This is a genomic window from Vibrio crassostreae (assembly GCF_041439375.1).
In the GTDB taxonomy this organism is placed as follows: Bacteria; Pseudomonadota; Gammaproteobacteria; order Enterobacterales; family Vibrionaceae; genus Vibrio; species Vibrio crassostreae_D.
On sequence record NZ_JBGONY010000024.1, the window covers coordinates 1 to 57,671 of the forward strand.

At 44.6% G+C, this 57,671-nt stretch carries 58 protein-coding genes and 1 tRNA gene (1 of these 59 running past the window's edge); 25 read left to right on the plus strand and 34 right to left on the minus strand.

Going from position 1 to position 57,671, the window contains the following annotated elements; translation table 11 throughout:
• Positions 1-333 precede the first annotated feature (333 nt).
• The 5 genes from ychF to lolB all read right to left on the minus strand — a co-directional run bounded on the left by ychF (position 334) and on the right by lolB (position 4,741).
• Positions 334-1,425, minus strand: coding sequence for a redox-regulated ATPase YchF (gene ychF / locus ACED45_RS11800; RefSeq protein ID WP_010439159.1), 1,092 nt, complete (start codon positions 1,423-1,425; stop codon positions 334-336).
• Between the two features lie 10 nt (positions 1,426-1,435).
• Complete coding sequence (gene pth, locus ACED45_RS11805) at positions 1,436-2,026, minus strand: aminoacyl-tRNA hydrolase (RefSeq protein ID WP_004739815.1); 591 nt, start codon at positions 2,024-2,026, stop codon at positions 1,436-1,438.
• Between the two features lie 223 nt (positions 2,027-2,249).
• Positions 2,250-3,194: a ribose-phosphate pyrophosphokinase gene (locus ACED45_RS11810; RefSeq protein WP_004739814.1), complete on the minus strand. Its 945-nt coding sequence runs from the start codon at positions 3,192-3,194 to the stop codon at positions 2,250-2,252.
• A gap of 27 nt (positions 3,195-3,221) precedes the next feature.
• On the minus strand, positions 3,222-4,097 hold the full coding sequence (ispE, locus tag ACED45_RS11815; protein WP_371714116.1) for a 4-(cytidine 5'-diphospho)-2-C-methyl-D-erythritol kinase: 876 nt from the start codon (positions 4,095-4,097) through the stop codon (positions 3,222-3,224).
• Positions 4,094-4,741, minus strand: coding sequence for a lipoprotein insertase outer membrane protein LolB (gene lolB / locus ACED45_RS11820; RefSeq protein WP_146492352.1), 648 nt, complete (start codon positions 4,739-4,741; stop codon positions 4,094-4,096). Before lolB ends, ispE begins: the two co-directional genes overlap by 4 nt.
• Before the next feature lie 160 nt (positions 4,742-4,901).
• Here lolB and hemA point away from each other — a divergent pair, with 160 nt between their 5' ends.
• From hemA to ybaK, 8 genes are all read left to right on the plus strand, one after another.
• On the plus strand, positions 4,902-6,161 hold the full coding sequence (hemA, locus tag ACED45_RS11825) for a glutamyl-tRNA reductase (RefSeq protein ID WP_060983584.1): 1,260 nt from the start codon (positions 4,902-4,904) through the stop codon (positions 6,159-6,161).
• 28 nt (positions 6,162-6,189) lie between these two features.
• Entirely contained in the window at positions 6,190-7,278 is a 1,089-nt protein-coding gene (gene prfA, locus ACED45_RS11830) for a peptide chain release factor 1 (protein ID WP_019821589.1), read from the plus strand.
• A gap of 5 nt (positions 7,279-7,283) precedes the next feature.
• Entirely contained in the window at positions 7,284-8,144 is an 861-nt protein-coding gene (gene prmC, locus ACED45_RS11835) for a peptide chain release factor N(5)-glutamine methyltransferase (protein WP_132787417.1), read from the plus strand.
• Positions 8,145-8,329: 185 nt separating this feature from the next.
• The gene (locus tag ACED45_RS11840) at positions 8,330-8,713 is read left to right on the plus strand and encodes a SirB2 family protein (protein WP_060467244.1); all 384 of its coding nucleotides are present in this window, start codon (positions 8,330-8,332) and stop codon (positions 8,711-8,713) included.
• Positions 8,714-8,740: 27 nt separating this feature from the next.
• Positions 8,741-9,550, plus strand: a complete 810-nt coding sequence (locus tag ACED45_RS11845; RefSeq protein WP_060983586.1) for a SirB1 family protein — start codon at positions 8,741-8,743, stop codon at positions 9,548-9,550.
• A 22-nt stretch (positions 9,551-9,572) separates the two neighbouring features.
• Positions 9,573-10,427 (plus strand): 3-deoxy-8-phosphooctulonate synthase, encoded by an 855-nt coding sequence (gene kdsA / locus ACED45_RS11850; RefSeq protein ID WP_371714117.1) that lies wholly within the window; start codon positions 9,573-9,575, stop codon positions 10,425-10,427.
• A gap of 543 nt (positions 10,428-10,970) precedes the next feature.
• Positions 10,971-12,632, plus strand: a complete 1,662-nt coding sequence (ushA, locus tag ACED45_RS11855; RefSeq protein WP_123322811.1) for a bifunctional UDP-sugar hydrolase/5'-nucleotidase UshA — start codon at positions 10,971-10,973, stop codon at positions 12,630-12,632.
• Between the two features lie 118 nt (positions 12,633-12,750).
• On the plus strand, positions 12,751-13,224 hold the full coding sequence (ybaK, locus tag ACED45_RS11860) for a Cys-tRNA(Pro) deacylase (protein ID WP_371714118.1): 474 nt from the start codon (positions 12,751-12,753) through the stop codon (positions 13,222-13,224).
• A 106-nt stretch (positions 13,225-13,330) separates the two neighbouring features.
• Here ybaK and rluF read toward each other — a convergent pair whose 3' ends face one another.
• The 3 genes from rluF to ACED45_RS11875 all read right to left on the minus strand — a co-directional run bounded on the left by rluF (position 13,331) and on the right by ACED45_RS11875 (position 15,551).
• Positions 13,331-14,464, minus strand: a complete 1,134-nt coding sequence (gene rluF, locus ACED45_RS11865) for a 23S rRNA pseudouridine(2604) synthase RluF (protein ID WP_055319834.1) — start codon at positions 14,462-14,464, stop codon at positions 13,331-13,333.
• Positions 14,465-14,640: 176 nt separating this feature from the next.
• The gene (smrA, locus tag ACED45_RS11870; protein ID WP_017062320.1) at positions 14,641-15,222 is read right to left on the minus strand and encodes a DNA endonuclease SmrA; all 582 of its coding nucleotides are present in this window, start codon (positions 15,220-15,222) and stop codon (positions 14,641-14,643) included.
• A gap of 188 nt (positions 15,223-15,410) precedes the next feature.
• Positions 15,411-15,551 carry a DUF3149 domain-containing protein gene (locus ACED45_RS11875; RefSeq protein ID WP_017062321.1) on the minus strand — a complete coding sequence of 47 codons (141 nt, stop codon included), beginning with the start codon at positions 15,549-15,551 and terminating at the stop codon, positions 15,411-15,413.
• Between the two features lie 255 nt (positions 15,552-15,806).
• On the opposite strand from ACED45_RS11875, the gene ACED45_RS11880 reads away from it, so the two are divergent.
• Positions 15,807-15,883: transfer RNA gene (locus ACED45_RS11880), tRNA-Pro, on the plus strand.
• 384 nt (positions 15,884-16,267) lie between these two features.
• On the opposite strand, the gene ACED45_RS11885 is transcribed toward ACED45_RS11880, so the two are convergent.
• Both ACED45_RS11885 and ACED45_RS11890 read right to left on the minus strand, forming a co-directional pair.
• Positions 16,268-16,690 (minus strand): hypothetical protein, encoded by a 423-nt coding sequence (locus tag ACED45_RS11885; RefSeq protein ID WP_371714119.1) that lies wholly within the window; start codon positions 16,688-16,690, stop codon positions 16,268-16,270.
• Between the two features lie 121 nt (positions 16,691-16,811).
• A complete protein-coding gene (locus tag ACED45_RS11890; protein ID WP_371714121.1) occupies positions 16,812-17,699 on the minus strand; it encodes a TraB/GumN family protein in 888 nt (295 codons plus the stop codon).
• A gap of 405 nt (positions 17,700-18,104) precedes the next feature.
• Here ACED45_RS11890 and ACED45_RS11895 point away from each other — a divergent pair, with 405 nt between their 5' ends.
• On the plus strand, positions 18,105-20,756 hold the full coding sequence (locus tag ACED45_RS11895; RefSeq protein WP_371714123.1) for a beta-N-acetylhexosaminidase: 2,652 nt from the start codon (positions 18,105-18,107) through the stop codon (positions 20,754-20,756).
• A 533-nt stretch (positions 20,757-21,289) separates the two neighbouring features.
• Positions 21,290-21,946: an oligogalacturonate-specific porin KdgM family protein gene (locus ACED45_RS11900; protein WP_371714124.1), complete on the plus strand. Its 657-nt coding sequence runs from the start codon at positions 21,290-21,292 to the stop codon at positions 21,944-21,946.
• Positions 21,947-22,193: 247 nt separating this feature from the next.
• Here the strand turns inward: ACED45_RS11900 and ACED45_RS11905 are convergent, their stop codons facing one another.
• Both ACED45_RS11905 and ACED45_RS11910 read right to left on the minus strand, forming a co-directional pair.
• Positions 22,194-22,634: a DUF411 domain-containing protein gene (locus ACED45_RS11905; protein ID WP_136974799.1), complete on the minus strand. Its 441-nt coding sequence runs from the start codon at positions 22,632-22,634 to the stop codon at positions 22,194-22,196.
• A complete protein-coding gene (locus ACED45_RS11910) occupies positions 22,624-25,395 on the minus strand; it encodes a copper-translocating P-type ATPase (RefSeq protein ID WP_371714125.1) in 2,772 nt (923 codons plus the stop codon). The genes ACED45_RS11905 and ACED45_RS11910 overlap by 11 nt, the downstream gene beginning before the upstream one ends.
• A gap of 331 nt (positions 25,396-25,726) precedes the next feature.
• Between ACED45_RS11910 and gltX the strand changes: the two genes are divergently transcribed.
• Complete coding sequence (gene gltX, locus ACED45_RS11915; RefSeq protein WP_371714126.1) at positions 25,727-27,154, plus strand: glutamate--tRNA ligase; 1,428 nt, start codon at positions 25,727-25,729, stop codon at positions 27,152-27,154.
• A gap of 84 nt (positions 27,155-27,238) precedes the next feature.
• On the opposite strand, the gene ACED45_RS11920 is transcribed toward gltX, so the two are convergent.
• The 17 genes from ACED45_RS11920 to ACED45_RS12000 all read right to left on the minus strand — a co-directional run bounded on the left by ACED45_RS11920 (position 27,239) and on the right by ACED45_RS12000 (position 42,929).
• Positions 27,239-28,462 (minus strand): beta-ketoacyl-ACP synthase, encoded by a 1,224-nt coding sequence (locus ACED45_RS11920; RefSeq protein WP_061034129.1) that lies wholly within the window; start codon positions 28,460-28,462, stop codon positions 27,239-27,241.
• Positions 28,459-29,184 carry a 3-ketoacyl-ACP reductase FabG2 gene (locus ACED45_RS11925; RefSeq protein ID WP_019824153.1) on the minus strand — a complete coding sequence of 242 codons (726 nt, stop codon included), beginning with the start codon at positions 29,182-29,184 and terminating at the stop codon, positions 28,459-28,461. The genes ACED45_RS11920 and ACED45_RS11925 overlap by 4 nt, the downstream gene beginning before the upstream one ends.
• A complete protein-coding gene (locus ACED45_RS11930; protein ID WP_371714127.1) occupies positions 29,181-29,645 on the minus strand; it encodes a hotdog family protein in 465 nt (154 codons plus the stop codon). Before ACED45_RS11930 ends, ACED45_RS11925 begins: the two co-directional genes overlap by 4 nt.
• Positions 29,638-30,837, minus strand: a complete 1,200-nt coding sequence (locus ACED45_RS11935) for a beta-ketoacyl-[acyl-carrier-protein] synthase family protein (protein WP_048659796.1) — start codon at positions 30,835-30,837, stop codon at positions 29,638-29,640. The genes ACED45_RS11930 and ACED45_RS11935 overlap by 8 nt, the downstream gene beginning before the upstream one ends.
• Before the next feature lie 5 nt (positions 30,838-30,842).
• Positions 30,843-31,466, minus strand: coding sequence for a DUF3261 domain-containing protein (locus ACED45_RS11940; RefSeq protein WP_371714128.1), 624 nt, complete (start codon positions 31,464-31,466; stop codon positions 30,843-30,845).
• Entirely contained in the window at positions 31,463-33,835 is a 2,373-nt protein-coding gene (locus ACED45_RS11945) for an MMPL family transporter (RefSeq protein ID WP_371714129.1), read from the minus strand. Before ACED45_RS11945 ends, ACED45_RS11940 begins: the two co-directional genes overlap by 4 nt.
• A complete protein-coding gene (locus tag ACED45_RS11950) occupies positions 33,807-34,505 on the minus strand; it encodes a LolA family protein (protein ID WP_371714130.1) in 699 nt (232 codons plus the stop codon). Before ACED45_RS11950 ends, ACED45_RS11945 begins: the two co-directional genes overlap by 29 nt.
• On the minus strand, positions 34,492-34,995 hold the full coding sequence (locus ACED45_RS11955; protein ID WP_371714131.1) for an acyl-CoA thioesterase: 504 nt from the start codon (positions 34,993-34,995) through the stop codon (positions 34,492-34,494). Before ACED45_RS11955 ends, ACED45_RS11950 begins: the two co-directional genes overlap by 14 nt.
• A 57-nt stretch (positions 34,996-35,052) precedes the next feature.
• Positions 35,053-36,600: an HAL/PAL/TAL family ammonia-lyase gene (locus ACED45_RS11960; RefSeq protein ID WP_139685278.1), complete on the minus strand. Its 1,548-nt coding sequence runs from the start codon at positions 36,598-36,600 to the stop codon at positions 35,053-35,055.
• Entirely contained in the window at positions 36,578-38,383 is a 1,806-nt protein-coding gene (locus ACED45_RS11965; protein WP_371714132.1) for a glycosyltransferase family 2 protein, read from the minus strand. The genes ACED45_RS11960 and ACED45_RS11965 overlap by 23 nt, the downstream gene beginning before the upstream one ends.
• Positions 38,376-38,738: an ApeI family dehydratase gene (locus ACED45_RS11970; RefSeq protein WP_146492334.1), complete on the minus strand. Its 363-nt coding sequence runs from the start codon at positions 38,736-38,738 to the stop codon at positions 38,376-38,378. The genes ACED45_RS11965 and ACED45_RS11970 overlap by 8 nt, the downstream gene beginning before the upstream one ends.
• A gap of 88 nt (positions 38,739-38,826) precedes the next feature.
• Positions 38,827-40,215: an AMP-binding protein gene (locus ACED45_RS11975; RefSeq protein ID WP_371714133.1), complete on the minus strand. Its 1,389-nt coding sequence runs from the start codon at positions 40,213-40,215 to the stop codon at positions 38,827-38,829.
• Positions 40,216-40,221: 6 nt separating this feature from the next.
• Positions 40,222-40,779: a septation protein IspZ gene (locus ACED45_RS11980; RefSeq protein ID WP_017062274.1), complete on the minus strand. Its 558-nt coding sequence runs from the start codon at positions 40,777-40,779 to the stop codon at positions 40,222-40,224.
• Entirely contained in the window at positions 40,779-41,036 is a 258-nt protein-coding gene (locus ACED45_RS11985; protein WP_371714134.1) for an acyl carrier protein, read from the minus strand. Before ACED45_RS11985 ends, ACED45_RS11980 begins: the two co-directional genes overlap by 1 nt.
• Before the next feature lie 10 nt (positions 41,037-41,046).
• Complete coding sequence (locus tag ACED45_RS11990; RefSeq protein ID WP_004736154.1) at positions 41,047-41,307, minus strand: phosphopantetheine-binding protein; 261 nt, start codon at positions 41,305-41,307, stop codon at positions 41,047-41,049.
• Positions 41,308-41,412: 105 nt separating this feature from the next.
• Positions 41,413-42,183, minus strand: a complete 771-nt coding sequence (locus tag ACED45_RS11995; RefSeq protein ID WP_048661930.1) for a lysophospholipid acyltransferase family protein — start codon at positions 42,181-42,183, stop codon at positions 41,413-41,415.
• Positions 42,183-42,929: a beta-ketoacyl synthase chain length factor gene (locus tag ACED45_RS12000; RefSeq protein ID WP_207899746.1), complete on the minus strand. Its 747-nt coding sequence runs from the start codon at positions 42,927-42,929 to the stop codon at positions 42,183-42,185. The genes ACED45_RS11995 and ACED45_RS12000 overlap by 1 nt, the downstream gene beginning before the upstream one ends.
• Before the next feature lie 72 nt (positions 42,930-43,001).
• Here ACED45_RS12000 and ACED45_RS12005 point away from each other — a divergent pair, with 72 nt between their 5' ends.
• From ACED45_RS12005 to ACED45_RS12015, 3 genes are read left to right on the plus strand one after another with little or no spacing between them, the layout of a single operon-like run.
• Positions 43,002-43,391 carry a hypothetical protein gene (locus ACED45_RS12005; protein WP_371714135.1) on the plus strand — a complete coding sequence of 130 codons (390 nt, stop codon included), beginning with the start codon at positions 43,002-43,004 and terminating at the stop codon, positions 43,389-43,391.
• A 28-nt stretch (positions 43,392-43,419) separates the two neighbouring features.
• A complete protein-coding gene (locus tag ACED45_RS12010) occupies positions 43,420-44,493 on the plus strand; it encodes a methyltransferase (RefSeq protein WP_371714136.1) in 1,074 nt (357 codons plus the stop codon).
• Between the two features lie 23 nt (positions 44,494-44,516).
• A complete protein-coding gene (locus tag ACED45_RS12015) occupies positions 44,517-45,758 on the plus strand; it encodes an NAD(P)/FAD-dependent oxidoreductase (protein ID WP_371714137.1) in 1,242 nt (413 codons plus the stop codon).
• 128 nt (positions 45,759-45,886) lie between these two features.
• Here the strand turns inward: ACED45_RS12015 and ACED45_RS12020 are convergent, their stop codons facing one another.
• Entirely contained in the window at positions 45,887-46,393 is a 507-nt protein-coding gene (locus ACED45_RS12020; RefSeq protein ID WP_048659808.1) for a hypothetical protein, read from the minus strand.
• A gap of 139 nt (positions 46,394-46,532) precedes the next feature.
• Positions 46,533-47,666 carry a flagellar assembly protein FlgT gene (locus tag ACED45_RS12025; RefSeq protein WP_146492327.1) on the minus strand — a complete coding sequence of 378 codons (1,134 nt, stop codon included), beginning with the start codon at positions 47,664-47,666 and terminating at the stop codon, positions 46,533-46,535.
• A 192-nt stretch (positions 47,667-47,858) separates the two neighbouring features.
• Here ACED45_RS12025 and ACED45_RS12030 point away from each other — a divergent pair, with 192 nt between their 5' ends.
• Complete coding sequence (locus tag ACED45_RS12030; protein ID WP_004736167.1) at positions 47,859-48,494, plus strand: FlgO family outer membrane protein; 636 nt, start codon at positions 47,859-47,861, stop codon at positions 48,492-48,494.
• 9 nt (positions 48,495-48,503) lie between these two features.
• Positions 48,504-48,935 (plus strand): flagellar assembly lipoprotein FlgP, encoded by a 432-nt coding sequence (gene flgP, locus ACED45_RS12035; protein ID WP_060983616.1) that lies wholly within the window; start codon positions 48,504-48,506, stop codon positions 48,933-48,935.
• Positions 48,936-49,212: 277 nt separating this feature from the next.
• On the opposite strand, the gene ACED45_RS12040 is transcribed toward flgP, so the two are convergent.
• The 3 genes from ACED45_RS12040 to flgA all read right to left on the minus strand — a co-directional run bounded on the left by ACED45_RS12040 (position 49,213) and on the right by flgA (position 50,947).
• On the minus strand, positions 49,213-49,638 hold the full coding sequence (locus ACED45_RS12040) for a flagella synthesis protein FlgN (protein WP_057622877.1): 426 nt from the start codon (positions 49,636-49,638) through the stop codon (positions 49,213-49,215).
• Between the two features lie 66 nt (positions 49,639-49,704).
• On the minus strand, positions 49,705-50,022 hold the full coding sequence (flgM, locus tag ACED45_RS12045; RefSeq protein ID WP_017062263.1) for a flagellar biosynthesis anti-sigma factor FlgM: 318 nt from the start codon (positions 50,020-50,022) through the stop codon (positions 49,705-49,707).
• 178 nt (positions 50,023-50,200) lie between these two features.
• The gene (flgA, locus tag ACED45_RS12050) at positions 50,201-50,947 is read right to left on the minus strand and encodes a flagellar basal body P-ring formation chaperone FlgA (protein ID WP_048659809.1); all 747 of its coding nucleotides are present in this window, start codon (positions 50,945-50,947) and stop codon (positions 50,201-50,203) included.
• Positions 50,948-51,024: 77 nt separating this feature from the next.
• Between flgA and ACED45_RS12055 the strand changes: the two genes are divergently transcribed.
• The 8 genes from ACED45_RS12055 to flgG all read left to right on the plus strand — a co-directional run.
• The gene (locus tag ACED45_RS12055) at positions 51,025-51,951 is read left to right on the plus strand and encodes a chemotaxis protein CheV (protein WP_048609568.1); all 927 of its coding nucleotides are present in this window, start codon (positions 51,025-51,027) and stop codon (positions 51,949-51,951) included.
• 11 nt (positions 51,952-51,962) lie between these two features.
• Positions 51,963-52,790 (plus strand): protein-glutamate O-methyltransferase, encoded by an 828-nt coding sequence (locus tag ACED45_RS12060; protein WP_004736174.1) that lies wholly within the window; start codon positions 51,963-51,965, stop codon positions 52,788-52,790.
• 255 nt (positions 52,791-53,045) lie between these two features.
• Positions 53,046-53,441 carry a flagellar basal body rod protein FlgB gene (flgB, locus tag ACED45_RS12065; protein ID WP_004736175.1) on the plus strand — a complete coding sequence of 132 codons (396 nt, stop codon included), beginning with the start codon at positions 53,046-53,048 and terminating at the stop codon, positions 53,439-53,441.
• Between the two features lie 4 nt (positions 53,442-53,445).
• Positions 53,446-53,859, plus strand: a complete 414-nt coding sequence (gene flgC / locus ACED45_RS12070; RefSeq protein WP_017631739.1) for a flagellar basal body rod protein FlgC — start codon at positions 53,446-53,448, stop codon at positions 53,857-53,859.
• A gap of 17 nt (positions 53,860-53,876) precedes the next feature.
• Positions 53,877-54,590 (plus strand): flagellar hook assembly protein FlgD, encoded by a 714-nt coding sequence (flgD, locus tag ACED45_RS12075; RefSeq protein ID WP_010439286.1) that lies wholly within the window; start codon positions 53,877-53,879, stop codon positions 54,588-54,590.
• 49 nt (positions 54,591-54,639) lie between these two features.
• Positions 54,640-55,944, plus strand: coding sequence for a flagellar hook protein FlgE (gene flgE, locus ACED45_RS12080; RefSeq protein ID WP_048609567.1), 1,305 nt, complete (start codon positions 54,640-54,642; stop codon positions 55,942-55,944).
• A gap of 253 nt (positions 55,945-56,197) precedes the next feature.
• Positions 56,198-56,947: a flagellar basal body rod protein FlgF gene (locus ACED45_RS12085; RefSeq protein ID WP_048659811.1), complete on the plus strand. Its 750-nt coding sequence runs from the start codon at positions 56,198-56,200 to the stop codon at positions 56,945-56,947.
• 21 nt (positions 56,948-56,968) lie between these two features.
• Positions 56,969-57,671 carry the 5' portion of a flagellar basal-body rod protein FlgG gene (gene flgG / locus ACED45_RS12090; RefSeq protein ID WP_004739713.1) on the plus strand. 86 nt of this gene lie beyond the right edge of the window, so 703 of the gene's 789 nt are visible here — the first part of the coding sequence; it begins with the start codon at positions 56,969-56,971; its stop codon lies off the right edge, out of view.

Sequence of the window (57,671 nt, forward strand, 5' to 3'; positions counted from 1 at the left end):
CTGCGACCCCATCATTATGAGTGATGTGCTCTAACCAACTGAGCTAAGTAGCCATTTCCATATTGTTGCTCATTTCGAAACGTTGCCGCTTCGCTGTGAACGGGGCGCATTATGCGGAGTTGAGTGAAACCCGTCAACTTTTTTTTTGAATAAATCGCGAATAAACATCTGTTCGGTTTCTTTTTAGGCAAAGAGGCGTATTTGTCGACAAAAAACAGGTCTAAAAGGCGATATATATAGGAAGTTAAGTTTCTGGTGAGGGACAATTTAGAAAGGGGAAAAACAAAAAGGCCAGTGAATTCACTGGCCTTTTTTCTAGATGTTTAATCAGAATTATACATTGAAGCGGAAGTGAACAACGTCACCATCTTTAACGATGTATTCTTTACCTTCAAGGCGCCATTTACCTGCGTCTTTCGCACCGCTCTCACCGTTAAATTCGATGAAGTGATCGAATCCAACAACTTCAGCACGGATGAAACCTTTCTCGAAGTCTGTGTGGATCTTACCCGCTGCTTGTGGCGCAGTTGCACCTACAGGGATTGTCCAAGCACGAACTTCTTTAACACCAGCTGTGAAGTAAGTCTGAAGAGTCAGTAGTTCGTAACCAGAGCGGATCACTCGGTTAAGACCTGGTTCTTCGATACCCATATCCGCAAGGAACTCTTCGCGATCTTCGTCATCAAGCTCAGAAAGCTCTGATTCGATTGCTGCACAAACAGCAACAACAACGTTGTTTTCGTTTTCTGCGTATTCACGAACAGCGTCTAGGTATGGGTTATTTTCAAAACCATCTTCTGCAACGTTTGCGATGTACATTGTTGGCTTAAGCGTTAGGAAGTTTAGGTAGCCGATTGCTGCCGCTTCTTCTTTGCCAAGTTCAACAGTACGTGCCATACCACCTTCAGTTAGAACTGGAAGTAGCTTTTCTAGTACAGTGATTTCGAATTTAGCGTCTTTGTCGCCGCCTTTCGCTTTCTTCGCGTTACGTTGAATTGCACGCTCACAGCTGTCTAAGTCAGCCAGTGCAAGTTCTAGGTTGATCACTTCGATATCTTCAATTGGAGATACTTTGCCAGCAACGTGAACAATGTTTTCATTTTCAAAGCAGCGAACAACGTGACCGATAGCGTCAGTTTCACGGATGTTAGCTAGGAATTTGTTACCAAGACCTTCACCTTTAGATGCGCCAGCAACTAGGCCCGCGATATCTACGAATTCCATTGTCGTTGGAAGGATCTTCTGTGGATTAACAATTTTTGCTAATGCATCTAAGCGTAGATCTGGAACCGGAACGATACCTGTGTTTGGTTCGATCGTACAAAATGGAAAGTTTGCTGCTTCGATGCCTGCTTTAGTCAGTGCGTTAAACAGAGTTGACTTACCAACGTTTGGTAGACCAACGATGCCACATTTAAAACCCATGATATAAACCTTATTCTGCTTTGAACGTATGTAAGCGATTTTGTGCTTTTGGTAGGCCATCTTTTAATAAGATGTCTAGGCTGCGAACCGATTCGTCAACGACGGCCTCGATACACTCTTGCTCTTTTTGAGGAGCTTTGCCTAATACATAACCTGCAACTTTATCTTTGTGTCCTGGATGGCCGATGCCTAATCTAAGACGATAGAATTCTTTATTGTTACCCTGCTTGCTGATGATGTCTTTCAGACCATTATGTCCGCCATGACCACCACCTTTTTTAAACTTTCCAATACCAGGAGGCAGATCTAACTCATCGTGAGCGACCATGATCTCTTCTGGTTTAATTTGGTAGAACTTTGCTAAGGCTGCAACTGCTTTGCCTGACAAGTTCATAAAAGTCGTTGGGATCAGCAAACGAAGATCTTCACCGTGAACCATGATACGACCCGTTAGGCCAAAGAACTTTGGTTCGTTCTTTAGTGTCACGTTATGTACACGCGCTAATTCTTCAACTACCCAAGCGCCCGCGTTGTGGCGAGTTTTGGCGTATTCTGGACCTGGATTAGCCAGTCCAACGAGAAGTTTTATTTGTTGGCTCAAGGTATGGATCTCTCTTGGGATTTCAAAAAGCGCCGTATGATATCACAGTTTATGAAAAAGGTGCGAGCTAGCTGATAGCTGCGCGATTATTCCTGTTTGTGATAACTAGCAGTGCAATATTACTCAGACATAAAAAAAGCACTTCATTGACTGAAGTGCTTAATATCTTTCTCTCGCGTGTTTCTAAAACCAAGCTTTTGTAAAAAAAGCTATTGGGCTTTGATTAGTTGAACATCGCTGAGATTGATTCTTCGTTGCTGATACGACGAATCGCTTCAGCAAGCATGCGAGAAAGGCTAAGTGTTGTCACTTTACCCGTCGCAGCCATCTCTGGAGATAGAGAGATAGAATCCGTTACGATAACTTGGTCTAGAACAGAGTTCTTGATGTTGTTCGCAGCAGTACCAGAGAAAACAGCGTGAGTTGCGTAAGCGAATACACGCTTAGCACCGCGCTCTTTTAGCGCTTCAGCTGCTTTACATAGTGTGCCACCCGTATCGATCATGTCATCAACGATCACACAGTCACGGCCTTCAACATCACCGATTAGGTTCATTACTTCAGAAACGTTAGCACGTGGACGACGCTTATCAACGATAGCGATGTCAACATCACCTAGCGCTTTAGCAGTAGCACGAGCACGTACAACACCACCAAGGTCTGGAGAAACCACAACTGGGTTTTCTAAGCCACGGTTCGCCATGTCTTCTAGAAGAACTGGAGTGCCGAAGATGTTATCAACAGGTACATCGAAGAAGCCTTGGATTTGCTCTGCGTGTAGGTCGATAGTAAGAACGCGGTCAACGCCAACGTTAGAAAGGAAATCTGCAACAACTTTTGCAGTAATTGGCACACGAGCAGAACGTACACGACGATCTTGACGGGCATAACCGAAGTAAGGGATTACAGCAGTAATACGGCCAGCTGAAGCACGGCGCATTGCGTCAATCATTACCACCAATTCCATTAGGTTGTCATTGGTTGGTGCACAAGTTGATTGAATCAGGAATACATCGCTACCACGAACGTTTTCATTGATTTGAACAGCGACTTCGCCATCAGAAAAACGGTCTACAGTAGCATCGCCAAGAGAGATGTATAGACGATCAGCAATACGTTGGGCTAGTTCAGGTGTTGCGTTACCAGCAAATAGCTTCATATCAGGCACGGTGGAAACCTCGGGTTGCGTCCAGTTTTAAATAGATTGTGGGTGGGCTGAGTGGTATTCAGCCAAAGTTTCTTTTAAAGGAGAAATGTTTCGTCCTTTCGCTACAAAAGCGGAAACTGTGTCAGGCAGTTGTTCTCGCACCAATTCGGCTTCTTTTTTGCTGTTAAATTCAGCAAAAACGCACGAACCTGTGCCAGTCAATCTCGACGGCGCGTATTGTAGCAGCCATGAAAGTTGCTTATCAACCTCTGGGTACAGCATTCGCACAATTTTTTCGCAATCGTTTACGTATTCTTGCTCTAGAAGCGTTGATAACGCTCGCTTTGGCGTGTTTCGAGTTAATTTTGAGTGTGTGAATATGTCTACCGTTGCTATGCTCACTTGAGGCTTAACCACAAGATACCATTTTTCATTCGGATTAGCGGGTTGTAGCTGTTCGCCAACGCCTTCAGCAAAGGCAGCATGACCACGAACAAATACCGGGACATCTGCTCCAAGCTTTAAACCGATTTCGGCGAGCTGATCATCTGAAAGATCGAGTTGCCATAAATAATTCAGCGCGACTAATACAGTTGCTGCATTTGAAGAGCCTCCGCCAATACCGCCTCCCATAGGAAGAACTTTCTTGAGTTCAATATCGGCACCGAAAGAAGTCGATGTGTATTGTTGAAGGGCAGTAGCGGCTTTCCAAATTAGGTTGTCTTCTAGCGCAACGCCTGGAATCTCTGGCGTTATTGTTATCGAATTTGTTTTTTCATTTGCAGTGACCGTCAGTTCATCACCAAAATCGACAAACTGAAATAAGGTTTGAAGTTCGTGATAGCCATTGTCACGTCGACCAGTGATATAGAGAAATAAATTCAGTTTAGCCGGAGAGGGCCAATGGGTTGGCGTTGTTATCATTTTTTCAGTGTCCATTTCGAAACTACAATGTTGATTTTGTTCTCGTCTTGCTTGAATGACAATCGAGTAGGGAGGGGAATTGTCTCTACGCTCGCGTTATCTTCACCCGATAGCTGTTTACTCGGCATTTCTGTATTTCGGTAGTTAGCAAAATTCAGTGTCCATAATTGACTGCTGACTTGTTTAGACAGAGATTCAAGCGTGTTGGTGGTGTTCAATTGGTAGCTGTCTGCTTGGTCGGGAATACCAAGAAACCACTGTGGCAGATGATCAATAGGGATCTGCAACCCAGTTAGTTGCTCTACCAATACAGATGCACTTGCGTGAGTGAATACCTGATCATCATAAGTGACTACCTTGGCACCCGAGCTGTCAATCGTGAGGTTCAAGGCGGTTTGACCAAGGAAAGTGGTCAGTCTTAATTGGCTTTGATTTGGGGAGTGCTTCCAAATGAAATTAAGGCTTTGGCGTTGCTCTGGAGAAATGTAAGCGAGCTTGCCTGAGGCTTGGTAGTTTTCTATCTGTAGAAGGCGGTTTTGGTGACTTTGCCACTCTACACTGGTCGGTTGTTCTGGGATAGACGAGCAACCCACCATAATTATGGTCATAAAAATAAGAGACGTGATTTTACGAAGCTTGCTCATATTTGCTCACAACTTGTTCAAATTTATCTAAAAAACGTCTCAACTATAGCATTGAATTCACGAAGTCAGGAAAACAAATCCCGCTTGCTCTTTAAATAGAGCCATGCATCAAGTAAAATTCGCCCCTTGTTTCCATTCCCTGATCGAGAACTTCTGATACATGTCTTTGCTTGCCGTAGGTATCAATCACAATACAGCGTCGGTTGAATTGCGAGAAAAAGTCGCTTTTGGTCCAGATAAATTATCTGAGGCACTCAAGCAACTTAACGCAAATGCACACGTAAATGGAAGTGTCATACTTTCTACCTGTAATCGAACTGAAGTGTATTGTGACGTCAAAGGCGTGGCAAAAAACAAGTTGATCGATTGGCTGTCAGTTTTCCATCAAGTTAGTCCTGAAGAGCTAAAACCAAGTCTTTATATCCATGAAGAGCAGGCTGCGATTAAGCATTTAATGCGTGTAGCTTGTGGTTTGGACTCTTTAGTATTGGGCGAGCCACAGATCTTAGGTCAGGTGAAGCAAGCTTATACAGACTCGCGAGAGAACAAATCTGTTGATGCTTCAATGGAAAAGCTGTTTCAGAAATCATTCTCTGTCGCGAAGCGTGTTCGAACTGAAACGGAGATCGGCGGAAGCGCGGTTTCGGTTGCTTACGCAGCTTGTACGTTAGCCAAACATATTTTTGAATCAATTGCCGATTCAACTGTGTTATTGGTGGGTGCGGGTGAAACGATTGAGTTGGTGGCTAAGCATCTTTCAGCGAATGGCTGCACCAAGATGATAGTGGCTAACCGAACTCGTGAGCGTGCTTTAGGGTTGGCTGAAGAGTTTGGTGCTGAAGTGATCAGCCTCAATGAGATCCCTGATCATCTGCATCGAGCGGATATCGTGATCAGTTCAACCGCCAGTCCGTTACCTATTATTGGTAAGGGTATGGTGGAGACCGCACTGAAAACAAGAAAACATCAACCTATGTTGTTGGTTGATATTGCGGTTCCACGTGATGTGGAATCTCAGGTCGGTGAGTTAAACGACGCCTACCTTTATTCAGTGGATGATCTGCAGTCGATTGTTGATGGCAACATTGAACAACGCAAAGTGGAAGCGATTCAAGCGGAAGCAATAGTTAGCGAAGAAAGTGCGGCATTCATGAGTTGGATGCGTTCACTGCAAGCGGTAGACAGTATTCGTGACTATCGCAAATCGGCCAATGAAATCCGAGAAGAATTATTAAGTAAGAGTTTACAATCACTTGCCGCTGGTGGTGACCCTGAGAAACTCTTACTTGAGCTAAGTAATAAGCTCACAAACAAATTGATCCATGCTCCAACGCGTGCACTTCAAAGTGCAGCAGAGCAAGGAGAACCTGCAAAATTAATGGTCATTAGACAGAGTTTGGGCTTAGAAAACCCTCAATAATATTAGACCTCCAACAGAATAAGACATTATGAAAGCCTCGATTCTAGTAAAGCTTGAAACACTTGTTGAACGCTATGAAGAAGTTCAACATCTACTTGGTGATCCAGATGTAATCGGGAATCAAGACAAATTCCGTGCACTTTCTAAAGAGTACTCTCAACTAGAAGAAGTGACAGCTTGCTTCCAGTCATACCAGCAAGCTCAAGAAGATCTAGAAGCTGCTGAAGAGATGGCAAATGAAGATGACGCTGAAATGCGTGAAATGGCTCAAGACGAAATCAAAGACGCAAAAGCGGCGATTGAACGTTTGACTGATGAGCTACAGATTCTTCTGATTCCAAAAGATCCAAACGATGAGCGTAACTGTTTCCTTGAAATCCGTGCTGGCGCGGGTGGTGATGAAGCGGGTATCTTCGCGGGCAACCTGTTCCGTATGTACTCTAAGTTTGCTGAGAAGAAAGGCTGGCGCGTTGAAATCATGAGCAGTAATGCTTCTGAACAAGGTGGCTACAAAGAGATGATCGCTAAGGTTAGTGGCGATGCTGTTTACGGCACAATGAAATTTGAGTCGGGCGGTCACCGTGTACAACGTGTACCTGAAACTGAGTCTCAAGGCCGTGTTCATACGTCAGCATGTACGGTTGCCGTTATGCCTGAAATCCCAGAAGCTGATCTTCCAGAAATTAAAGCGGGCGATCTTAAAATTGATACTTTCCGTGCATCAGGCGCGGGTGGTCAGCACGTTAATACCACGGATTCAGCAATCCGTATTACTCACTTACCAACGGGTACAGTAGTAGAGTGTCAGGACGAGCGTTCTCAGCATAAAAACAAAGCGAAAGCGATGGCTGTTCTTGCTGCTCGTATTGTTCAAGCAGAAGAAGAGCGCCGCGCGGCAGCTGTTTCTGATACACGTCGTAACCTACTAGGTTCTGGTGACCGTAGTGACCGTATTCGTACGTACAACTACCCACAAGGTCGTGTTTCGGATCACCGTATCAACCTTACTATCTACCGTCTTAACGAAGTACTTGAAGGTGACATGCAAAGCTTGCTTGATCCTGTACTTCAAGAGCACCAAGCCGATCAGCTTGCTGCACTTGCAGAGAACAACTAACCTGTATGCAGTCAGCATATACGGTTGAAAGTGCTTTAAAAGCAGCAATCGTAAAGCTTCAAGAGGGTGATAACACATCACCCTCAATTGATGCCGCGGTACTGCTTTGTCACGCCTTAGATAAACCAAGATCTTACCTGCTTACTTGGCCTGAGAAACACCTCACCTCAGAGCAAGAGTCTGAATTCAATGCCCTTCTAACACGTCGCTTAACTGGTGAGCCTGTGGCTTACATTATCGGTGAGCGTGAGTTTTGGTCACTGCCGTTAAAAGTTTCCCCTTCTACCTTAATCCCACGCCCAGATACTGAGCGTTTGGTTGAGGTAGCTTTGGATAAAACTTATGGCAAGCAAGGTGCGATTCTAGATTTAGGTACAGGTACAGGTGCTATCGCGTTAGCATTGGCGTCTGAGATGCCGAATCGACAGGTAACGGGGATTGATCTTCGCCCTGAAGCACAGCAGCTTGCGACAGAGAATGCACAACGTCTAAACATCACCAACGCTACTTTTTTGCACGGCAGTTGGTTTGAGCCTTTGAGCTCTGAGGAAACTGTGAAGTTCTCTCTGATTGTCTCTAACCCGCCATACATTGAGAAGAATGATCCTCATTTGTCTCAAGGCGATGTGCGTTTTGAGCCGATCACAGCACTAGTTGCTGAAGAGAAAGGGCTTGCAGATATCCGATACATTTCTGAAAACGCACGCGGCTTTTTGGAAAATGAAGGTTGGTTAGCATTTGAACACGGCTATGACCAAGGCTCGGCAGTTCGTGAGATTATGCAGACGCTCGGTTATCTCGATGTTGTAACAGAGAAAGATTACGGTGGTAATGACCGAGTGACATTGGGTCGTTATTGTTCATAGTTCGTAGCTGTATTCGATTACGGATATTCGCTTATGAGTAATAGACGATGAACTTGCCAAATTGATACCTTTAGCTCGACAATACATTTAACTCGGTAATGCATTTAATGAAGAAATACAGGGCATTAACGGGTATTGTGAGGCTCGTGTTAACGAAAGCACATATAAAAATATAAAGGAATACCATGTACGAAGGTCTAAAACATTTTCACCTATTAACGATTGCGATAAGCGCGCTACTTCTTTCGATTCGATTCGCTCTTATGATGGCCAATTCGCCGAAGCTTAAACATCCTTTCTTGCAGCGTTTCCCTCATATCAATGACTCGTTGCTGTTGCTATCGGGTATTGGTTTGATTTTTATCACTGGCTTTATTCCATTTACACCAGCCGCACCATGGTTAACTGAAAAACTAACCTGCGTAATGGCCTACATCGCATTAGGTTTCTTTGCGCTTAAGTTAGGTAAAAACAACCTATTAAGAGTGTTCTCTTTCTTTGGTGCGCTAGGTTGGCTAGCAATGGCTGGTAAAATCGCAATGACGAAGACACCAACATTTTTCGGTTAATTATCTCCTTATTTCGGTTAACTACCTATGTACGAATTTTTTGATGAAGACTTTGACCAGCTAGAGTTAGCTGAAGGTGCATTGATCTTAAATAAAGCGATTAACCCAGAAACTCAAGACAGCTGGGCAGAGCAAGAGCTGGCTAGATTGTTAAAAGACGCCGAGTTTGCTTTGGTTAATGAAACCGATGAACAGCAGAAGTTTGAATCTTTTATTCGACTATTCTTTTATGAATGGGGTTTTGCTGGTGATAAAGATGCGTATTTCTCTTCGGAAAACGCGTTCATCGATAAAGTGCTTGAGAGAAAGAAAGGCATTCCTGTGAGTCTGGGAGCGGTCTTTCTTTTTCTAGGTCGCAAGCTAGGCTTTCCTGTAGAGGGTGTATCTTTCCCTACTCAATTCTTACTTAAAGTAAGCTGGTACGGGCAAGCTGCGGCCTATATTAACCCTTATAACGGTGAGTACGTTGGTGAACAAACCTTGCGAGCATGGTTAATTGGACATGACGGTCCATTAGCTAAGGTGAAACCTGAACACTTAGAAGTTGCAGACCACCCAACGATTATTGGTAAGTGGTTAGCACTGCTTAAGAGTGCACTGCTGAGAGAAGAGCGCTATACGCTTGCATTGAAGTGTACTGATCTTGCTTTAACCTTTGTACCGGATGACCCATATGAAATCCGTGACCGCGGTTTTATCTACCAGCAGCTAGACTGTCATCAAGTTGCTGCAACGGATTATCAATACTTTATCGACCAATGCCCAGATGACCCGGCATCTGAGTTACTGAAATCTCAAGTGAATGTCATGAACGAAAAGACCGTGGTTGTTCACTAATTAATAATTATTTAGAGAGAATATGATGGAACAGAAAATAGTTCACATTGGCGATATGCCAATTGCTAACGACAAGCCATTTACGCTATTTGCAGGCATGAACGTTCTTGAATCTCGCGATCTCGCTATGCAGATCTGTGAGCACTATGTGAAAGTAACAGAGAAGCTGGGTATTCCTTACGTATTTAAGGCGTCTTTTGATAAGGCGAACCGCAGCTCAGTTCATTCATACCGTGGTCCAGGCATGGAAGAAGGTCTTAAAATTTTCCAAGAGCTGAAAGACACTTTCGGCGTGAAGATCATTACTGATATTCACACAGAAGCTCAAGCTCAACCTGTTGCGGATGTGGTTGATGTAATCCAACTACCTGCATTCCTAGCTCGTCAAACTGATCTTGTTGAAGCAATGGCTAAGACTGGCGCAGTAATCAACGTGAAGAAGCCTCAGTTCATGAGCCCGAACCAAGTTGGTAACATCGTTGATAAGTTCGCTGAGTGTGGTAACGACAACATCATCCTTTGTGAGCGTGGCGCTTGTATGGGTTACGACAACCTTGTCGTTGATATGCTTGGCTTTGGCGTAATGAAGAAGTCTTCAAACGGTAGCCCTATCATCTTCGACGTGACGCACTCTCTACAAATGCGTGACCCATCAGGTGCTGCATCTGGCGGTCGTCGTGAGCAAACGGTTGAACTAGCAAAAGCTGGTCTTGCAACAGGTATTGCTGGTCTATTTATTGAAGCACACCCGAACCCAGACCAAGCTCGTTGTGATGGCCCTTCTGCGCTACCTCTAGACAAACTAGAGCCGTTCTTGAAGCAGATGAAAGCACTGGATGATCTTATCAAAGGCTTTGAGCACATCGATATTAAATAGCTGAAGCTGATGTTAAGTAACTCGCTAATGTGAATTAGTTAAAGTGGTTATTTAACGGTATCAAATAAACGCCTAACTCTAAGAGTTGGGCGTTTTTGTTTATCTGGGCATCAGCTTGTATCGCTGGGTACGTCTCTGTTTGGTAATTGCTAAGTTGTTTAACTGATCGTTAATCTGTTTGGTAGAGCGCTAATCAGAGGAGATGATTAAATCATTGTTAACAAAGCCTTTGATGACCTAAGAAATAGGCATGAGTGTGTGAGGTCTGTCCTGTTTTTGGTGAATTGCTGATGTGTATCACACTTTGTAAGTAAACGATTGCCTGTGATGCAGGGGAAGTTTGAGTGTAATCTCATAATTTTGTTACACTTAACTGTTGATCTATGCGTGACCAATTCGACATAAATATGAAATCGTCGTGTTACATCTAAAATGTTAATTTAAGATTAGTCATGTTGAAGTCTTATTGTTCGAACTCCAGGAAAGGGGTCGCAATAGATTAAAAAAGCAGTGGATTCCCCTAAAAAGTTCAAAGGTATGACAATGAAGCAACGCCTTATTCTAAAGACAGCACTAAGTGCTGCAATTCTAGCTACTCTAGCTGGGTGTGCGTCTCAATCAGCTCATGATTGGAACCAAGACGAAACTTATAAGCTAACGATTCTTCACACGAACGATAACCATGGTCGTTTCTGGCAGAACAAATACGGCGAATACGGCATGGCTGCACGTAAAACGCTTGTTGACCAACTTCGTGCAGAAGTTGAAGCTGAAGGCGGTAGCGTGTTGCTTCTATCTGGTGGTGACATCAACACGGGTGTGCCAGAGTCAGATCTTCAGGATGCAGAACCTGATTTCAAAGGTATGAACAAGATTGGTTACGATGCAATGGCACTGGGTAACCATGAGTTTGATAACTCACTAGACGTACTACAAAAGCAGATCGATTGGGCTAACTTCCCAATGCTGTCAGCAAACATCTACGATAAAGCTACGGGCGAACGTAAGTTCCAAGCTTACGAGATGTTTGAAAAGCAAGGTATCAAGATTGCAGTTATCGGTCTAACCACTGAAGATACAGCAAAAATTGGTAACCCTGAATTTATCGCTGGCATCGACTTCCGTGACCCTAAAGAAGAAGCGAAAAAACTGATCGCTGAACTTAAAGAAACTGAGAAGCCAGATCTCATCTTCGCAGTGACTCACATGGGTCACTACGAGAATGGCCAACGCGGTGTCAACGCACCAGGTGATGTAGCACTAGCCCGTTACCTAAATGAAGGAGATCTAGATATGATCGTTGGTGGCCACTCTCAAGAGCCGGTATGTATGGAAGGCCCTAACGTTGCTAAGAAAAACTTCAAACCGGGTGATGAATGTAAACCAGACGTTCAAAATGGTACTTATATCGTTCAAGCTCACGAGTGGGGCAAGTATGTAGGCCGTGCTGATTACGAATTCCGTAATGGCGAACTAGAGATGGTTAGCTACGATCTAGTTCCTGTTAACCTTAAGAAGAAAGTTAAGATTGACGGCAAGAAGCAACGTGTTCTTATTCAAGACGAAATCGCACAAGATCCAGAGCTACTTGAATTCCTACGTCCATTCCAAGAGCAAGGTCAAGCTCAGTTAGAAGTTAAAATCGCTGATACAAATGGCAAGCTTGAAGGTGACCGTAACGTCGTTCGCTTCCAACAAACTAACCTAGGTCGTTTGATTGCAACCTCTCACATGGAGCGCGCAAAAGCAGATTTCGCTGTAATGAACTCTGGTGGTGTTCGTGACTCAATTGAAGCGGGTGAAGTGACTTACAAAGATGTACTAACAGTACAACCTTTTGCAAACATCCTGACTTACACTGATATGACGGGTAAAGAGGTTTTAGATTACCTAAATGTCGTGGCGACGAAACCAATCGATTCTGGTGCTTATGCTCAGTTTGCTGGTATCTCTATGACAGTAGCAAACGGTGAAGTATCGAATGTATTCATCGGTGGCAAACAGCTGCGTTTAGACGAAACATACCGCTTCACAGTACCAAGCTTTAACGCTGCTGGTGGTGACGGTTACCCTAAACTGTCTGACCACCCAGGTTACGTGAATACTGGTTTTGTTGATGCTGAAGTACTGAAAGAATACCTAGAAGCAAACAGCCCGGTTGACGTAAACAAGTACGCACCTTCAGGCCAAATGGTTTACAAGTAATTGAATACAAGTAATTGTGTCAATAGGGGCTAAATTAGATTGACTCTAGCACCATGATAAATTTAACTAAAGCGACGCCTCGGCGTCGCTTTTTGTTTATCTATCGTTTGGATTTGTTATGACCCCTGCAATCAATCTCGCCAAGAAAAAGAAAATCGCTCATTGTGTGTATCAGTATCATCATGATGCGAATAATACCAACTATGGATTGGAAGCCGTTGAAGCGCTGGGTCAGGACCCAAAACGTGTGTTCAAAACGCTGTTGTTCTGTTTGAACGGTGTCGCTAAAGATTTGGCGGTTGCCGTTATTCCTGTCGATCAGAAGCTAAACTTAAAGCTTGCAGCGAAAGCGGCGAAGGGCAAAAAAGCGGAGATGGCTGATCCAGATATTGCTCAGAAAACCACGGGTTATGTTGTTGGTGGAATTAGTCCTCTTGGACAGAAAAAAGCACTGCCTACCTTTGTTCATTCAAGCGCTACCGATTTTGAAACTATCTGTGTGAGTGCAGGGAAGCGCGGGCTAGAGATTGAGTTAGATCCAAAAGACTTAGCATTGCTCACTCGCGGCCAGTTTGCTGATCTCTGTTTATAGATTGTCGTCATCATGACGATAAAGCTATCGAATGACCAACAAAAACGCCCGCTAGACTAATCTAGCGGGCGTTTTTATATCGAGTGTCTCGTCTTATTGATTCTGACTACTTCTTAAGACCTAAAGTACCACCAACACGCTTTGGTGCAGGTTTGTTCGGTCTGTTTGAATCTTGGCTGCGGTTTGCCGGTTTACCGCTTCTACGATCGGTATTGTCGCGATCGGTACGATTGCGATCCGAACGGTTTCTATCTGAGTTAGAGCGCTCTGAACGAGAGTTTGATTTCCAGTTCTCGGTATTACCACCGCTTTCACCGTTCGACGAATTGCGGCCACGCTTTGAATTAGGCGCATGACGGAATTCATCCGCATTGTTACCGCGGTAAGTGCGAGTACGGTGCTCTTTTTGATTACGACGTGCTGTTGAAGTTTGGTTCTCTTCACGGCTGTCAAAAAGTTTCGCATCAGTCGCTTTACGAATACGTTGACCTTTCGCGTTCATTTTTGACGCATCTTCCGTACTTACTGAACCTTCACACATCGCCAAGATCTCAGTGATCTCTTCGTCGCTCAAGTAGCGCCATTTGCCGTTAGGAATACCGTCTAGTGAGATATTCATAATACGAACACGGCGCAGCTTAAATACTTCGTAACCGAGCGCTTCACACATACGGCGAATTTGGCGGTTAAGGCCTTGTGTTAGTGTAATTCGGAATGAGAACTTGGTCTCTTTCTCGACCTTACATGGCAAGGTAACAGTATCGAGAATATGGACACCAGCGCCCATTTGCTTCAAAAACTCAGTCGTAATCGGCTTATCTACACGCACCACGTATTCTTTCTCGTGATTGTTACCTGCACGTAGGATTTTATTTACGATGTCGCCATCGTTGGTCAAGAAGATAAGGCCATCAGAAGGTTTATCTAAGCGGCCAATAGGGAAAATACGCTTGTGGTGGCCGATAAAGTCGACGATGTTGCCAGGAATATCACGCTCAGTCGTACAGGTGATACCTGTTGGTTTATTAAGAGCAATGTAAATCGGCTTCTCTTTTGAGCGAACAGGCTTATTGTCGATCTCAACATCATCACCTGGCAAGACTTTAGTGCCCATCTCAGGGATCTTACCGTTAATAGTAACTCGGCCTGCATCAATGAGTTTATCGGCTTCGCGGCGTGAGCAAAAACCAGTTTCACTGATGTATTTATTAAGGCGTTTAGCTTGGGATTCTTGTGACATGATATTCTCTTAGCGTTTCACAACGGAAATATAAATAAACAAAAAGCAACCTTTGGATAGTTGCTTTGAGTTGGAATTCGTTAACTGAGGCAATTTTAGCACTTGGTGTGAGTCTAGGCACGAAATATCGATCCTGATGCAAAATCGTTATTCGCCCGTTTATCTATCTCAACCTATTAACTGGTGCGCTTTTGATGGCGCTCTCTGTTCTCTAGCTTTTTCTCATTACTCTTTCTGAGCATGACATAGACAGCGCCCGTACCACCATGAAATTGCTGAGCAGAATGAACACATTGAACGTCGTTGATTTGCGTGAGCCAATTTGCCACGTAGCTTTTCATCATTGCTGGTGGGTTCGAACGCTCTCCCTTACCGTGAACAATGATGACGGTACGAACATCCATTCTTAAACACTGACGCAAAAATGAAAGCACTTCGTTACGTGCGTCTTTCAGTGTTTTTCTATGAAGGTCGAGCTTGGCTTGAATAGGGTATTTGCCTAGGCGCAGCTTTTTGTATACGCCTTCTTGTACACCGTCTTTTTTATAAGCAACGACATCGTCTGGCTTGATCATTGGCGAATAGTCTAATGATAAGTAGTCTTTCTCGTCGTCAGACAGCCACATAGCGGCTTCACGCTTAGCAAGGTGAGATTCTGTGACTCGGTGTACTTTTTGGTGTTCAGCGGTGTCATGGTCGATACGTTTAACATCGCCCATCATTTCTTGGAAGAGATCTAAGTCGTCATCATGAGACATATTGTGTATCTCAAGTTGGGAAGGATAGGGTAAGTATACCTAAGTTGAGGCTGGGTTTAAAAATGAAAAAACCGGAGAAGACAATAAGTCTGCTCCGGTGCAAAGCGTTTTTACATTTAGTTATAAAATAAAGTAATACTTATAAAGTAAAACAATGCTTAAAAGTAAATGATTTAGGCTGAGCGATTCTAGTGAGGAGATTTTTCAGTCATAACTTTGTAGATGAAGAAGCCTCCATAAAACATCATGAGACCCAGAGCCCCGAAGATTACTATCATTGAAGATAGTCCCACCGCATTACCAAATAGGAGATCTAGCCAAAAGTCCATGTGTATACCTCAAAGTTATATGACACGGGTTAGTGTATTAAGTGGTGTTATCAATTCACTGATCTGGATCAATTCTGTTTCATAAGTTAAATACTTGTTGGTAACTGTGTGTTTTTCGTCACATCAAGCGAGTTGTTGTATGTCTTTTGTTCGAACGATTGGAATTCACAATAAATATGAGAAAAAGCGCTTGCGGATAAATTCAGAATCCGTATTATACGCTCCATCGACAGGCAATCAGCCAGTTAGATATCTCGGTGAATAGCGCAGCTTGGTAGCGCATCTGGTTTGGGACCAGAGGGTCGGGGGTTCGAATCCCTCTTCACCGACCACATTAAGAAAGCCGTAGCAGAAATGCTACGGTTTTTTTGTATTTTAATCTGGTTTAGAACATGAGGATGGGGCTGGAATGCCAGTCCAATCGAATCCCTCTCACCGGCCACATTAAGAAAGCCTGCTCATTGAGTAGGCTTTCGTCGTTTCAGAGTATGGGAAATGGGATTTGAATCGAGATGGGGTTCGCCTGATGTTCAAAATAAGCTCTTCATCGGCCATATTAAAGAAAGCCGTAGCACTCTTTGTAGTAGAAGGTGCTACGGCTTTTTTGCTTTCCGGTATGTACGTCATTCCCTAGAGCGAGTCGGGAATCTCTTGTTGTTCTAAATGGCCTTTATAGAGACAAGGGTTGACCCAATAGCCAGTAGCCCCAAACCTGTTTACCTGACATCACAGGTGATGTTTTTGATTGGAGTCTCTGAAGTAACAAAGCAAACATACGCTTCAGCTGGTTTATTAGGGCCTATTCGAATGTAACCTGCCTTTACCTCATTTTCATCAAACGTCACCGAGTGAGAGTTACCCGTTTGGTTATCGTAAAAGCTCGCTTCAAAATTCCCATTCATTTGGCTTGCAATGCGGTTTCGTGTTGTCGATGTTGTGAACTTAATATTGGCGCAGCGCATCGGTGGTTTCTCTGTAATCAAAAACTGCCCGCTTTCTTTATCTAAGACACCGCCTTTAGCATCAGGTTGAATATCTATAGCCTGAAACTGTTCAATGGTGCACGTTTCTTTGGCTGAGGCTATTGAGGGCATCAGCATCGTGAGGGCTAAAGGGAAAGCAAAAAGTACTGGTTTCATTCGAACAACGCCGTAGGTAGAAAGAGCGAAAGATAATAGCACCCCAATGGTGCTATTAAATGTAATGATTCTGTTATTAGGTAATGCTTATATTAGGAGAAGGTCATGGCTTCGAGTTGAACTAGCTGTCGTCACTAATCTCAAATTGACACTGAGCCTGTTGGCTTTGTGATTGTTGAGTGACATTAAAACCTTTCTCTTTTAACAAGTGTAAAAGGTTGCCTTCTCCAACTAGGTGTAAGGCACCAACCACAATCAAGTAGTTCCCTTTTGAGTCGAGTTTCCAATCATTGGCTGCTAGTTTGTTTGCCCAGTCGATATTGCGATCAGTTAAGAATGCTTTCTCGAGTTCAGGCGACATCTCAGACAGCTCTGCGAAGGCTTCCAGCTTCGCTAAATCACCCGCTTTCCAGCTTTCAATTAGGCAATGAACCACATGATCAGTTTGGTCAAATTCCTCAAGGCTACTGACTAACCATTCCTTACCGTCATCCTTTTGTTTTGTCATCAGGTCTATTTGGAATTGTAGTGGCTCTAAACTGATCACCGGGACATCTTGGATAGTCGCTTTGTAAGCTAGCGTCGCATCAACGCCTCCTGCGGACCCATAACCAAGATTTTTTAACTGCTGCATCTGTATGGAAAGAGATGTCGCCCAAGGCGGTGAGCTAAGCAGTTGTTGCGTCGGCATATCCAATGATTTTGAGATGTCGATTAATAATTGCAGCTGTTCTTCATTGAGTACATCGGCTGTAGTGAGTTTGTTGCGGGGATATACAACGCCATCAGACTTTCTGATATCCGTTTCGATAACTAACCCATCACTGTTTTTTAGCGCGTCGGTTATCGCCGAAGGAAGTGGGTACATACTCTCGTCCCCAACGTGCACAGAACCTAAGATAGTGAGTGTCAGTTCATCTTTTTTTGCTTGCCAATAAAGAGGCTCGGCGAGCGCTTGCCTTGCTGAAAAAGCGAAAACGAATAAAACCATGTACCAGAGTGGGCGCAAAGGGAGCTCCTTTAGGAAGTATTAAACTCGTTAAAATCGATTTTGACGGTGTTTTTTAACGGTTTTTTTTGAGAATGATGTCACGTTGTTTGTACGAAAAGTATAACAACCCGAACAAACTCTTAAACCTTTCTCTCTATCAACGACACGATTTTATGAAATCCTTTAAAAAGATTGTGATTCAATTCTCAATTTTTACGTCAAAATAAAACTGACGGAAGTGCCGTTAATTCTAACTTAATGATTTTTATATAATTAATTTTGTCGCTGATTTTGAGATTTGAAGCTGATCACTTTATTAGCTTGATTTAATTCACGGTAAAAAATAAGCCCATATAGTTTAGCTAACTTTCGAAGCGCTCCAATTTGCTTCTTACTCAATTTTTAAATTTATGGGTGAATACGATGTTGAAGAGAAACTTACTATCTGTAGCGGTACTGGCTGGTTTGGCGGGTTGTGCTGTGACACAAGCACCAGAGCAAAAGGTGGTTAATGCACTGGCTGATAACCTTGATGTGCAATATGAAATCTTGACGAACCACGGTGCAAACGAAGGCATGGCTTGTCAGGACTTAGGCGCAGAGTGGGCATCATGTAATAAAGTGAACATGACGTTAACTAACGATGGTGAAGCGATTGATTCAAAAGACTGGACCATCTACTTCCACAGTATTCGCCTTATCTTAGATGTTGATAATGAGCAGTTTAAAATCACTCGCGTAACCGGTGACTTACACAAGCTTGAACCAACAGAAAAGTTCGATGGTTTTGCGGCGGGTGAAGAAGTGATTCTTCCGCTAACAAGTGAATACTGGCAACTGTTTGAAACTGACTTTATGCCGGGTGCATTCGTAACGGCGCCAAACGCAGAACCAAAGATGATTGCTTCATTGAATACGGAAGATGTCGCGTCATTCGTAACGGGTCTAGAGGGTAACAACCTTAAACGTACACCTGATGACAATAACGTAATGGCGACAGCGGTGACGCGTTTTGAAAAGAATGCTGATCTCGCAACTCAAGATGTATCAACAACGCTACTACCAACGCCAATGTCGGTAGAAGCGGGTGAAGGATCTGTGAGCATTGCTGGTGGTATTGCCCTACCAAAAGACGCATTCGATGCTGATCAGTTCGCTGCAATCGAAGAACGTGCAGATGTGGTAAACGTAGATGTGAGTGGTGACCTTCCAGTAAGTGTTACCGTTGTTCCTACTCAGTTTACGGGTGATTTGGCGAAACCTGGCGCTTATGAACTAAGCATCTCGGAAGAGGGGATTGCGATTAAAGCGTTTGATAAAACAGGTGCTTTCTACGCAGTTCAGTCTATTTTTGGCCTAATAGACAGTCAGAACGCTGAATCATTACCACAACTGTCGATCAAAGATGCACCGCGCTTTGATTACCGTGGTGTGATGGTGGATGTAGCTCGAAACTTCCACTCAAAAGATGCCATCTTAGCAACGCTAGACCAAATGGCAGCCTACAAGATGAATAAACTGCACCTTCACTTAACGGATGATGAAGGTTGGCGTTTAGAAATCCCAGGTTTACCAGAGCTAACGGATGTAGGGTCTAATCGTTGTTTCGATTTGGAAGAGCAAAGCTGTCTACTGCCTCAGCTAGGTTCAGGTCCAACAACAGATAACTTCGGCTCTGGTTTCTTTAGTAAAGCGGATTACGTCGAGATCTTAAGCTACGCAAAAGCGCGCAGCATCGAAGTTATCCCAGAGATTGATATGCCAGCACACGCTCGTTCTGCTGTGGTATCAATGGAAGCACGTTACACTCGCCTAATGGCGGAAGGTAAAGAAGCGGAAGCGAACGAATACCGTTTGATGGATCCACAAGATACATCGAACGTGACGACTGTTCAGTTCTACGATAAGCAAAGCTTCATTAACCCATGTATGGAATCGTCGACTCACTTTGTTGATAAAGTGATCTCTGAAGTGGCAGCAATGCACCAAGAAGCGGGTGTTCCGCTAACGACTTGGCACTTTGGTGGCGATGAAGCGAAAAACATTAAGTTAGGCGCTGGCTTACAAGATATTAATGCAGAAGACAAAGTGGCATGGAAGGGAAACATTGATTTATCTAAGCAAGATAAGCCGTTCCAACAGTCTCCACAATGTCAGAAACTAATTGCGGACGGTACAGTAAGCGATTTCGGTCATCTGCCAAGCCACTTTGCAGAAGAGGTGTCTAAGATTGTTGCTGACAAAGGCATTCCACACTTCCAAGCGTGGCAAGATGGCCTGAAATACAGCGAAGGTGAAGAAGCATTTGCAACAGAAAGTACGCGCGTTAACTTCTGGGATGTTCTTTACTGGGGCGGTACTTCATCAGTTTACGACTGGTCAGCGAAAGGTTATGACGTAATTGTTTCTAACCCAGATTACGTATACATGGATATGCCATACGAAGTAGATGCCGCAGAGCGTGGTTACTACTGGGCAACGCGTGCAACAGATACTCGTAAGATGTTTGGCTTTGCTCCAGAGAACATGCCACAAAACGCAGAAACGTCATTAGACCGTGACGGCAATGGCTTCAGCGGTAAAGGTGAGATTGAAGCGAAACCTTTCTACGGTTTGTCAGCTCAGCTTTGGTCTGAAACAGTACGTACCGACGAGCAGTATGAATACATGGTATTCCCACGCGTTCTTGCAGCAGCAGAGCGCGCATGGCACCGAGCAGATTGGGAAAACGACTACAAGGTTGGCGTTGAATACTCTCAAGAAACTAACCTAGTGAATAAGCAAGCGCTAAACAGCGACTTCAATCGCTTCGCCAATATCGTGGGTCAACGTGAACTGGCTAAGCTTGAAAAAGCGGGCATTGATTACCGACTACCCGTGCCGGGCGCTCAGGTTGTGGATGGTAAGTTAGCGATGAACGTTCAATTCCCAGGTGTAGAGCTTCAATACTCAGCAGATGGTGAAAAGTGGCTAACGTATGATGAGCAACAACGTCCATCGGTCTCTGGTGAAACTTACATCCGCTCTATTTCAGAAAGTGGTGAGAAAGTAAGTCGAGTTACCTCAGTTAAATAATCGATAAGCACTATTAGTAAAAGAGCTCCTGACCTTTATCTTATTCAAGATAAAACGGGAGCTCTTTTTGTTTGATGCGAATTAGGTGTTTATCCAAAACTGAAACATATAGAAATCGCCTTTGTTTATATCGTCAACAATGCACATAAGGTGACTTTAATCCCAAAAGTGACGCGCTTCTCATTATTCTCTTCAAAAAATAAGTCCCCTGTAAAAAACTCTAAATCAAATGTGATTCAACTATCTAAATCTAATTTTTCTTCGTGAAATAATGTGATCCCGATCTGTATATTTTTCCATCTTGAGTTTTTTATCAATTTTTATATTTTTAAGTTATTGATTTTAAATAGTTAAATAACTTGTCCTTTTTTGATAGTGAGAGGGATCACTCTGTTGCTCCTTTTATTTTGAAACGCAAATTAATTCGAGCAACATAGATTTCATGCCAGGGAGGCGACCAACTACTCAAGCGGTGAAGGTGAATGATGTACCGAAGATATACCGCTGAAAAAATCAAACTAAGGCAGTTTACTATGAAAAAAATTATCGCTCTAAGTGCTCTTTCTCTTGCTTTCGCTTCTAGTGCTTTTGCTGGTTCTTCTTACGTTACAGGTAACGTTCAATTTCACTCTGATTTCCAACCAAACGCTACGTCAACTCTAGAAGCGGGCCACACGTTTGATTCAGGCACAACACTACTAACAGAGTTCGATGGTATCTCTCTTGGTAAGTACGACAATGACGCAATCCAAGACAGCGGTCTAGGTAACTCTCCATACATCACTCTAGGTGTTGAGCAGATGTACAACATCAATGACAACCTATGGGTTGCTGCGGGTTACCACCACCTACTAAACAACGGTGAAACGGTTCAGTACCGTCCATTGGTTAAGATCGGTTACAACTTCGAGAACGGTATCTCTATTAGCAACCGTACTCGTTACCACGCTATGGAAGATAGCAAAGCTGACGATCAAACTCGTTTTGACAACCGTATCGGTTACGCAGTAAACGCTGAGCTAGCTCTAAGCTACAACAACGTATACGTAATCAGCGATGCTGATAACACAATGGACCACGAGCTTCGTGCGACATGGACTCGTCAAGGCGTTCAACCTTACTTTGAGTACCGTAACCAAGCTGACAACGCTAACAACGCATTCGTATTCGGTGCTTCTTACGGCTTCTAAGCTGATTCACTTGGCTGTTTAGTCGATTAGATTATTGGCTAAGTGAGCTTCTTTGCTAATTAGCTTTTTTGTTAACTAGCGACGAAAACATAGCGGTACCAACAGCCCGGTTGGTGCCGCGACAAGATTTGCTTTACTGTCCAAAAGCAAAGAGCCTAGCAAGTAAACCACAGTCTTGGGTTTACTTAATGTTAGGCTCTATTTTTATAACTTCTTAAATATTGCTTTGTGCCGGTTTCTTTACGCTCTAATTACCATCGTAATGACGGTATTCAAACACCTGACCTTTCTCATTAAACGCATACACAGAATACTCGTCTTTCTTATCGCCATACTCCATGCCCGGTGAGCCCATTGGCATACCTGGAACTGCTAAGCCAATTGCATTGCGTGGCGGGTTTTCTAAAAAGGCTTTAACATCATTAGCCGGAATGTGTCCTTCAAATACGTAACCATCGATCTCTGCTGTGTGGCAAGAGGCTAGCTCTGGCGTTACCCCTAGTTTCTGCTTGATTGGATTCATATCATCGTGGAGCTTCTCTGTAACATCGAACCCAGCATCTCGCATATGTTCAGTCCATTCTGTGCAGCAGCCGCAGTATGGAGACTTATGGTTTAGAACATCAGTAGCTAGAGCTTGTCCTGAAATTGCAGCGAGTGCAGTAAGAGTCATAATTTTACGAATCATGGTTAACCTCATGAATATGGTTTTTGTTGATATTAGAATGAGTAGGTTTGAATAATCTCAGTCTGTTAGCATTGCTAACTACCGTAATTGACGACATCGCCATAGCAGCTCCCGCAACAACAGGGCTAAGTAGAAAACCGAAAAATGGGTAGAGCACACCTGCAGCGATAGGAATGCCTAGCGAGTTATATATGAAGGCTCCAAACAGGTTTTGTTTCATGTTTCTCACGGTCGCTTGAGACAGTTCTATTGCGTTACTCACAGACAGTGGCGACGAGTTGAGGAGTGTCATTTGCGCACTCTCGATGGCGACATCACTGCCACTGCCCATTGCGATACCTATGTCGGCCTGAGCAAGCGCTGGTGCATCGTTAATGCCATCTCCAACCATGGCAACACTCTTATATTGCTGTTGAAGCTGAACAATATGCTGAGCTTTCTGCTCTGGAAGCACTTCCGAGATAACCTCGTCGATACCGACGTTCTTACCAATGGCTTGAGCCACAGAGTCGTTGTCGCCCGTTAATAGCACAGTGTGAATTCCGGCGGATTTTAGTTGAGCTATCGCCTGTTTGCTATCTATTTTTAACGCGTCTGAAATGCCCAATATGCCTTCTAGTTTTTGGTCAATCACGATGAAAATAGGCGTCCAGGCTTGCGAGCGGCAAAGCTCGATGAAATCTTCGCCAATCTCTGTATTGATGCCTAATTGGGTGAGGAACTTAAGCGAGCCAACTTGCACGTTCTTGCCGTTAATTGTTGCTTGTACGCCAAGCCCTCGTTGGTTTTCGAACTCGCTATGAGGTAGTGCTGAAATTTGTAGGCTCTCTGCATATTGGCAAACGGCTTTGGCGAGTGGGTGCTCAGATCCCACTTCTACTGAATAAGCATAAGCCAGTAACTCTTGCTCCGTTAGATTAGAGTAAAAGGCCTGTTGAACGGTTGGTTTGCCTTGGGTCAACGTACCTGTTTTATCAAACACAACAGCATCGATCTTGCTGGCAGACTGCAATACATCCGCATCTTTAATAAGAACGCCAAACTCAGCCGCTTTACCCACGCCAACAGTAATCGACAGTGGCGTTGCTAGGCCTAACGCGCATGGACAGGCGATAATCAGTACTGTGGTTGATACTACTAGCATGTAGCTTGGGCCAACAAAAAACCAAACTAAGGCGGCAACGGCAGCGATCGCGACCACAACCGGAACGAAAACGGCTGAAATAGAATCGGCAAGCTTGGCGATTGCTGGTTTACTGCTTTGCGCTTGGCGAACCATTTGAATGATTCTAGCTAGCATGGTGCTTGAGCCAATCCCAGTCGCTTCAATAATTAAGCTACCATCGCCATTAATGGTGCCCGCAGAAACGCCATCACTCACCGATTTAACGTTGGGAAGTGGTTCACCGGTCAGCATCGATTCATCGATGTAAGACTCCCCAGATACAACAACACCATCAACTGGCACTTTTTCTCCCGGTTTGACGCGTACTTGCATGCCGACTTGGATAGCTTCTACAGCAATGGTTTGTTCTTTGCCATCGACGATGACCACCGCTTTTTGAGGTTGTAGGTTAATCAAAGCTTGTAGTGATTTTGTGGTGCGAGCTTTGGCTTTGGCTTCAATGTAGTGGCCCAAAGAAATTAGACCAACGATCATCGCACTCGCCTCAAAGTAGACATGGCGAGAGGCCTCAGGGAACCATGACGGAATCAACACAACTAGCATGGAGTAGAACCATGCTGCGCCTGTACCCAAAGCAACTAACGTATCCATGGTCGCGCGCTTGTGCATCAGTGATTGCCAAGCATTGGTGAAGAAGCTACGACCTGAAGTGGCTAGCAGTACCAAACAGACGACACCGATTAAGCCCCAAGCCAATTGGTCGTTAAATGTAGCAATAGTCATGCTGCCACCAAACAGACCCCACGCCATCAGCGGAGCACCGATAAGCAGCGCGCTTACCGAATTTTTTAGGAAAGCTTTTTGGGTACGAAGTTGTTGTTCTTGCTGTTTTTGTTGTTGAGTCGCCGCGTCATCAACGAACTCTGCACCATAACCTGCGGTTTTTACGGATTCTATTAGCGCGCTTTCGATGACGTCTCGTGTTTTAGAGGTGAAAACTAAGGCTGTCTGTTCTGCGAGATTGATCTGAGCTTGGTCGACGAACTCATTCTTTTTCAGTGCTTTCTCTACCGAAGAAACACAACTCGCACACGTCATTCCCTCAAGAACAAGGTGATAGGTATATTGGCTAGCAGCAGGTTTATCTTGTGTCGGCTCCACTGGCGCTGTTTTTTTATCGTATTCTGAATCTGAATTAGATAAAGGCTCATTAACTTCTGAGTAGGAAGCCGCGTGATAACCCACGCTTTCGATCAACTCAATAAGCTCGGGTTCTGAAAGCTGAGTAACCAAGGACAATTCATGTTTGCTGATTTCTAGGTCTGAGATTTGCTCGGTTTGTTCAAGTGCTTGAGTCAGCTTGCTAACGCACTTACCGCAGCTAAGACCGGATAACGAAAGGTGCAGTTTATTGCCCATGCTATAACCAAGCGTCGCCAACTGTTCGTTGAGTTGAACGTAATTAAATGGAGTCGAAATATCGATGTAGGTCGGCGATATATCATTGATCGTCGTGTTGTCGAGATCAGCAAACAGGGTGCGGACTTTCTTCGCACAACCCATGCAATTTAAGCCGTTGAGCGCGGTTGTGTAGTGGTTCATATCGATACTCCAATTCTCATCTACGCCTAACATAAACCTTCCCGTAAGGGTAAGGTCAAACATAAATTCAAGAATTTGATCTTAGTGGTGCATTAGCTGGTGGATTCAATTTGGGAATGAGAGAGGGGAATAAAGAATGTGCGACTATAATCTACAGGCTAATACCATCGATTTGCTACTTTGAAGACGTAATTAGTCTTTCAATAACAGCTTTCGTACAACAACAGTGCATTAATCATTCACTACTGATTGTAGATTTAAGCGGTGGTGATAAAATAGCGCCCAAAATTTAGTGATATTTTTCTGTTACAGGCTTTGTAATGGCGAGCACTAAAAGAATCACCTACATAATCAAGGTATTTAAATGACGGTTAAAACTCGTTTTGCTCCTAGCCCAACTGGCTATCTTCACGTTGGTGGTGCACGTACTGCACTTTACTCTTGGCTATTCGCTAAAAACCAAGGCGGTGAATTCGTTCTACGTATCGAAGACACAGACCTTGAGCGTAACTCTCAAGAAGCGGTTGATGCAATTCTAGAAGGCATGCAATGGATGGGTATGGAATGGGACGAAGGTCCTTACTACCAATCTAAGCGTTTTGACCGTTACAACGAAATGGTTGATAAGCTACTTGCTGAAGACAAAGCATTCAAATGCTACGCGTCTAAAGAGCTGCTTGATGAAATTCGTGCAGAGCAAGAAGAAAACAAAGAAATGGCTCGCTACGATGCTAACCACCCTAAAATTGTTGCAGCAAACGAAGCAGCAAAAGAAGGCGATGCGTGCGTTATCCGTTTCCGCAACCCTAAAGAAGGCAGTGTAGTATTTGATGACCAAATCCGTGGTCGCATCGAAATCGCTAACAGCCAACTTGATGACCTAATCATTCGTCGCACAGACGGCGCTCCTACTTACAACTTCGTAGTAGTAGTGGATGACTGGGACATGGGTATTACACACGTTGTTCGTGGTGAAGACCACATCAACAACACACCTCGTCAAATCAACATCTATGAAGCACTAGGCGCGCCAGTTCCAACTTTCGCTCACTGTGCAATGATTCTAGGTGATGACGGAGCGAAACTTTCTAAGCGTCATGGTGCTGTTTCTGTAATGCAATACCGCGACGAAGGTTACCTACCAAATGCACTAAACAACTACCTAGTTCGTTTAGGCTGGTCTCACGGTGACCAAGAGATCTTCTCTCAAGAAGAGATGATTGAGTTCTTCAGCCTAAACGCAATCAGCAAGTCTGCTTCTGCATTCAACACTGATAAGCTGCTTTGGTTGAACAACCACTACATCAAGACTTCTGAGCCTGAGTACGTTGCAAAATACCTGCAATGGCACCTAGACGCACAGAAGATCGATACAACAAACGGTCCAGCTATCACTGATGTGATCAAGCTAGTTGGCGAGCGTTGTAACACGCTTATCGAACTTGCTGAGCAATCTCGCTACTTCTACGAAGATTTCTCTGAGTTTGAAGCGGGCGCAGCGAAGAAGCACCTACGTGGTGTTGCTAAAGGCCCACTAGAGCTTGCGCTTGCTAAGGTTGAAGCGCTTGAAGATTTCACGACTGCAAACATCAAAGACGGTGTGATTGCAGCAGTATGTGAAGAGCTAGAGATCGGCATGGGTAAAATCGGTATGCCACTTCGCGTAGCAGTAACAGGCGGCGGTCAGTCTCCTTCTGTTGATGCTGTGATGGAGCTTGTTGGTAAAGAGCGCGTAATCGCTCGTATCAAGATGGCTCTTGAGTTCATCGCTGAGCGTGAAGCTAACGCTTAATTTGAGCGATTGATAGAATCAAAAAAGGGTCAGTAACTTGGTTACTGGCCCTTTTTATTTACTTAGCGTTTTATGTAGCTAAGCTTAGATTTTCTTGAAGATGATAGAGGTGTTAATACCGCCAAAGGCAAAGTTGTTGCTCATCAGATATTCAACATCCAGTTCGCGACCTGAGCCCGTGATGTAATCGAGCTTGCCGCACTGTTCATCGACATTCTCAAGGTTTAGGGTTGGGCTGAACCAACCGCTATGCATCATCTCTAGGCTGAGCCACGCTTCAATTGCACCACACGCACCAAGCGTATGGCCAAAGTAACTCTTAAGAGAGCTGATTGGTACTTCACCAAAGATATTCGCTGTCGCGTTACTCTCTGCAATATCACCTTTTTCAGTCGCAGTACCGTGCGCAGAAACATAGCCAATCTTCTCAGCTGGAAGTTGTGCGTCTCTCAATGCTTTCTCCATACAGATTTGCATGGTTTCCATCTGAGGTTGAGTCACATGAGCCGCATCACAGTTGCTCGCAAAACCTATGATTTCTGCGTAGATCTTTGCGCCACGAGCAACAGCATGTTCGTACTCTTCAAGGATCAGGGTTCCAGCGCCTTCGCCGATAACCAAGCCATCACGCTCGCTGTCGTATGGGCTAGGGGATTTCTTGGGTGTGTCGTTTTTTAAACTGGTAGCGAAAAGGGTATCGAAAACGGCAGACTCAGTTGGGCATAACTCTTCACCACCACCGGCAACCATTACGGTTTGGTAACCATGCTTGATCGCTTCATAGGCGTAACCAATGGCTTGGCTTCCTGAAGTACAGGCGCTGCTGGTGGGAATCACGCGGCCACGCAGACCAAAGAACAGACCTACGTTTACCGCGGCTGTGTGTGGCATCATTTGAACGTAAGTGGTTGCTGTGATTGCTCGTGTCGACTTCTCGTTCAGCATTACTCCGAAAGCACCAACCGCATCGGTACTGCCAGTTGAAGAGCCGTAAGCGATACCAGTTTCGCCATTGGTCAATACATCGTGACCAATTAAGCCGGCTTGCTCCAATGCATTCTCAGTCGCAACGGTAGCTAGGCGTGATACACGGCCCATGCCACGCACTTGCTTACGCTTGTAGTGTTTAGGCAGTTGGAAGTCATCAATAGGCGCGGCAAGTTTTGTGTTGAGACCATCATATTGCTCGAAGCTTGGCATATATTGAGTCGCATTTTCACAGGCCTTTAGCTTAGGCTCTATCTGTTGCCAGTCGTTACCAAAAGCAGTAACACCAGACATTCCAGTTACAACAACGCGGCGGGTCATACTAAGCCTCCATTTACTGAAATCACTTGGCGAGTTACGTAGCCTGCAATATCAGACATTAGGTAGCTGACTAGGCCGGCTACTTCTTCCGGTTCACCCATACGGCGCAGTGGTACTTGAGGAAGTGCATGATCTTTCACGTGCTCGTCAACCATACCTGTGTCAATTAAGCCAGGAGCGACACAGTTTACCGTGATCTTGCGTTTTGCGAGTTCTAGAGCAAGAGACTTAGTTGCGCCAATCACCCCCGCTTTTGCTGCCGCATAGTTAGTTTGACCACGGTTACCCATAATGCCGGATACCGACGCTAGAGTGACGATACGGCCACCTTTACGCTTTTGAACCATAGGCATGACACAAGGGTGAAGTACGTTGTAGAAGCTATCTAGGTTGGTATGGATCACACCATCCCACTCTTCTTCCGTCATCGCGGGGAATGCAGTGTCACGAGTAATGCCCGCGTTGTTCACTACACCATAGTAAGCACCATGTTCAGCGATATCAGACTCAAGCTTTTCGCGACACTCGCTGCGGTTGCTGATATCAAATTGGATAAGACGTCCAGCGCCACCTTGCTCGGTGATCGATTGTAGAGTCTCCTCAGCACCTTGCTTGTCACCCATGTAATGAACGGCGATTTCAAATCCGTCTTTCGCGAGTTGAATAGCGATCGCTTTACCAATGCCTTTGCTGGCACCAGTGACTAAAACCTGACGGGTCATGATGGGCTCCTAGTTTTCATTTCTTGTAATTTTTGTTCGGTTGGCACGTAAACATTGAGTTGGCATTGAGCTACCAACTCGCCTTGGTCTTCGACTCTTGCGGTAAATACGGCCATGCCGCTGTCTTCCATAAGCTGTTTGGCATAGATATCAAGGGTCTGACCTTGAGTAAACTCATCACACAGTGATTTATAGCGACGAGAGCCAAGCAGAAAACCGATAGGGGGAGTGGTGCCGCTTTTCAGCGCATGGTATCCAGACCACGCCGCTACAGACTGCGCCATAAACTCGATGCCAACATAAGCTGGGACCGTTTGAGATTCGGCGTCAAAGAACAGATTATGGTCACCAATATCGACCTGACAGTGGATCGACAACGCTTCTACGCTGATAGCACGATCGATTAATATCATCGGATCATCGTGAGGGAGAAGTTGGTCTACAGAAGGGATATCAGTCATTTACTACACCAAAAATCAGGCTAATGTTGTTGCCACCAAAAGCAAACGAGTTGCTTAAGATGTTCTTTGCTTTAAGTTTCTGTGAACAGTTTACCAAATCAATCTCAATATCTTCAGCTTTATCCTGACATTTTTGTAAGGGAAGCGGTAAGTCATATTTCAAAATATGCCACGCAATTGCAGCCTCAATCGCACTTGCTGCGCCTAGAGTATGCCCGGTCAGCGGTTTGGTAGAACTGACGGGAACCTTGTTTGCAAAAATACGATGAATGGCTTTACTTTCCATCGAGTCATTGAGTGGCGTTGCTGTACCATGTGCATTGATATAACCAATGTCTTCTGCGTTTAACTGTGCAGAATGTAGCGCTTTTTTCATTGCTTGTTCAGCACCATTGCCTTCAGGGTGAGGCGCTGAAATGTGGTGTGCATCAGAGCTGTCCCCACAGCCCAATAAGGCAATGTTTGACGTGTCTTGTGCTGCATTAACACCGGCTAACTTTGTTTTGCTGAGCAACATAAATGCCGCTGCTTCTCCTATGTTGATACCATCTCGGGTTGCACTAAATGGCTTACAATGTGTTGTTGAGAGTGCTTCAAGGCCGTGGAAACCATTGAGTGTCAGCTTACACAAGGTATCCACACCACCCACTAACACGGCATCAGCCATACCTGAATCTAATAAGCGCTGGGCGGTCAGAAATACGCGGCCACTGGATGAGCAAGCCGTAGATATTACGTAGTTTGGCCCCGTTAATGCGCAATACTGGCTAACGAACTCTGAGGTATCACCAAGCTCTTGTTTTGAGTAATGGTAATCTGCTGGAAACTCGCCGTTTGCCAATTTTTGTTTGAAGGCTGCTTCACCATCGGAGATCCCAGAGGTGCTGGTGCCAATAACAACAGCAATTCTATCTGCGCCAAACTGAGATTTGGCTTGCTCGATAGAATCTTCAATTTGGTGAAGAGCCGACAGCGCCAGTTGATTGTTGCGAGTGGCGTATTGCGTAAGATCTGAAGGAATCGGTGGTAGTTCACCCGCGATCTGACCAACGACAGTATGTTTACCATCGTTCAGTATATCGTGCACTTCGACCATATTTGATTCACGCTCGTCTTTCAGACAGCCATGAATATCGGTAACCTCAGAGCCTAGCGCTGAGTGGAAACCACAGTCTTGGATGTAAATAGGCATAGTGTTCAACTCTTACTTGGATTGTCGACAATCGTTGAGTTCAACGTTTGTATGGTGATGTTGTAGCCCTGGGTCAAATGTTTGAAAATAATGTCGCCTGCCGTTTTGTGTGTACCAGGATCTGTTTGGTAATCAATTTGAATGATTGCCTGTTGGTTTTCATCAAATACGGTTCTTGTTTTGTCGGTATCGACTAGGTGCCAACCTATGCTTTGTAAAGGCTGAGCCCATGCTTCAGCCGGCCATAAGGTAAGCATTAAATTAAATAGCACCTGTTCAGGTTGTGGCAGGGTTGCGCCAAGACCGGACAGAACTTGAGTCTCAATGGCTTGGTTCTGGTATTGCAGCGATAAGATGCGCGTTCCCCAAGAGGAAAAACCCGCCAACACGACTTTATCTGATGTGACTTCGACTTGAACAGGAAGTTGCTGCGTATCATCTTGCCATGTTGCGCTGATCAGCTGGCTCGCCGTAAATGAGTATCCCAGTTCAGCAGGCAGTGGCAAGGCTAGCTCGGTGTCTTTGTCGATTGCGAGACTTGCGCCTGTAGGCTGTTGAGACACCATCGAACAAGCGTTGAGTAATAAGCCAAATCCAACGGCTAGCGCTACCTTGATTGTTTTGTTCATCTAAAAGTCTCTCGAGAGTTTGATTTTTCCGCTGCTTGTTCGTTGTTGATTGCAAGTGGCGAAAGCAACCACGCGACGAAAATACCAGTTAGGACGGTAACACCGAAGCTATGAATGGCATGAGTTTGACTCAACGATAATAAGCCAAACGAGAGTAACGTCGTGAGGCCTGACAAAGTAATCGCCAATAAGGTGCTTAGTGATTTCTTTTGCTCAGCAAAGAACAGGGTATAATCGATACCAATCCCTAAAATTAGAATCAGTCCAAGCAGGTTAAACAGATTCAGTGTCGAGCCTAAAATGCCCGTGACCGCTAAACCAGCGACTCCGGCAATTAATGAAGGCAACAGCATTAATAGGCTTTGCTTCACACCGTAGCGCCAACCTAACACCATTCCAATAGCGGCCAAAGCTATCAATAATAGCTCGGTGATCTTGACTCTATATTCCGCAAATAGAGCGGAGATTTCATCGGCTTTATTGAGGTATTTAACACCTTGCTGCTGAGCAAAGCTTGAATCAAACCATTGAGAGAACAGTTCTGAATTTGTGACGTCTTTGATCAAAATGACTGACGCTGCTTGTCCGTCTATCGGCTTTAACCAAAGTGGTCGAACAGGTTCTGACACTGGTGATTCTAAAAATCCAGATACCGTGATTGCTTCGAACTTAGGTAATTCTGGAAAGCTAGGCCAACCAAGCGTGTTCTGTAAGATATGGCTTTGCTGGCTGTAGAGTTGTTCAACCAATTGATAGTTATCATGTTGTTCTTGTTTGCTTAACAATTGTTGGTTGATGCTGCGATATCCGGAGATACCTTGGCTATCAACCAAAGAATCTAAGCTCGTGGTGATCTCAGCCAGTTTTTTTAGCAGTTTTTGGTCGCTCTTGGCGGTCACCAGCAGCATATTTTGACCGCTGCCTAATCCTGAGATATCAGTAATGGCTTGCTCTTGCTGTTTGAGTTGATCTGGCATCGCTTGAAGTTGACGAATATCGTCGTCGTAGCGAATTTGGCTGAGTGATATCAAACTAACGACAGTCACTATTAATGGTAAGCCAATTCTAAATTTTTGGTTGCTCCAGAGGCTTAACCAAGTATGCCAAAGCTTCGATAAGGGAAGAGGTCGTTCTTGGCTTGGTTTTGCCGCTAAAACCGGATACCAACACACCACACTGGCGTAAGCTGCGATCAGTCCAATCGACGAAAAAAGAGCAAGTTGCTGTAAACCTGGGAAAGGTGCCACCAACAGACCTAGGTAGCCAATCAAGCTGGTGATCAGACCCAAGGTGATCGCAACGATAATATGTTTCAACCCTTTGTCGCTTCGCCATAGATTACCAGCCGCCAAACGATCGGTTAGGTAATGGAAAGAGTAGTCGATGGATACGCCAATTAAGCTGGCACCGAACACCAAACTAAACAGGTGAACCTTGCCGAAGATAGCGACGGTGCTTGCCAACGCAACCAACAATCCAGTACTGATGGAAAGTAAGGATAAGGCAAGTGGTAGGGCACTACGAAACGTCAGCCACACCAATAAAATTACACCTGCCAATGAGCCCAAACCAATGGTACTGATTTCTGATTTCGCGCTTTCGGTACCGTAATTGGCGTAGAACACCACACCGGTATGCTGCACTTTGACACCAAACTGCTTTTCGAGCTTGCGCTCAATTGAATCAAGACCTGGAAGTTGCTCTTGAATCGCCAAACTATAAGGCGAACCCGCCAGAGTCGCCGTCACCAAAATATGAGTTTGCTCATTAGATTGAGCGGTGAGATAGCCCTCTTTTAGAACAAAGTTACTTGATTGAACGCCAACAGCACTGATGTAGTCGCGAAATAACAAGAATGGGTCGAGAGATAGCTCTGCTGCAGTGACGCCTGAGAACGGATTGTACAGAGACTGAATGACATATTGAGCTCGCGAATCCGGCGAGTGTGTCAGCGTCTCTTTTTGTTGTTGAGTTAGAAGTTGAGCTCGGTGACGAAAATAGAAATCGCTCCATTGGCTTTGCGTGCTGGCGTTGATCTTGCCTTGAACTTGCTTAAACAGAGTTGGCTGATTTGAGAAAGATCTTTGGTTGAGGGCTTTTTCAAAAGCGTCAGTCGCTGTCATGGCTTGTTCGATGGCGGAGGCACTTATGATAAACACCACTTGCTCGCTCATCGAGCTGGATATCTGCTGAAAGGCTTGTTCTACCATGGGGTCTTGCTGGTTTTCAGGCAGCAATTTCATGATGTTGCTTTCAATGGGTACTGACGAAGAAAAAGCGAATTGTTTGATCAACAATCCGCTAAACAGTATTACGACAACAAGCCAAGCAAGGGCTAGGCTAGAATTGGAATTGTTGCGCTTCAGCATCTGATAATACTTCCGGTAGATGGCTTAACTGGCTAAATTCGATCACTGTGCTGTCCCCACGAACTTCTCTAAGTTCGATACGTTCAATGTCACCTTGTCCTTGCAGTGTGATAGCTTCAAACACCGCGTTCATTGGCGCATTCTTTGGCTTTAGAGTGAGTGTCCATCGTGTGTCTTGTGAACTTGAGTTTGCACTTTCATCAGAATTTTTCGCAGTCGCTGGTTCAAATGACAGTGAGAATTGCTCTTGAAGTTTTTGCGTGTCCCCGTGAAACACCGACAGGAATATATGGCTGAAATAAAATGCCATTGGGTTTTCTTTATCGGTGATGATCTTAGCGGGTTGATCGGCAAACCTTTGGCTCAGTTTGTTATCCGTGAGCACCAAGCTCACAGGAAAGGGGGTCGCTTGTGTCCAAAGCAAACCATTCGACTTGTCTAACAGGAAAGTACCTTGTGATGTTAGAGGTTGGGCGAACATTTCCATGTTGCGCGTTTGAGTGAACTCACCACGAACGATACTATTTTCGCTGAGCACCGTCTGCAGCTCTGAAATAGAACTGACAGCAGCAGAGTTTTCTTTGGCGCTTACAAGGCCGCTTGCCATCATCGCAGTAAGTCCAATTAGCGCGATATTGATGTATTTGCGGCTGCGTTTAAACAGATTCATGATTCACCTGCTGTGGGCTAGTGGCCTGAGATTGATGCCCATTGGCTAGAGGTAAGCAACCAAACTGGTGCCAGTGTTCGATTTTATCGGTAAATACTTTTGGCGAAGCGAAGCACATCTCTTGTTCATCGATGGTTACCGCAACCTGCATAGTGTGAGCGCGTGTCATACGAGCACCTGTGTTGGCATCGTGAATTTCGTAGTCAACGCGCAGACGGTTTTCCCACTCGGTTAACTTAGCCGATACTTTGATCTGGTGATTGAAAGGTATCGCCTTAATGTATTTCACGCGTGTATCGATGATCGGCCACATGTAGCCCGAATCCTTCATCTCATGGTAGTTATACTCAATCTTATCCATCATGATACGTCTTACTTCTTCAAAGAATCGGAAGTAGTTGCCGTGATAGATCACGCCCATCGGGTCGGCATCTTGGAATGAGGTGATAAGCGTCACCTCAGATTGTAATGGATGAAGGATTTCAGACATAAATCGCTCTCAACAATATTGCGTAAAGGGTTAGCCAACTTTATGAGGTTGGCTACTCTATGAGTAAAGTGACCAGTGCTGACTTTGAATACGATCAATGAAGTGGCGTAGATCGCCTTCAAGTGGTCGATCTTCTACGATAAATTCAAACTCTTTGAGTACTTCGTCTCGAATGTGCTTTAGGTTTTCACTCATGTGGTGCTCATCAAGCTCATTGTGGCGTTTACGAAGCTCAAGCGCTTGTGTTCCCGCCAGAAGTGACGCTGCCGCTACTTGTTCAGTCAGTTCAAGAACGCGCAAGCAGTCACGAGCCGCAATGGTACCCATGCTGACTTTGTCTTGGTTGTGACACTCGGTTGAACGAGAGAATACGCTTGCTGGCATGGTGTGTTTCAATGCTTCTGCTGTCCAAGCTGAAACGCCGATCTGTACCGCTTTGAAGCCATGGTTAATTGGTTTACGTTCGCCTTCAGCACCGGTTAGGTTAAATGGCAGACCGTTGTTGAACTTGTAATCCATCAGCTGTGCCATTTGACGATCAAGCAGATCTGCAAGGTTAGCTACCGCTGTTTTTAGCGTATCCATCGCCATTGCGATATGACCACCGTAGAAGTGTCCACCATGCAGTACACGCTCATTGTCGCCATCGATAATTGGGTTGTCGTTAGCGCTGTTGAGCTCGTTTTCGATCATTTGGCGTAGCCAAGGTAGAGAGTCTTGAACCACACCGATAACGTGCGGAGCACAACGCAATGAGTAACGATCTTGCAGACGGTCACTGTTGCGAGGTGGGCGATCCGCTTGCAGATCGTCACGTAACCATGCTGCAATTTGTTGTTGGCCTGGGTGAGGCTTCACTGCGAACAGTGCTTCGTCGAAGTGGAAGTCGTTGCCCTGCATCCCTACAGACACCATTGCTGTAATTTTTGTTGATAGCTGAGCTAGGTATTCCGCACGTTTGTAGGCGATACAAGCTAATGCTGTCATTACCGAAGTGCCATTCATCAATGCCAAGCCTTCTTTTGGCTTTAGTTTGATAGGGTTAATTCCTAGTTCTTTATAAACATCACTGGTTGGGCGTACTTCACCTTTATAGATAACATCACGCTCACCGATCAGTGCTGCAGCTAGATAAGATAGAGGCGTTAGATCGCCACTAGCACCGACAGAGCCTTCTTGAGGAATACGCGGTGAGATATCTTGGTTGATGAGAGTGACGATCTGATTGAGAAGATCGTGAGTCACACCAGACACACCTTGTGACAATGAACAAAGACGTGTCGCTAATACAGCACGAGCTTGCTCATGAGACAGTATTTCGCCTAATCCACAGCCGTGAAAGCGCGTTAGATGCAGTGGCAGTTCGTCAACTAGGTTCGGCGGAATTGCAACGGTACATGAATCACCGTAGCCAGTGGTTACGCCATAGATCACGCCTTCTTCTTTTAATAGACGTTCTAAAAAAGCGACACCGCGGTCGATCTTAGATGTGAACTCATTACTTGAGTTCATCGAGGCTTTTGCGCCTTGTGAAATAGCGACAACATCCTCAATCGTGAGGCGTTCGGCACCAAAAGTGATGCTATTTGGATTCTTTTTCGTCATGGTGCTTGCTCAGTGTCCAAAAATTAAAAAAGTTGTACCACTGAAGCGGTGCTTGCAGTGTGTAGTGCTGAAGTCGGTTTGAGTATTTCTGCACGACTTGCTGTAAAGATTGTTCGCGAGTCTTTCTAGGTAATTCTATTTTGTCGCTAAAATGCTCGAAATAGACATTAAAGTGCGGCTTAGTTCGTGAGTCATCACGTAGGCCAAACAGTAAAAATACGGGTGCTTTTAGCACAGAGGCTAACATAAATGGACCTTGAGGGAAGGGTGCTTCCTTACCTAAGAACTCTGCCCATACCGAGCGGCTCTCTTTGCTGGTGGAGGTTCGATCGCCAACAATTACGATCCATTCTCCTTGCTCCAACTTCTGTTGTAATAAGATAGCCGTATCTGGTCCCATCGATGTCACTTGAATCAGGTTTAAATCAGACTGCGGGTTAACTGCTTTCATTACTGAATTGAAACGTTCAGCGTGCTCTGTGAACACCAGCGCATTGATTTTGATGTTCGAGTGTCTGCGACCTAAAGCGCGGCACAGTTCGATATTGCCAAGGTGAGAACCCAGAATCAGCACACCTTGCTTATTTTCCACCATGCTCTCGAATTGGTCTTGGCCATGAATTGTGAGGTTATCTGCCGAGAAGTCACCTTTCCATGCCGCTAGCTTGTCTAGCATAGTATGACCAAACGAGAGCAGATGGTTATAACTGTTTAATTCTCCGGGTAACTCTATATTTTGCTGCTCCGCATAGGCTTTCAATTGAAACAAGTATTGTTCAGAAGCGTTTCGCGCGCGCTTGCCTGTTAAGTGGTAGTAACGCATCACACCACGCAAAATCAGGTTAAATACACCGCGACCTAATAGGGTATAAACCGCCAACAGCAGTTTGATGCCGATTACGGTGCCGCGTTCTTGAGTGCGAGACCAATGGGGTTGTTCTGACTCGTTGTTGTTGGATCCAGTCGATGAATCTTGTTTTTGACCATCTTCAGCAGACGTTGATTTGAAATGGCGAGCAATCAGCTTGGGTGCTCTTGGCAGCATGCCGAAGAACAGTCGCGTGTGCATCCAACTGATTTTGACGTTATCCCACAACGCATCGAAATGAGAAATGCCGTTTTCAGGGTAGATAACCCGAGTTTCAACGAAGTCGATGTCACAACCTTCCCAATACAGGCGAACCAAAATCTCGATATCGAAGTCCATTCTCGAACCAACATCGTACTTATTCAACACAGTTTGAGTTTGGTTGATAGGATACGCTCTAAAGCCACACATGCTGTCTTTAATTGATAAAGAAAGGGTTTCTATCCATACCCAGATATGTGTCGCGTAGCGCCCATAGAGCCTTGCTTTGGGTACGCTGTCGTCGTAGATAGGCTGGCCTGATATCAGACGTTGTGGCTTAGCTTGTGAGGCCTCAATCAATGTTGGCAAGGCTTCCAGGTCGTGTTGCCCATCAGCATCTATCTGAATAGCGTGGCTAAAGCCTAGTTGCTGCGCTCGCTTGATGCCAGCCTTTACTGCGCCGCCTTTGCCTTGATTCTGTTCAAGCGTCACCAAAGTCACGTGTGAGTTTTCCGCTAGAGGAGTCAGAAACTGTTTGGTCGCGAGCTCACTGCCATCGTCAACGATGATGATCGGCAACTCAAAATGATGGAGTGACGACACCACTTCAGGCATGGTTACGCCATGGTTAAAGCACGGGATAAGGAAGCAAGCATTATAGCTGCTTTCTTTTGTTTGGTGCTGAGAAGTAGCCTCGACGGGAGTGCTATTCACTTTTCTCTCCCAGCTTCATTTTGCCTGAAGAGTGGGTCTGTTCACCGCTGTTTGAGGTGTAACTGAAGCTCAGCTTATTTTTGTCAGCATCCCATTTGAGTGATAGCTGAATTGTAGCGTCAGGCAGGATAGGCTCTTGGAACTTGATGACTTCCATGCCTTTAAAGAAACCAGGGACGTTTAGCTCTTGGACAGCGTAATGAAGTGCCCAATCAATTTGTGTGACGCCCGGTAGAATTGGGAAGCTCTTGAAGTGTCCCTTAAAATCGGTGATATCTCCGCTAACATTAAGTGTCAGGGTCGATTCATTTTCTACAGTGTCTACCGCAATGACGGTTGGTTTTCTATTATCCATAGGGCGTGCTTAGAATCCTTGGGCAAATATTGGTTCTTTGACAAAAATATAAAAAGATAATCTCAGTGTAAAATACGATCAGCGTTTTCTATGATTTTATTAGCTGTTCTATGTGAGATGTTAATCGCTTACCTTGGCTGTTGAGGGGAATCTCATCGACAACACGGTACTTTCTTGGGATAGCGATTGGCTCTAACCACTTTCTTAGCTCTGTGCGCAGCATCAGCCAGAATTTACCTTTACTCATAGTTGATAGAGTGGCTTGGCCTTCATCTGATAATACCAAAACCGACGCCAAGATTAAGCGTTCAGGCTCTTCAAATGGAATCACCACGCATTCACTTATCCAAGGCAGTTGCTCTAGTCGTTTTTCGACTTCAACCAGTGATACTCGTTTTTCTTCTATCTTGATCACTCGGTCGGTCCGGCCTTTCAATACAAATTGATTATCCGAGACCATTTCGCACTCATCGGCGGTTTGATACCAGTTGTTTTTGTCGATGTACGGCGACAATAACTTAATGCAACTCTCACTGTTGAGACTAGCCTCAATACAGTCAAAAAGTTGCCAAGGGGTTTGAGCGCTCTCTTGTTGGCGAAAGGCGATGCCACCGGTCTCTGTGCTGCCAAATACCTCGATAGGTAAATGTCCTAGTAGATCTCGTGACTGGTGAGCCGACTCGGTAGGCAATGGGCCACCTGAAGAGAAGATTCCTGCAAGTTGTACCTTGTTGGTCTCATGCTTTAATCGCTTGAGTAGCGCAGGGCTGCTGATCAGAACACAGTTTTTATTGGCATGAGACAGAATTTGTTCTGGGTACTCAAGGTTGTTTCGAGCAAATGGCACACCAGAACAGAGCGGCCATAAGATTCTAAACAGCAGGCCATAGATGTGTTGGTGGGAAACGGTGCTTTGGATTCGGTTTCCCTTGAGTAAAGCATCCCAGTTCTTGTGTAACTGAGCCGTTTCAATATCTAGGTGTTCTAACGTTTTATCTATCGCTTTTGGCGTGCCACTTGAACCTGAAGTGAACAGAGTTAATGGGACTGTTGCCAAATCAATGGTCGTAAGATTCTCGGTTAGAGGTTTTTGTGCTTCAGTGTTTGAATCCAATAAGGTTTGGATATTACGAACGTCATTCACCTCAACTTCGCCAATCGAGTTATCAACTAGCAGGCAATCAAACTGCTTACTTAACTCAGCAAGCGCACATAGCTGGTAGTTGCCCGGTAAGATGATGTGTTTGTTGGCTGCTGTACATGCCAAAAAGGCCACCGCAAATAGGTAGCTGTCTTGGGTACAAATCGCGATTCGTTGAAAAGGGGATAAAGACAAAAATTGTACGAGTTGAGATAAGTCGTCGTTAAATGTTTGCCACGTAATCTCGCTATTGTCGTCAAAGCAGACAATAGATTCAGGGGCTCTGTCCTGGCTAAGAAGCTCAGACAACGAGGTGTAAGATACGGTTTGGGTCATAACAATTTAACTCTGACGAATGCGCTGTCTTACTACCCACTCTCCTGCAAAGAGTAACCCTGCAAACAGATAGCTGAGTAAGCCATTGTATAGGGTCCATACTTCTAGCGGTTGGAAGCAGGTGTAAAGGGCAATAGAGCCATTGATAACAAAGAACAAGCACCACACTTTGGTGACTTTTCGTGTGTAATCAACGCCACTTTGCGGAAGTTCAGGCTCTTGAAGGCGAGCAAGACGTTCGATAATCGTTTGTGGTTGCCATAGGCTCGAAGCGAATACAACCAGCATACAAACATTAACGATAACGGGATAATAGGTTAGCCAGCCGTGTTGCTTAAAGGCTAAGCCTAAAGCCAGCAGAACAATACCGGCACTTCCACTGATCCAAGCTAGGTGTTTTAGCTCTTTGATTTTAGCCTGACCGCCGGTGAAAATGCGTACAGCAAAGATAGCGGCTAAGGCAATACCAACGGTTTGTAAGCCAAACTTGTTGAGTCCAAAGTAAACCGCTATTGGATAAGTGAAAAGTATAATTGCCGACAGTAAAGTCAGCAGAGGACGCATTAGGCGTCCTTCAATAGTTCAACCACAGATTCGACAACGTCATTAACGGTGCGCACTGCTTTGAACTCTTCAGGTTTGATCTTCTTACCTGTTACGTTCTGTAGGTGAACGACCAAATCAACGGCATCAATGCTGTCTAGGTCTAGATCAAGATAGAGATGAGCTTCAGGGGTGATATCTTCAGCATTAAGCTCGAACAGCTCAATAAGCGCATCTTTAACCTGGTTGTATACTTCTTGTTGGTTAGCTTGTGTCATAAAGATCTGTCTAGTTATTCGTTTGAGAAGAGATGTAGTTTGCTAGATTTTCAACTGACGCAAAGTGCTGTCGAGTGTTTGAATCATCTGCATCGATAACAATGTTGTACTTTTTCTTGATAGCAAGGCCAAGCTCAAGGGCATCGATAGAGTCTAGTCCAAGTCCATCACCAAATAGTGGAGCTTCCGTTTCAATCTCATCAATGCTCATGTCTTCAAGGTTCAATGCGTCGATGATCAGTTGTTTCAGTTCGTTGTGTAATGTTTCCACTTTGGCCTACTTAATGCTTTATCTGAATGCTGCTTTAAGGGGGCGATTCTACATTATATGGGGTATTTTCGAAATGCCGATATCGCCTGTTATGTTATTGATACGCTAAATGTTTTCTTCGGAAGGGAAAATTGTTTGTGCAAGATGATGATTAAGGCGCCTTGCTGCCGAAGTTAAATTATTTGAGCCTTCAATAAATGGTTCGACTTCTATTTTACCTTTCACCGCGACATGAAAAAAGGGCTTCGACGCAGGAACTTGATACCATTTTTTCTCTTTCGTTAAGAATGTCGGAGAAACCGTAATATGAATCACGCGTAAATCGGTTTGTGTTCGAGTCGCGATTTGTGCCGCCCCACGCTGTAAGGATGGTTCAATTCCTGGCGTTGTGCGAGTTCCTTCGGGAAAAATCAGCAGGACATTGCCACGTGAGAAGCGTTCTTCACAGCGCTCTAAAAGATCGTCAGGGGCTTGGTTCGGTATATAACCTGCCGCTTTGACAATCCTTTTCATAAAAGGGTTTTCCCAAATGGCCGCTTTGACGAGGCAATCACATTGAGGAAGTTGGGAGGCGATCAGCACATAGTCAATCAAACTTGGGTGGTTGGCGACGATAATGCAGTTACGGTCGTTACGCAGTAGTTCTGCACCATCAATTCGGTAATCGATTGCTCCGGTGAACTTCATGATCTGGCAAAACGCATTGAATGAGAAACGGATTAATCGCTGTGCTTTAAGCTCTCTTTTAATGGTATTGGGAGTGGTTAGCGCGATAGTCGGTAAGATTAAGAAGCTCAATACTAAGCCACCCAAACCAAAGATGGTAAAGCAGAGGCCTGTCGCGAATACTCGCCAATACTGGTCTACTCTGCTCATTACGCTGTACCTGTCTCGGTGTTATTTACCCAAGACCAAGTTTGGTGCTTGCCAGCAATAGCCCACTTATTTGTACCTAATAAGATATGTTGGAGCGTTTGTAACCCTTGTGGTAACACGGAAGATGCTTGGTTGGTCTCTACTATCCTAGTAATAGAGTATTCACTGCCAGCGGTGAGCACTAAGCCCAGCGCATAATCAGCAAAGTTCTGTGTTTCGTACTCTTGGTAGAGCTCGGGCAGAGGTTGGTCGAAATCGATAACTAACACTCGATGCGACGGATATTGATGAAGGTAAAGATAAGCTTCGATCAGAGCGTTATGGAAAGTATCTTGCCCTGCGGCTATTGAAGTCAGTGGAATCGGTGCTTTGGCGGCAATGGTGGTTAGACCGGCTGCGGTATTATGTACCGACTGCGAGAACGCCATTGGTGAGGCATCGTCACCTTCTAATATCGACTGAATCAAAGTGGCGGTTCGATGCAACTCACCATGTCGGCTAGCAAAGACCAGATAATCAATCGAGGTGTCTTTTAATAGGGTTAACGCGGTTTGGACAGCAAGTTTGCTTTGCACACTCATTCGGCGGCGCATCATTGGAGGAATGGCTTTAAATTCAGTTGAGCCATCTTGTGGCCAATCTAAATTAGTGCTCCACGCTTGCCATTCAGCAATAGAATTGAGCCCCGCTGAATTTGCAGACCATTTCTCAATATTAAACGACATTAATTGGGATTGATTTGACATAGAGTATTGATTTGCTTTGAGTCTAACTAAATACTATGCGCGCTTATAAATAAACACAGATAAGGAATTTAAATGAAATTACTAAAAATAGCAGTTTCAATGTTATTCATATTCGTTCTTGCAGGATGTGGACGCGTCCAACCTGTAATGAATGTTGAGGATACTCCAGTTGCACTGAATCTTCAAAATAAACAGGTTAAATCAGCTATTTCTGAATCTGCTGAAAATCGAGGCTGGTTGGTTTCAGAAATAAAGCCTGGTTTGATCCGCGCTGAATTGTATGTTCGTTCGCACCACGCTGTGGTTGAAATTCCTTATAGTGATAAGTTTTACTCTATTCTTTACGTTGAGTCAGAGAATTTGAAGTACGACGATGGTGAAATACACCGTAATTACAACCGTTGGGTTAATAACTTAAACGTTGATATTAAACGTAAGCTTGCGCAAATGGCAGCTGAGTAACTCTCTATTATTTAAAGTTAGGTTTTTCGTGTCGGAATATAAATTAGATCCATTCAACGCATTAGAAGCAAAAACAGAAGCGCAGAAATTGTCTTTCGCTCCGATTGTTTTTCATACTGCTCGTACACTTCGTGATTTAGGCATTTTGAAAGCGTTAGATGACGCGGGCAACGAGGGTTTACCAGCAGAGTCTATCTCTGAATCGACCGGTGTCTCTGAGTACGGCGTGAAAGTCCTGCTCGATATGGCGTTAAGTGCTCATATTGTGACTTGGGAAAAGCCTAACTACAAAATGGCTAACCTTGGTTTCTACCTTCTGCATGATGGTATGACTAACGCAAACATGGATTTCACAGCCGATGTTTGTTATGCCGCGATGATGCATCTAACAGAAGCGATTGAAGAAGGCACACCTGCAGGCTTGAAAGAGTTGGGTGATTGGGAAACCATTTACCAAGGCTTGTCTCAATTGCCAGAAAAAGCCAAAGAGAGTTGGTTCAAGTTTGATCACTTCTATTCGGATCGCTCGTTCCCTGTGTTACTTGAAAAAGTCTTCAGCAAGAAACCTAAGTCGCTGGTGGATATCGGCGGCAACACGGGTAAGTGGGCGATGCAATGCTGCAACCATGATGCGGACGTTGAGGTGATGATTGTTGATTTGCCACAGCAGCTAGAAATGGCAATGGCAAACGCGGCAAAGCATGGTCATCAAGAGCGAGTCACGCCATTCCCAGCGAATATGCTCGATAAACAGCAAACTCTGCCAACGGGCGCGGATGTTTGGTGGATGAGTCAGTTCCTTGATTGTTTCTCGCCAATGGAGATTCTGAGCATATTAAAGCGCGTTCGCTCTCATATGTCAGAAGATGCGACTGTCTATATCCTTGAACTGTTTTGGGATTCACAGAAATACGATGCGGCTTCTTATAGCTTAAACGCGACGTCTCTCTACTTTACCTGCTTGGCCAATGGCAACAGTCGTTTTTACCGCAGTGAAGATTTCTTAGAGATTGTTGAAGAAGCGGGCTTTGAAGTGGTAACGCGTACCGACGATATCGGTCTTGGTCACACGCTTCTAGAATTGAAAGCTGGCGCGCAATAAAAATAACAAACATGGCTTAAATAATGAAAAAACTATCAACTCAAGTGGTGATCATCGGAGCTGGGCCATCAGGGTCTATTGCTGCGTCTTTACTTCATAAAAAAGGCATCGATGTTCGAGTGATTGAAAAGAGCGTATTCCCTCGCTTTTCTATTGGTGAAAGCCTATTACCAGCTTGTATGGAAGTGATTGAACAGGCTGGGATGACTGACGCAGTGATCAACGCTAACTTCCAATACAAAGATGGCGCTGCCTTTCGAAAAAATGGCGTTTATACGGCGTTCAATTTTGAAGACAAGTTCTCTTCTGGCCCTGGAACCACGTTTCAGGTTCAGCGAGGTGCCTTTGATAAGGTTTTGGCAGATACGGCTGAGGCGCAGGGTGTCTGCATTGATTACCAACATGAGTTAATGGGCATTAATTTCACCGACGACAGCACCATTTTAGATGTACAAGTGCTGGGTGGAGAGCGTTATCAGATAGAAGCGCAATACGTTCTGGATGGCAGTGGTTTTGGTCGAGTGCTACCAAAAATGCTTAACTTGGAAGAGCCGTCATCGCTTCCTCCACGCAAAGCTATTTTTACGCACATTAACGATCATATTGCAGAGGTGGATACCGATCTTGAATATGACCGAAATAAAATTCTTATCTCTGTGCATCCAACCAACCCTGATGTTTGGTATTGGTTGATCCCGTTTAGTAACGGTGTCTCTTCGTTTGGTGTGGTAGGAGAGCCTAAGTTCTTTGAGTCCTATCCAGAAGACAAGATTGCTGCAATTAAACAGCTGGCAGCGGAAGAGCCGGGCTTGGCTGAGATACTGGCAAGCGCCGAGTATCCAAACCCTGCGGGTGAAATTGGTGGCTATTCTGCCAATGTAAAACATTTGGCGACGGATAAGTACGCGTTGCTTGGCAATGCCGGCGAGTTCCTTGACCCGGTGTTCTCGTCAGGCGTGACGATTGCGATGAAGTCGGCACAGTTTGCGGTTGAGTGTGTCGAAAAGCAACTTAACGGTGAGAAGGTAGATTGGGAACGCGATTATGCCGCTCCGTTGTTGGTTGGTGTAAACACCTTTAGAACGTATGTTGAGGGGTGGTACTCAGGTACTTTGCAGGATGTGATTTTCTATCAAGATCCAAATCCAAAGATTAAGCAGATGGTGTGCTCAATTCTGGCGGGTTACGCATGGGATCAAGCCAACCCTTATGTGAAAGAGTCTAAGCGCCGATTGGCGACACTGGCTGAGATATGCCGAAACTAGGTAATCGATTTTGTATGTAGCAATACTCTAAATTGTCACGATGGATCGTCATAAATTAAAAACAGCCGCAATGTGCGGCTGTTTTTGTATCTGAAAAATATGGGTGGTCAGCTTAATCGGATTTAAGCCTATTTTAAGTCGATGCTGTTCAATCGTCCCATAAATATAAGTAGATCAATTACGTCTTTGTGAGCATCAAGCAGCGCACGTTTGGTTTGGCTATAAGCTGCAAGTCGGCCGTGCTTTCTGATTGAACATACCTTGGTTTTGTACTTGTAGTCACCATTCTCAGAGAAGACGCGCCACTTAGCGATGTAGCACTCGTCGCGGTGCTCAGGATCATTCTGAGTTGGATTTGGCTTGAATACAATTTTGGGTTCTAAACTATGAGGCAGGCGCGTCATTAGGTAGGGCTCTTTGAGGACTTTGGGCCAAAATTTACCCCAAAGCTGTCTGCCCAGTTCATCTCTTAATTTAATGGTTTTCTTTAGTGCTTTGTCTTCACCCATACGAACAAAACCGACCGACCGATGCAGCACCGTATCTTCGGGAGTATGGATGTGGATCTTAAAAGCGGTTTTACCTTTCGAGATAAAGCGGTAACCGGTAGCACCAATTAGATTATTCTGACTCATAGTTTGCTAAGTGATGATTATGTTATTAATAAGATTACGCCAAATACTGCAAAACCGAAACTAATACCCATGAAAAAAATAAAGCCTTAGCATCTTTGCTAAGGCTTTATTAGAAACTCTGAGACGAGAGTGTCGCTAACTACATGATTTTCTGCATCACATCACCAATTTGAATGCTTCCCGCAAGGCTTGGCTGATCAATCGTGAGTTCCGCTTCGTTTTCGTAAACGCGAGAAACCGTTAGGGTGATGTCGCTTTGAGAAACCTTGTTGCGTGGCAAACCGCGTTGGTCGATAAACGAACCTGTGTGCCACAGTTGCAACTTGTCACCTTGTTGTACGCCATGCATTCGACCTAAATCAATGGTCACAGTGTTACCAAATACCGCTGCAACCTCTGGAAGGGTGATCTTACATGACACTTCCGATTCTAAGTCCAACATAATATTACGGCTAACACGCAGCATCATGCTGCCGTAGGTTGATGCCCAGAAACGGGCACTGCGGGTGTCGACTTCACTGGTCTTAGCAAATGGCCACTTTGCCACTTCACGATAGCTACGGTTGTAAACCTGATGTCCTGTTTTACCATCGAAGACTTGCATCTCTAACGCAAACTGGCGATTGATGATGTCGTCTTTCAACAGTTTGGACTCGATGGTCGCGGTTAAATCGGTAATGTCGCCACCAATGATGTATTGTGCGCCAGTGTCTTGGGCGATCATCTTGATCACTTCAGGTCGACGTTTGTCGATGTCGTAATTGGTCGTGCCAACGGAAACAAAGCTGCGAGACTCTTGTGCTAGCTGTCGATCCACGACATGGCCAAAATCATCGCCAATATTATAAATTCTGCCCATTACCGCTTGTTGTGGGGAGGTCACATCAATGTTGCCGACCAAAAATGTCTTTTTATATTGGCTCTCATGGCAAGCATTTGCCGAAGGATAGATATCGATCCTTGCAGTGATCATTATATTGCCACTACGCTTTTTCTCTTTTTCTACCAAGATGTAGCGCACTTCGTGGTTGGTAAATTGATATTCCTTTTTCTTCCCATCTAGATACGGCGTGAGGTTGGCAATGCTGCCGATGTCGGCTCCTGAGAACTGAATAGCCTTGTATACTGCGTCTTCTAGTGCATGGATTCTTGCCGTCTCTTCTGACGAAACTATGGTTGCAGTACCGGTAACTTCATACCAGGAGGCATGAGCACTGAAGCTTATTGTTATCAGTGAACTTATTGAAAATAAGTAAGAAATTATTTTTTTCATCTATTCGTTACCAGTTGGGTATAAATATTGCTTAACAAATAACTATAAGCTTGAAGCTGACTTAAGTGCGATTTTCTTAATCTGAACCATTAATGAAAAGCAAAGACTGTTCCAACATTGTAATCCATTGAAAAGAATAATGGTGAGAACATATTGGAACAGGTAGCACTAAATATATCTGGAGATTAGAGAATGAAAAAATGGCTCGTAGTAATGAGTGTCATGTTACTGACATCATGCGCTTATTCGCCGATCTATAACGGCAAGTCTGAATATTCAGGCAGTCAGTTTATGTTGATGGACAGCCCTCGTCATACTATGGATTTTTTCGTGGAAAGTATGACTGAAGATTTGATCATTTCGAATACAAGTATTTCAGCTAGAACGCCGATAGCGATCACTTCGTTTGTTGATTTGCAACATATGGATACAACGAATTGGCTAGGAAACTCGGTATCAGAAGGCTTCATTCATCAGTTTCAGCGTCGTGGCTTCAAGGTTGTTGACTTCAAAACAACCGGTTCTATTCAAGTGACTCACCAAGGTGACTTTGCGTTAAGCCGCGATTGGAAAGACTTAGCTCAAGAGCAAGACGTTCAATACGTACTAACAGGCACCATGCTTCGACAAGAAGGCGGTGTGTTAGTAAATGCCCGTGTTGTTGGCATGCAAACTCGTATTGTTGTGGCGTCTGCACAGGGCTTCTTGCCTGCGGATCGTATTGGCCGTGACCTAGATACTCTGAATAGTATTCGAACTCAAGATGGTGTCATTATTCGCTCTGATCCAACGATGACCCAGCCTTATACTGTCATTCTTCGCCCTTAGGAGTTCGAGATGAAGAAGTTAATATTTGTTGTTGCCGCTTTACTGCTTGTTGGCTGTCAACCACTGCAAAACATGAGGCCAGACGATTTCTTGGTTGCCGTTGGTTATGCAAGTATCAGTGAACAAAAAGGGCGCAACGACGAAGAGAAGCGCATCCGCGCAATGAGAGCTTCAAAAATTGATGCTTACCGTGAACTTGCTGAGCAAGTCTATGGTATGCGAGTGAGTGGTCGAGCAGAGCTTGAAGATCAACGCCTTGGTACAGAACGTACTTCTGGTGCGGTTGATGGTGTAATTCGTGGCGCAGAAGTAGTACGCAGTTACCCTGTAGGTGATAGTTATGTCACTGAGCTTCAGCTCGATATTCGTAAGATGGAACAACTACGTAATTACGGCGAAGTTCAGCCAGTACCTGAAAAGAGACAACAAACGCTGTTCTAGTTTCGGTGTTTGAATCGAATATATCAAAGATATTGGCTGTCACTCGCTTTCCAGATGGCGTATCGGTAACCAATAACTAATCAATGTAAAAGCGGCAAGTATGAAAATACTTGCCGCTTTTTTTGTTTATCGATTTTGTAAGAGCGTTCAAAGGCTGATTAGGTGTTTTGATAAAAGATAATGATGGGAATAGTCTGAGATACAGATACAGATACAGATACAGATACAGATACAGGCAGAAGGTTAATAATGGGTATTACTGAAGAGGGAGGCTTAACTAGGCTTTTACATTGGTTCCCAGCGTAGAAATGGTATGTGTTTGGCCACCTGCATTGTAGGTCATGCCAATTTTACCGTGGCTTTGCTGCATCATATTGCTGAGTTTTTTGAAGCTAAGGTGTGCTCGATTCAAGGCTTCGCCATTAACAAGGTTCGCTTGCTGGCAATCGTGCACTATCGACTGGATCTTTGTGACTAACTGAGCAAGTTCAGGATTCTCGGTCAGTTCTGAGATATTGGTATGGGTCGCGATTCGCTGATCGGTTGATCTTAATTGTTCAACAAGGGCTACTTTTTCTTTGGCGATTCGCTCAATATCGTTTGATTGTCGGCTCGTAATAGCGGTTTTCTCTGAACTTAATAATTCAGATAAGGCTTTGGCATTTTGAAGTTGAAAATTAACTAAATCTGCTAGTGCCGCCATAACGTAAACCTATTCATAACCTCGTATGCTTTAAGACAATCACTTCAATCAAAAGTGAGTGTTGGCTTAAAGACCTTTTAATTCATCTTCGAACTTGATCATGTTGTCAGCCAGTTTCTCTGGATCGACAGTGTATGAACCATTCGCAATCGCTTCTTTTATTGCAGCAACTTTTACAGAGTCAAAGCTTGGTTGTGCTGCCATGTCTTGGTGGAGCTGACCAATCGCTTTGCCTTGTTGGCTAAGTGAAACCGCATCTTTGCTTGCTGGTGATTTAGTTGATACATCAGAACGTGATGCCTCAGAACTAGAATCAGAGCGTACTGCTGATCGGTTAGTGGTCGTTAGGGTTTGCCCTGAACGAATATTATCAATGCCTGCCATAGTTAAGCCTTTTTCTTCAAAAATGGGAACCTGTACAGTCAATATCGACCAAGGGTTCGAATACTTTAGCAATTTTTAGCTCAATAGTCGAAAAGCGACAAAACACCGCCGCCGTCATATTTGGCGTTAGATTAGAGAGTGAAATCGCTAACGATACCGTCAATTTAGAAGTAAAGAGTTAAAAGTAAACTGTGACTTCAGACATGCTGGTAACAATTCCTTCAATTATACGCTGTGATTTGTCATTTTTCACTCTTACTTGATCACCCATAGAGCCATCGGTAAGCGCAGTCCCTTTGGTGGTAATGGTCATGCCACCTTTTACTGCCTGTATGATAACCTTCTCGTTTCGGCAGACGACACAGATATCACCTCTTTCTACAACATCGCCCGGTCTTAGGTTCTTTTTTACCTTAGCGCCGATGACTTGTTGTGGGGCTGTGAAACCTTGGCGACGAAACTTGTTAAGAGAAATCATAGCGGTGGTGACATCGTATTGACCGACGATTTCGCCTCTCGCGAGTGAACGAGTGGTGGTGACAAGGGGCACCGACATCGAAAGACGCACGGGTACATAAACGCGCCACTCATCAGGAACACATTGCACTAAAACCGTAATACTGCTGCGGGTATTGGTGGTGGTTGAGGCGCTGGTCTCTAAAGGAATTGGGCAGTCTGTCGCTTTGATTCTTGAATCAACATTTGCTGAATTAACAAAGAGTTCGCCGCCTTGTGGCTGCTCTACAGTATCAAGGATATGTTGTTCTGCTGCAGACTGAATCATCTCAATTTGTTCTGGGGTCGCAGCTTGTACAAAAAAACTAAACAATATTGATAAAATGCCGATAAACTTAGCGACAGTTTTAAAAGTAGCTCTACACATTGCTATGGAAAAAAGCGGCAGATTTGTTTTATAATACATCATTCCGTTTCTCTAGTGGTTCGTAGCCTGCAGTAGACTAACACTTTTTATCCAAAAAAGTTTGATATGGAGATGAGCTCATGACGGGTATTCTTGATTCGGTGAATCAGCGTACGCAACTCGTCGGTCAAAACCGATTAGAATTACTAACCTTTCGCCTAATGGGGCGTCAGCGTTACGGCATTAATGTCTTTAAAGTAAAAGAAGTGCTTCAATGCCCTAAGCTGACGAAGATGCCAAACTTGAACCCATTGGTTAAAGGTGTCGCACACATTCGTGGCCAAACGATCTCTGTGATCGACTTGAGCTTAGCGATTGGTGGCCGTCCTACAACGGATGTTGAAAAGTGTTTTGTGGTTATCTCTGAGTTTAACCGAACCATTCAAGGTTTCTTGGTAAGTTCAGTAGAGCGCATTATTAACATGCACTGGGAATCGATTCTTCCGCCGCCGGATGGCGCAGGTAGAGCTAACTACCTGACAGCGGTAACCAACATTGACAATGAATTGGTAGAAATTCTCGATGTTGAGAAGATCCTTGCAGAAATTTCTCCTGTTGATGAAACAATGGACAGCAAGATTGCTGAAGACATTGCGAAAGTAGAACAAGAGAAAGAACTGGTTCGTCGCATTTTGATCGCTGATGACTCGACCGTTGCTCGTAAGCAGGTCCAACGTGCTATTGAGTCAATTGGCTTTGAAGTTATCTCAGTGAAAGATGGTAAAGAGGCCTATGAGAAGCTGGTGCAGATGTCATCAGAAGGCAGTATTTACGACCAGATTTCGTTGGTGATTTCAGATATCGAAATGCCAGAGATGGATGGATACACGCTAACAGCTGAGATTCGTCGTCACGCCGAACTTAAAGATTTATACGTAATTTTACACTCATCATTGAGTGGTGTATTTAACCAAGCCATGGTTGAACGCGTAGGAGCTAACTCCTTCATCGCGAAATTCAACCCTGATGAGCTTGGTGCAGCGGTAAAAGCTGCGTTAACTAACTAAAAGAGACATTAATGACTGCTATAACAATAAGTGATCAAGAGTATCGCGATTTCAGCCGTTTCTTAGAATCTCAATGTGGCATTGTATTAGGTGACAGCAAGCAGTATTTAGTGCGCAGTCGTTTAAGCCCATTAGTAACGAAGTTTAAGTTAGCTTCGTTATCTGATTTGTTGAGAGATGTAGTAACAGGTCGAAACCGTGAGCTGCGTGTGGCTGCTGTCGATGCCATGACGACGAACGAGACACTTTGGTTCCGTGATACTTACCCGTTTGCTGTGCTTGCGGATAAGCTTCTACCGGAAATAGCGGCAAATAAACGTCCTATTAAGATTTGGTCTGCCGCAAGCTCTTCAGGCCAAGAAGCATACTCAATGGCAATGACGATTCTTGAAACTCAAGCTCGTAAGCCGGGTATGCTGCCAAATGTATCGATTACCGCAACTGACATCTCAGCAAGTATGTTGGATATGTGCCGCACGGGCGCGTACGACAACCTAGCTTTGGGACGCGGACTTTCTCCTGAGCGTCGTCGTACCTTCTTTGAAGATGCGGGTGATGGTCGTATGAAAGTGAAAGACAACGTGAAGCGCATGGTGAACTTCCGTCCTCAAAACTTGATGGACAGCTATGCATTGTTAGGCAAGTTCGACATCATTTTCTGTCGTAACGTGCTGATTTACTTCTCACCTGATATGAAGTCAAAGGTACTTAACCAGATGGCAAACAGCCTCAACCCTGGTGGTTACCTACTATTGGGTGCGTCTGAATCGTTAACAGGCTTAACGGATCGTTTTGAAATGGTTCGCTGTAATCCAGGCATCATCTACAAATTAAAGTAATGAATAGCACCAGTATAAGGTGCGACGTTACTGCTTAAATTCAAAACCCAGCCAAGTGCTGGGTTTTCTTTTTCCTGCTTAAGCTATATCTTTAAGTCAGAGTGACATTCCAATTTACTCTATTTTTTGGCTTGTATATTGCAAGTTTACCTACGAGTAACCTGTAAAAGTATTGATAGACCGCTTTGTTTTAAAAGTTGGTATATATATTGCTTTGGTTATTTCATAACAGTCAGTTCTTGAGTTGAGGTTTACATGGCTATTTCTTTTGACAATGCTTTGGGCATTCACCAGCACACAGTTGGTGTACGTGAGCGTAACGCTGAGGTGCTTTCCACCAATATCGCGCAAGCAAACACGCCTGGGTATAAAGCAAAGGGATTAGACTTTAAGAAATCACTGCAAGCGGCAAGTTCTGGGGCAAGCATTGGTCTTAGCCGTACAGATGGTCGGCACATTTCTGCCTCAACAACGGTGAACGGGGAAACGAAGTATCGAATTCCTACACAACCTGATACAGGAGATGGCAACACGGTTGATTTGGATTTGGAAAGAAACCTTTTCATGCAAAACCAAATTAGGCATCAAGCCTCTCTCGACTTCTTAGGAAGTAAGTTCAAGAATTTAACTAAAGCGATTAAAGGGGAATAATTAGATGAGCTTATTTAATGTATTCAATGTGACTGGTTCTGCGATGAGTGCTGAATCTGTTCGTCTAAATACTACCTCGAGCAACCTTGCAAACGCGGACAGTGTAAGTAGTTCTGCTGAAGAAACTTACAAGGCTCGCCACGCAGTGTTCGGCGCTGAGTTAAATCGAGCACGCAACAGTGACCACACTGTGCCTGTGAAAGTATTGGGTATTGTAGAAAGCGATAAGCCGCTGAGCGCGGAGTACAACCCTGATCACCCATTAGCGAACAACGAAGGCTACATCTACAAGCCTAACGTGAACGTTATGGAAGAGATGGCAAACATGATTTCGGCATCACGTGCGTACCAAACGAACGTACAGGTTGCTGACTCGAGTAAACAAATGCTGCTGCGTACGCTGCAGATGGGTCAATAAGGATAAGGAGGTAGCACATGGCTGGAATCAACAACAATGTTGGTCAAAGCGGCTTGTCCTATGTTGACCAGCTGAAGAGTCTTCAAGATGGCGCTAAAAAGCCCGATGAAACAACAGGTAAGCAGGATCTTAAACAAGAAGATTTCTTATCTTTGTTGACTAAGCAACTAGCACAACAAGACCCTTTCAAGCCGGTTAGCAATGACCAGATGATTGCGCAAATGGCTTCATTTGCGACTGTAGATGGCATTGGCAAAATGAATACACAGTTTGAAAGCTTGAATTCATCAATGACCTCTAACCAAGCACTTCAGGCATCCTCTTTGGTTGGTCGTGACGTATTGGTTCCTGGTGCGGCAGGTGTAAAACCCGGTGATGGCGGTATGGCGGCAATGGTTAAGCTTCCTCAGGCAATGGACAATGTAATGGTCCGTGTTGAGAACGAAGTTGGCCAATTGGTTCGCACATTTGATATCGGCTCTAAACCATCTGGTGATACACGTGTTGAATGGGACGGAAAAGACGAAGACGGTAACCCATTGCCGGCCGGTAAATATAACGTGAAAGCGTCGGGTTTACTGGATGGCGAGAACACAGAGTTCCAAGTTTCCAGTTATGCGAACGTGAACAGTGTGCTTCTTGGTAAGGGTGATGGCAACGTACTACTCAATCTGGCTGGTTTCACATCGCCAGTACGACTTGCTGAAGTACTAGAAGTTGGTAAAGCGTAGCTCTTTATTGAGTGACTATGCTAGCTAGATAGATTAGGAGAATATTGGAATGTCATATGTAGCTTTAAGCGGCCTATCCGCTGCACAATTAGACCTGAATACAACCAGTAACAATATTGCGAACGCAAACACGTTTGGCTTTAAAGAGTCTCGTGCAGAGTTCGGTGATGTTTACTCAAACTCGTTGTTTACTAACGCAAAAACGACGTCAGGTGGTGGTGCGCAAGCTAGCCAAGTGGCGCAACAGTTCCACGAAGGTTCAAGTATTTATACGAACAACCCAATGGATTTGCGTGTAAGTGGTACAGGTTTCTTTGCAGTATCGAAAGATCGCATGGTGCCAGAGATTAACGAACTAACGCGTAATGGTGCATTTCACCTAAACAAAGACAACTATATGGTTACGGCTAATGATGAGTTTCTTTTAGGTTACGATGTTGATCCAAACTCGGGTGAAGTTCTTTCTTACGCGCCAAAGCCTCTCGACATTCCTGCTGAGTTTGGTAAGCCAAAACAGACAGAAAACATTGAAGTAGGGGTCAACCTTCCTGCAAATGGTGATCTTAAAGACCCGGCTGCATTTAACTACCAAGATGCCGATACTTATAACCGTGCAACGTCTTCGACGGTATACGATTCTATGGGTCAGTCTTACAAGTTAACGACTTACTACCTCAAAGATCAGACTCAACCAAACACTTGGCAAACGTACTACACCATGTCAGATGAGAATGGTGAGAAGCCATTGAACATTACTGGCGGTGATGCGACGAATGCAACTGGTCATGTTGGTCACACAATGAAGTTCAACAATGACGGTACGTTAGCAAGCCTAAACAGTGGTCAGCCAATTAACTCTGATCCTCTAGGTGCAGGTGCGAACCCAATTGACTTGAACGGTGCCGATCCAACACAGGTGCTTAAGTTTGGTCTGGATTCTTCAACTCAGTTTGCTGCTCCGTTTGAATTGACTAAGTTTGATGAAGATGGTGCGACAACAGGTTTCTTAACCAAAATCGATTTCGATGAGTACGGCAGTGTTCTGGGTACTTACTCAAATGGTGAAAACGTGATGCTTGGCCGTGTAGGCTTAGTTCGTGTACCAAACGAGCAAGGCCTAGATAAGAAAGGCGGTACTCAGTGGGATTCTACTAACGACTCTGGTGATAAAATCTGGGGTGAATCGAACAAAGGTTCATTTGGTAGCATCAACAACGGCTCACTAGAGCAATCGAACATCGATATGACTCAAGAATTGGTTGATTTGATTTCTGCTCAACGTAACTTCCAAGCGAACTCGCGTTCTCTCGAAGTACACAACCAACTGCAACAGAATATTCTTCAGATTCGTTAATCGTTTCGAGCGTTTGAATCATCTGCGAATACCCAATTCAATGTTATTGAATTGGGTATTGTTGTTTGTTTTCTTATTTGCCGCCCCTATTGCCGCACGGTAATGCCACTGGCAACAATTCTTCCTGAATGATCCTTTAATGATCACCGCTCCTTGTTCATTTTCTATTTAAATTATTGATAAATAACAGTTAAAAATATTGGCACAGTGTTTGCTTTATTAGCTCCAGAAGATGATTTTTTGGAGCAAAATTATGGATCGCGCACTGTTTCTTGCCATGAGTGGCGCTAAGCAAAATATGCAGGCTTTGCAGCTACGTGCAAACAACCTTGCCAACGTGAGTACAACGGGTTTCCGTGCTGATTTAGCACAAGCACGTTCAATGCAAGCGTATGGTGAAGGCATGCCTACTCGTGTTTTCAGTATGACAGAGCGTCCGGGCCATAATTTCTCGCAAGGTAGTGTGGTTACCACTGGCCGAGATCTCGATGTTACCGTTCAAGGTGATGGTTGGATTTCAGTTATGGATAACACCGGCCGCGAAGGTTTAACACGTAACGGCAACCTTAAGGTTGACCAAAACGGTTTGCTAACTAATGCAAGTGGCCATTTGGTGCTAGGTGAAAACGATGCGCCAATCACACTGCCCATCCCAATCAGTAAAGTAGAAATTGGTACTGACGGTACGATTTCGGTGATTCCTCAAGGCGCTCCAGCTGAAGAATTGGCCGTAGTTGATCGTATTAAGCTTGTACGTCCAAACAACCAAACTTTGTTTAAAGATACGAATGGTCTATTCCGTTCGAAAAACCCAGATCAGGCATACGAAGCAGATGCAGCGGTAACGTTGCTAAAAGGTGCTATCGAAGGCAGTAACGTAAATGCCGTAGGTGAAATGACCAGCTTAATTGACTTACAACGTCAGTTTGAAATGCAGGTCAAGATGATGAGCACAGCAGAGGAAATGGACAAGTCGTCTGATTCACTGCTTCGTATGAGCTAATAGAATTTAAAGGAAATTGCTATGCATCCAGCACTATGGGTAAGTAAAACAGGTTTAGACGCCCAACAAACCAATATCTCAACGATTTCGAACAACCTTGCCAACGCCTCGACCATTGGTTTTAAAAAGAGCCGCGCGGTATTTGAAGATCTGTTCTACCAGAACATCAACCAACCGGGTGGTCAATCGTCTCAGAACACTGAGCTGCCAAGTGGTTTGATGTTGGGTGCTGGTTCTAAAGTTGTTGCTACTCAGAAAGTGCACACGCACGGTAACGCACAAACAACGTCGAACAGCCTAGATATGATGATCGAAGGTGACGGCTTCTTCCAAGTTGAGATGCCAGACGGTGAAACGGGTTACAGCCGTAATGGTCAGTTTACTCTGAACGGTGACGGCGCAATCGTAACATCGGGCCAAGGTTACCCTCTACAACCAGAAATCGTGATTCCTGAAGACGCGATCTCAGTAACGGTTGGTAACGACGGTGAAGTATCGGTTCGTCTACGTGGTGAGCAAAACAACGTCGTAGTTGGCCAAATCACGATTACAGACTTCGTAAACCCAGGCGGTTTAGAGCCAGTCGGTCAAAACCTTTACTTACCGACTGGTGCGAGTGGTGACCCGCAAGAAGGTGTACCGGGCTTCGATGGCCTAGGTAACATTCGCCAGTCGATGCTAGAAACATCGAACGTAAACGTAACCGAAGAGCTGGTAAACATGA

Coding starts and splice junctions, on each gene's coding strand:
- ychF (WP_010439159.1), bottom strand. CDS start 1,425: ATGGGTTTTAAATGTGGCATCGTTGGTCTACCAAACGTTGGTAAGTCA.
- ispE (WP_371714116.1), bottom strand. CDS start 4,097: ATGATAACAACGCCAACCCATTGGCCCTCTCCGGCTAAACTGAATTTA.
- lolB (WP_146492352.1), bottom strand. CDS start 4,741: ATGAGCAAGCTTCGTAAAATCACGTCTCTTATTTTTATGACCATAATT.
- hemA (WP_060983584.1), top strand. CDS start 4,902: ATGTCTTTGCTTGCCGTAGGTATCAATCACAATACAGCGTCGGTTGAA.
- prfA (WP_019821589.1), top strand. CDS start 6,190: ATGAAAGCCTCGATTCTAGTAAAGCTTGAAACACTTGTTGAACGCTAT.
- prmC (WP_132787417.1), top strand. CDS start 7,284: ATGCAGTCAGCATATACGGTTGAAAGTGCTTTAAAAGCAGCAATCGTA.
- ACED45_RS11840 (WP_060467244.1), top strand. CDS start 8,330: ATGTACGAAGGTCTAAAACATTTTCACCTATTAACGATTGCGATAAGC.
- ACED45_RS11845 (WP_060983586.1), top strand. CDS start 8,741: ATGTACGAATTTTTTGATGAAGACTTTGACCAGCTAGAGTTAGCTGAA.
- kdsA (WP_371714117.1), top strand. CDS start 9,573: ATGATGGAACAGAAAATAGTTCACATTGGCGATATGCCAATTGCTAAC.
- ushA (WP_123322811.1), top strand. CDS start 10,971: ATGAAGCAACGCCTTATTCTAAAGACAGCACTAAGTGCTGCAATTCTA.
- ybaK (WP_371714118.1), top strand. CDS start 12,751: ATGACCCCTGCAATCAATCTCGCCAAGAAAAAGAAAATCGCTCATTGT.
- rluF (WP_055319834.1), bottom strand. CDS start 14,464: ATGTCACAAGAATCCCAAGCTAAACGCCTTAATAAATACATCAGTGAA.
- smrA (WP_017062320.1), bottom strand. CDS start 15,222: ATGTCTCATGATGACGACTTAGATCTCTTCCAAGAAATGATGGGCGAT.
- ACED45_RS11875 (WP_017062321.1), bottom strand. CDS start 15,551: ATGGACTTTTGGCTAGATCTCCTATTTGGTAATGCGGTGGGACTATCT.
- ACED45_RS11885 (WP_371714119.1), bottom strand. CDS start 16,690: ATGAAACCAGTACTTTTTGCTTTCCCTTTAGCCCTCACGATGCTGATG.
- ACED45_RS11895 (WP_371714123.1), top strand. CDS start 18,105: ATGTTGAAGAGAAACTTACTATCTGTAGCGGTACTGGCTGGTTTGGCG.
- ACED45_RS11900 (WP_371714124.1), top strand. CDS start 21,290: ATGAAAAAAATTATCGCTCTAAGTGCTCTTTCTCTTGCTTTCGCTTCT.
- ACED45_RS11905 (WP_136974799.1), bottom strand. CDS start 22,634: ATGATTCGTAAAATTATGACTCTTACTGCACTCGCTGCAATTTCAGGA.
- ACED45_RS11910 (WP_371714125.1), bottom strand. CDS start 25,395: ATGTTAGGCGTAGATGAGAATTGGAGTATCGATATGAACCACTACACA.
- gltX (WP_371714126.1), top strand. CDS start 25,727: ATGACGGTTAAAACTCGTTTTGCTCCTAGCCCAACTGGCTATCTTCAC.
- ACED45_RS11920 (WP_061034129.1), bottom strand. CDS start 28,462: ATGACCCGCCGCGTTGTTGTAACTGGAATGTCTGGTGTTACTGCTTTT.
- ACED45_RS11925 (WP_019824153.1), bottom strand. CDS start 29,184: ATGACCCGTCAGGTTTTAGTCACTGGTGCCAGCAAAGGCATTGGTAAA.
- ACED45_RS11930 (WP_371714127.1), bottom strand. CDS start 29,645: ATGACTGATATCCCTTCTGTAGACCAACTTCTCCCTCACGATGATCCG.
- ACED45_RS11935 (WP_048659796.1), bottom strand. CDS start 30,837: ATGCCTATTTACATCCAAGACTGTGGTTTCCACTCAGCGCTAGGCTCT.
- ACED45_RS11940 (WP_371714128.1), bottom strand. CDS start 31,466: ATGAACAAAACAATCAAGGTAGCGCTAGCCGTTGGATTTGGCTTATTA.
- ACED45_RS11945 (WP_371714129.1), bottom strand. CDS start 33,835: ATGCTGAAGCGCAACAATTCCAATTCTAGCCTAGCCCTTGCTTGGCTT.
- ACED45_RS11950 (WP_371714130.1), bottom strand. CDS start 34,505: ATGAATCTGTTTAAACGCAGCCGCAAATACATCAATATCGCGCTAATT.
- ACED45_RS11955 (WP_371714131.1), bottom strand. CDS start 34,995: ATGTCTGAAATCCTTCATCCATTACAATCTGAGGTGACGCTTATCACC.
- ACED45_RS11960 (WP_139685278.1), bottom strand. CDS start 36,600: ATGACGAAAAAGAATCCAAATAGCATCACTTTTGGTGCCGAACGCCTC.
- ACED45_RS11970 (WP_146492334.1), bottom strand. CDS start 38,738: ATGGATAATAGAAAACCAACCGTCATTGCGGTAGACACTGTAGAAAAT.
- ACED45_RS11975 (WP_371714133.1), bottom strand. CDS start 40,215: ATGACCCAAACCGTATCTTACACCTCGTTGTCTGAGCTTCTTAGCCAG.
- ACED45_RS11980 (WP_017062274.1), bottom strand. CDS start 40,779: ATGCGTCCTCTGCTGACTTTACTGTCGGCAATTATACTTTTCACTTAT.
- ACED45_RS11985 (WP_371714134.1), bottom strand. CDS start 41,036: ATGACACAAGCTAACCAACAAGAAGTATACAACCAGGTTAAAGATGCG.
- ACED45_RS11995 (WP_048661930.1), bottom strand. CDS start 42,183: ATGAGCAGAGTAGACCAGTATTGGCGAGTATTCGCGACAGGCCTCTGC.
- ACED45_RS12000 (WP_207899746.1), bottom strand. CDS start 42,929: ATGTCAAATCAATCCCAATTAATGTCGTTTAATATTGAGAAATGGTCT.
- ACED45_RS12005 (WP_371714135.1), top strand. CDS start 43,002: ATGAAATTACTAAAAATAGCAGTTTCAATGTTATTCATATTCGTTCTT.
- ACED45_RS12015 (WP_371714137.1), top strand. CDS start 44,517: ATGAAAAAACTATCAACTCAAGTGGTGATCATCGGAGCTGGGCCATCA.
- ACED45_RS12020 (WP_048659808.1), bottom strand. CDS start 46,393: ATGAGTCAGAATAATCTAATTGGTGCTACCGGTTACCGCTTTATCTCG.
- ACED45_RS12025 (WP_146492327.1), bottom strand. CDS start 47,666: ATGAAAAAAATAATTTCTTACTTATTTTCAATAAGTTCACTGATAACA.
- ACED45_RS12030 (WP_004736167.1), top strand. CDS start 47,859: ATGAAAAAATGGCTCGTAGTAATGAGTGTCATGTTACTGACATCATGC.
- flgP (WP_060983616.1), top strand. CDS start 48,504: ATGAAGAAGTTAATATTTGTTGTTGCCGCTTTACTGCTTGTTGGCTGT.
- ACED45_RS12040 (WP_057622877.1), bottom strand. CDS start 49,638: ATGGCGGCACTAGCAGATTTAGTTAATTTTCAACTTCAAAATGCCAAA.
- flgM (WP_017062263.1), bottom strand. CDS start 50,022: ATGGCAGGCATTGATAATATTCGTTCAGGGCAAACCCTAACGACCACT.
- flgA (WP_048659809.1), bottom strand. CDS start 50,947: ATGATGTATTATAAAACAAATCTGCCGCTTTTTTCCATAGCAATGTGT.
- ACED45_RS12055 (WP_048609568.1), top strand. CDS start 51,025: ATGACGGGTATTCTTGATTCGGTGAATCAGCGTACGCAACTCGTCGGT.
- ACED45_RS12060 (WP_004736174.1), top strand. CDS start 51,963: ATGACTGCTATAACAATAAGTGATCAAGAGTATCGCGATTTCAGCCGT.
- flgB (WP_004736175.1), top strand. CDS start 53,046: ATGGCTATTTCTTTTGACAATGCTTTGGGCATTCACCAGCACACAGTT.
- flgC (WP_017631739.1), top strand. CDS start 53,446: ATGAGCTTATTTAATGTATTCAATGTGACTGGTTCTGCGATGAGTGCT.
- flgD (WP_010439286.1), top strand. CDS start 53,877: ATGGCTGGAATCAACAACAATGTTGGTCAAAGCGGCTTGTCCTATGTT.
- flgE (WP_048609567.1), top strand. CDS start 54,640: ATGTCATATGTAGCTTTAAGCGGCCTATCCGCTGCACAATTAGACCTG.
- ACED45_RS12085 (WP_048659811.1), top strand. CDS start 56,198: ATGGATCGCGCACTGTTTCTTGCCATGAGTGGCGCTAAGCAAAATATG.